This window comes from Streptomyces sp. NPDC006551 (assembly GCF_040611675.1).
Classification (GTDB): domain Bacteria; phylum Actinomycetota; class Actinomycetes; order Streptomycetales; family Streptomycetaceae; genus Streptomyces.
Window position 1 is genome coordinate 54,800 of the sequence record NZ_JBEXOT010000011.1, and the last position, 56,486, is coordinate 111,285.

Annotated in this window: 53 protein-coding genes and 1 tRNA gene (2 of these 54 running past the window's edge); 17 read left to right on the plus strand and 37 right to left on the minus strand. The window is 70.4% G+C overall.

The window, feature by feature from the left end; genetic code table 11:
* Positions 1 to 800 carry the 3' portion of a GlxA family transcriptional regulator gene (locus ABZY12_RS13910; RefSeq protein ID WP_356889741.1) on the plus strand. Its footprint begins 187 nt before the window's first position, so the window shows 800 of its 987 coding nt (coding positions 188-987); its start codon lies off the left edge, out of view; it ends in the stop codon at positions 798 to 800.
* Here the strand turns inward: ABZY12_RS13910 and ABZY12_RS13915 are convergent.
* The 4 genes from ABZY12_RS13915 to clpS all read right to left on the minus strand — a co-directional run bounded on the left by ABZY12_RS13915 (position 785) and on the right by clpS (position 3,923).
* Positions 785 to 1,216: a M67 family metallopeptidase gene (locus ABZY12_RS13915; RefSeq protein WP_356889743.1), complete on the minus strand. Its 432-nt coding sequence runs from the start codon at positions 1,214 to 1,216 to the stop codon at positions 785 to 787. The genes ABZY12_RS13910 and ABZY12_RS13915 overlap by 16 nt on opposite strands.
* A gap of 77 nt (positions 1,217 to 1,293) precedes the next feature.
* Positions 1,294 to 2,721 carry an amino acid permease gene (locus ABZY12_RS13920; RefSeq protein WP_356889745.1) on the minus strand — a complete coding sequence of 476 codons (1,428 nt, stop codon included), beginning with the start codon at positions 2,719 to 2,721 and terminating at the stop codon, positions 1,294 to 1,296.
* Between the two features lie 318 nt (positions 2,722 to 3,039).
* Positions 3,040 to 3,618 (minus strand): DUF2017 domain-containing protein, encoded by a 579-nt coding sequence (locus ABZY12_RS13925; RefSeq protein WP_356889747.1) that lies wholly within the window; start codon positions 3,616 to 3,618, stop codon positions 3,040 to 3,042.
* A complete protein-coding gene (gene clpS, locus ABZY12_RS13930) occupies positions 3,618 to 3,923 on the minus strand; it encodes an ATP-dependent Clp protease adapter ClpS (RefSeq protein WP_356889749.1) in 306 nt (101 codons plus the stop codon). Before clpS ends, ABZY12_RS13925 begins: the two co-directional genes overlap by 1 nt.
* 103 nt (positions 3,924 to 4,026) lie before the next feature.
* Between clpS and ABZY12_RS13935 the strand changes: the two genes are divergently transcribed.
* Entirely contained in the window at positions 4,027 to 5,355 is a 1,329-nt protein-coding gene (locus ABZY12_RS13935; protein WP_356889751.1) for a nicotinate phosphoribosyltransferase, read from the plus strand.
* Positions 5,356 to 5,469: 114 nt separating this feature from the next.
* A complete protein-coding gene (locus tag ABZY12_RS13940) occupies positions 5,470 to 6,066 on the plus strand; it encodes an isochorismatase family protein (protein ID WP_356889753.1) in 597 nt (198 codons plus the stop codon).
* 102 nt (positions 6,067 to 6,168) lie between these two features.
* On the opposite strand, the gene ABZY12_RS13945 is transcribed toward ABZY12_RS13940, so the two are convergent.
* Complete coding sequence (locus ABZY12_RS13945; protein ID WP_356889755.1) at positions 6,169 to 6,471, minus strand: hypothetical protein; 303 nt, start codon at positions 6,469 to 6,471, stop codon at positions 6,169 to 6,171.
* A 123-nt stretch (positions 6,472 to 6,594) separates the two neighbouring features.
* A complete protein-coding gene (locus tag ABZY12_RS13950; protein WP_356889757.1) occupies positions 6,595 to 9,036 on the minus strand; it encodes an immune inhibitor A domain-containing protein in 2,442 nt (813 codons plus the stop codon).
* A gap of 345 nt (positions 9,037 to 9,381) precedes the next feature.
* On the opposite strand from ABZY12_RS13950, the gene ABZY12_RS13955 reads away from it, so the two are divergent.
* Positions 9,382 to 9,654 carry a hypothetical protein gene (locus ABZY12_RS13955; RefSeq protein WP_356889759.1) on the plus strand — a complete coding sequence of 91 codons (273 nt, stop codon included), beginning with the start codon at positions 9,382 to 9,384 and terminating at the stop codon, positions 9,652 to 9,654.
* Between the two features lie 103 nt (positions 9,655 to 9,757).
* Here the strand turns inward: ABZY12_RS13955 and ABZY12_RS13960 are convergent, their stop codons facing one another.
* The 4 genes from ABZY12_RS13960 to ABZY12_RS13975 form a co-directional block, all read right to left on the minus strand.
* Positions 9,758 to 10,477 (minus strand): RDD family protein, encoded by a 720-nt coding sequence (locus ABZY12_RS13960; protein ID WP_356889761.1) that lies wholly within the window; start codon positions 10,475 to 10,477, stop codon positions 9,758 to 9,760.
* Between the two features lie 188 nt (positions 10,478 to 10,665).
* Entirely contained in the window at positions 10,666 to 12,381 is a 1,716-nt protein-coding gene (locus ABZY12_RS13965) for an RDD family protein (protein WP_356889763.1), read from the minus strand.
* 246 nt (positions 12,382 to 12,627) lie between these two features.
* On the minus strand, positions 12,628 to 14,124 hold the full coding sequence (locus ABZY12_RS13970; RefSeq protein WP_356889765.1) for a UDP-N-acetylmuramoyl-L-alanyl-D-glutamate--2,6-diaminopimelate ligase: 1,497 nt from the start codon (positions 14,122 to 14,124) through the stop codon (positions 12,628 to 12,630).
* Positions 14,125 to 14,345: 221 nt separating this feature from the next.
* Positions 14,346 to 14,501 carry a hypothetical protein gene (locus ABZY12_RS13975; RefSeq protein WP_356889767.1) on the minus strand — a complete coding sequence of 52 codons (156 nt, stop codon included), beginning with the start codon at positions 14,499 to 14,501 and terminating at the stop codon, positions 14,346 to 14,348.
* A 249-nt stretch (positions 14,502 to 14,750) separates the two neighbouring features.
* Between ABZY12_RS13975 and ABZY12_RS13980 the strand changes: the two genes are divergently transcribed.
* Positions 14,751 to 15,242 carry an SsgA family sporulation/cell division regulator gene (locus ABZY12_RS13980; protein WP_356889769.1) on the plus strand — a complete coding sequence of 164 codons (492 nt, stop codon included), beginning with the start codon at positions 14,751 to 14,753 and terminating at the stop codon, positions 15,240 to 15,242.
* 17 nt (positions 15,243 to 15,259) lie between these two features.
* Here the strand turns inward: ABZY12_RS13980 and ABZY12_RS13985 are convergent, their stop codons facing one another.
* Positions 15,260 to 16,639 (minus strand): FAD-linked oxidase C-terminal domain-containing protein, encoded by a 1,380-nt coding sequence (locus ABZY12_RS13985; protein WP_356889771.1) that lies wholly within the window; start codon positions 16,637 to 16,639, stop codon positions 15,260 to 15,262.
* Positions 16,640 to 16,727: 88 nt separating this feature from the next.
* On the opposite strand from ABZY12_RS13985, the gene ABZY12_RS13990 reads away from it, so the two are divergent.
* The gene (locus tag ABZY12_RS13990; RefSeq protein ID WP_356889773.1) at positions 16,728 to 18,188 is read left to right on the plus strand and encodes a tetratricopeptide repeat protein; all 1,461 of its coding nucleotides are present in this window, start codon (positions 16,728 to 16,730) and stop codon (positions 18,186 to 18,188) included.
* Positions 18,189 to 18,266: 78 nt separating this feature from the next.
* Here the strand turns inward: ABZY12_RS13990 and hppD are convergent, their stop codons facing one another.
* Positions 18,267 to 19,412: a 4-hydroxyphenylpyruvate dioxygenase gene (hppD, locus tag ABZY12_RS13995; protein WP_356889775.1), complete on the minus strand. Its 1,146-nt coding sequence runs from the start codon at positions 19,410 to 19,412 to the stop codon at positions 18,267 to 18,269.
* Positions 19,413 to 19,533: 121 nt separating this feature from the next.
* On the opposite strand from hppD, the gene ABZY12_RS14000 reads away from it, so the two are divergent.
* The 7 genes from ABZY12_RS14000 (at position 19,534) to ABZY12_RS14030 (ending at position 24,653) form a co-directional block, all read left to right on the plus strand.
* Positions 19,534 to 20,010 (plus strand): Lrp/AsnC family transcriptional regulator, encoded by a 477-nt coding sequence (locus ABZY12_RS14000; protein ID WP_356889777.1) that lies wholly within the window; start codon positions 19,534 to 19,536, stop codon positions 20,008 to 20,010.
* A 61-nt stretch (positions 20,011 to 20,071) separates the two neighbouring features.
* Complete coding sequence (locus tag ABZY12_RS14005) at positions 20,072 to 20,719, plus strand: ABC transporter permease (RefSeq protein ID WP_356889779.1); 648 nt, start codon at positions 20,072 to 20,074, stop codon at positions 20,717 to 20,719.
* A 16-nt stretch (positions 20,720 to 20,735) separates the two neighbouring features.
* The gene (locus ABZY12_RS14010) at positions 20,736 to 21,971 is read left to right on the plus strand and encodes a betaine/proline/choline family ABC transporter ATP-binding protein (protein WP_356889923.1); all 1,236 of its coding nucleotides are present in this window, start codon (positions 20,736 to 20,738) and stop codon (positions 21,969 to 21,971) included.
* Entirely contained in the window at positions 21,968 to 22,819 is an 852-nt protein-coding gene (locus ABZY12_RS14015; protein WP_356889781.1) for an ABC transporter permease, read from the plus strand. Before ABZY12_RS14010 ends, ABZY12_RS14015 begins: the two co-directional genes overlap by 4 nt.
* A 20-nt stretch (positions 22,820 to 22,839) precedes the next feature.
* Positions 22,840 to 23,802 (plus strand): glycine betaine ABC transporter substrate-binding protein, encoded by a 963-nt coding sequence (locus ABZY12_RS14020; protein ID WP_356889925.1) that lies wholly within the window; start codon positions 22,840 to 22,842, stop codon positions 23,800 to 23,802.
* A 78-nt stretch (positions 23,803 to 23,880) separates the two neighbouring features.
* Positions 23,881 to 24,462 carry a winged helix-turn-helix domain-containing protein gene (locus ABZY12_RS14025; RefSeq protein ID WP_356889783.1) on the plus strand — a complete coding sequence of 194 codons (582 nt, stop codon included), beginning with the start codon at positions 23,881 to 23,883 and terminating at the stop codon, positions 24,460 to 24,462.
* A 14-nt stretch (positions 24,463 to 24,476) separates the two neighbouring features.
* On the plus strand, positions 24,477 to 24,653 hold the full coding sequence (locus ABZY12_RS14030) for a hypothetical protein (RefSeq protein WP_356889785.1): 177 nt from the start codon (positions 24,477 to 24,479) through the stop codon (positions 24,651 to 24,653).
* A 22-nt stretch (positions 24,654 to 24,675) separates the two neighbouring features.
* Here the strand turns inward: ABZY12_RS14030 and ABZY12_RS14035 are convergent, their stop codons facing one another.
* Complete coding sequence (locus ABZY12_RS14035; RefSeq protein WP_356889787.1) at positions 24,676 to 25,470, minus strand: S16 family serine protease; 795 nt, start codon at positions 25,468 to 25,470, stop codon at positions 24,676 to 24,678.
* 173 nt (positions 25,471 to 25,643) lie between these two features.
* Between ABZY12_RS14035 and ABZY12_RS14040 the strand changes: the two genes are divergently transcribed.
* Positions 25,644 to 26,738, plus strand: a complete 1,095-nt coding sequence (locus tag ABZY12_RS14040; protein WP_356889789.1) for a winged helix-turn-helix domain-containing protein — start codon at positions 25,644 to 25,646, stop codon at positions 26,736 to 26,738.
* On the opposite strand, the gene ABZY12_RS14045 is transcribed toward ABZY12_RS14040, so the two are convergent.
* The 5 genes from ABZY12_RS14045 to ABZY12_RS14065 form a co-directional block, all read right to left on the minus strand.
* Positions 26,735 to 27,376 carry a helix-turn-helix domain-containing protein gene (locus tag ABZY12_RS14045; RefSeq protein ID WP_189975433.1) on the minus strand — a complete coding sequence of 214 codons (642 nt, stop codon included), beginning with the start codon at positions 27,374 to 27,376 and terminating at the stop codon, positions 26,735 to 26,737. The genes ABZY12_RS14040 and ABZY12_RS14045 overlap by 4 nt on opposite strands.
* A gap of 395 nt (positions 27,377 to 27,771) precedes the next feature.
* Positions 27,772 to 29,562 (minus strand): DEAD/DEAH box helicase, encoded by a 1,791-nt coding sequence (locus ABZY12_RS14050; protein ID WP_356889791.1) that lies wholly within the window; start codon positions 29,560 to 29,562, stop codon positions 27,772 to 27,774.
* 121 nt (positions 29,563 to 29,683) lie between these two features.
* Positions 29,684 to 30,055 carry a Fic family protein gene (locus ABZY12_RS14055; RefSeq protein WP_356889793.1) on the minus strand — a complete coding sequence of 124 codons (372 nt, stop codon included), beginning with the start codon at positions 30,053 to 30,055 and terminating at the stop codon, positions 29,684 to 29,686.
* Positions 30,052 to 30,249 (minus strand): Arc family DNA-binding protein, encoded by a 198-nt coding sequence (locus ABZY12_RS14060; RefSeq protein WP_356889927.1) that lies wholly within the window; start codon positions 30,247 to 30,249, stop codon positions 30,052 to 30,054. The genes ABZY12_RS14055 and ABZY12_RS14060 overlap by 4 nt, the downstream gene beginning before the upstream one ends.
* Before the next feature lie 29 nt (positions 30,250 to 30,278).
* Complete coding sequence (locus tag ABZY12_RS14065) at positions 30,279 to 31,775, minus strand: MFS transporter (protein ID WP_356889795.1); 1,497 nt, start codon at positions 31,773 to 31,775, stop codon at positions 30,279 to 30,281.
* Between the two features lie 169 nt (positions 31,776 to 31,944).
* Here ABZY12_RS14065 and ABZY12_RS14070 point away from each other — a divergent pair.
* Positions 31,945 to 32,016, plus strand: a tRNA-Cys gene (locus ABZY12_RS14070).
* A 106-nt stretch (positions 32,017 to 32,122) separates the two neighbouring features.
* Positions 32,123 to 32,353 (plus strand): hypothetical protein, encoded by a 231-nt coding sequence (locus tag ABZY12_RS14075; RefSeq protein WP_356889797.1) that lies wholly within the window; start codon positions 32,123 to 32,125, stop codon positions 32,351 to 32,353.
* A gap of 139 nt (positions 32,354 to 32,492) precedes the next feature.
* Here the strand turns inward: ABZY12_RS14075 and ABZY12_RS14080 are convergent, their stop codons facing one another.
* The 16 genes from ABZY12_RS14080 to ABZY12_RS14155 all read right to left on the minus strand — a co-directional run bounded on the left by ABZY12_RS14080 (position 32,493) and on the right by ABZY12_RS14155 (position 51,256).
* Positions 32,493 to 33,041, minus strand: coding sequence for a hypothetical protein (locus tag ABZY12_RS14080; RefSeq protein ID WP_356889799.1), 549 nt, complete (start codon positions 33,039 to 33,041; stop codon positions 32,493 to 32,495).
* A gap of 122 nt (positions 33,042 to 33,163) precedes the next feature.
* Positions 33,164 to 35,482, minus strand: coding sequence for a DUF6571 family protein (locus ABZY12_RS14085; protein ID WP_356889801.1), 2,319 nt, complete (start codon positions 35,480 to 35,482; stop codon positions 33,164 to 33,166).
* Positions 35,483 to 35,496: 14 nt separating this feature from the next.
* Positions 35,497 to 35,922, minus strand: coding sequence for a hypothetical protein (locus ABZY12_RS14090; RefSeq protein WP_356889803.1), 426 nt, complete (start codon positions 35,920 to 35,922; stop codon positions 35,497 to 35,499).
* Positions 35,923 to 36,374: 452 nt separating this feature from the next.
* A complete protein-coding gene (locus ABZY12_RS14095; protein WP_356889805.1) occupies positions 36,375 to 36,995 on the minus strand; it encodes a hypothetical protein in 621 nt (206 codons plus the stop codon).
* Between the two features lie 95 nt (positions 36,996 to 37,090).
* Positions 37,091 to 38,317: a type VII secretion-associated serine protease mycosin gene (mycP, locus tag ABZY12_RS14100; RefSeq protein WP_356889807.1), complete on the minus strand. Its 1,227-nt coding sequence runs from the start codon at positions 38,315 to 38,317 to the stop codon at positions 37,091 to 37,093.
* A 17-nt stretch (positions 38,318 to 38,334) separates the two neighbouring features.
* Positions 38,335 to 39,831, minus strand: coding sequence for a hypothetical protein (locus ABZY12_RS14105; RefSeq protein WP_356889809.1), 1,497 nt, complete (start codon positions 39,829 to 39,831; stop codon positions 38,335 to 38,337).
* A gap of 87 nt (positions 39,832 to 39,918) precedes the next feature.
* Positions 39,919 to 40,377, minus strand: coding sequence for a hypothetical protein (locus ABZY12_RS14110; RefSeq protein ID WP_356889811.1), 459 nt, complete (start codon positions 40,375 to 40,377; stop codon positions 39,919 to 39,921).
* Between the two features lie 129 nt (positions 40,378 to 40,506).
* The gene (locus ABZY12_RS14115) at positions 40,507 to 42,837 is read right to left on the minus strand and encodes a molybdopterin cofactor-binding domain-containing protein (RefSeq protein ID WP_356889813.1); all 2,331 of its coding nucleotides are present in this window, start codon (positions 42,835 to 42,837) and stop codon (positions 40,507 to 40,509) included.
* Positions 42,834 to 44,165, minus strand: coding sequence for a 2Fe-2S iron-sulfur cluster-binding protein (locus ABZY12_RS14120; RefSeq protein WP_356889815.1), 1,332 nt, complete (start codon positions 44,163 to 44,165; stop codon positions 42,834 to 42,836). Before ABZY12_RS14120 ends, ABZY12_RS14115 begins: the two co-directional genes overlap by 4 nt.
* Positions 44,162 to 45,037, minus strand: a complete 876-nt coding sequence (locus ABZY12_RS14125; RefSeq protein WP_356889817.1) for an FAD binding domain-containing protein — start codon at positions 45,035 to 45,037, stop codon at positions 44,162 to 44,164. The genes ABZY12_RS14120 and ABZY12_RS14125 overlap by 4 nt, the downstream gene beginning before the upstream one ends.
* A gap of 225 nt (positions 45,038 to 45,262) precedes the next feature.
* Positions 45,263 to 46,915, minus strand: a complete 1,653-nt coding sequence (locus ABZY12_RS14130; protein WP_356889819.1) for a beta-N-acetylhexosaminidase — start codon at positions 46,913 to 46,915, stop codon at positions 45,263 to 45,265.
* 4 nt (positions 46,916 to 46,919) lie between these two features.
* Positions 46,920 to 47,759, minus strand: coding sequence for a carbohydrate ABC transporter permease (locus ABZY12_RS14135; RefSeq protein ID WP_356889821.1), 840 nt, complete (start codon positions 47,757 to 47,759; stop codon positions 46,920 to 46,922).
* Entirely contained in the window at positions 47,756 to 48,847 is a 1,092-nt protein-coding gene (locus ABZY12_RS14140; protein WP_356889823.1) for a sugar ABC transporter permease, read from the minus strand. The genes ABZY12_RS14135 and ABZY12_RS14140 overlap by 4 nt, the downstream gene beginning before the upstream one ends.
* Entirely contained in the window at positions 48,844 to 50,151 is a 1,308-nt protein-coding gene (locus tag ABZY12_RS14145; protein ID WP_356889825.1) for an extracellular solute-binding protein, read from the minus strand. The genes ABZY12_RS14140 and ABZY12_RS14145 overlap by 4 nt, the downstream gene beginning before the upstream one ends.
* Positions 50,152 to 50,378: 227 nt before the next feature.
* Entirely contained in the window at positions 50,379 to 50,666 is a 288-nt protein-coding gene (locus ABZY12_RS14150) for a DUF3039 domain-containing protein (RefSeq protein WP_356889827.1), read from the minus strand.
* Between the two features lie 29 nt (positions 50,667 to 50,695).
* Positions 50,696 to 51,256, minus strand: coding sequence for a YqgE/AlgH family protein (locus tag ABZY12_RS14155; protein ID WP_356889829.1), 561 nt, complete (start codon positions 51,254 to 51,256; stop codon positions 50,696 to 50,698).
* Between the two features lie 252 nt (positions 51,257 to 51,508).
* Between ABZY12_RS14155 and murA the strand changes: the two genes are divergently transcribed.
* Complete coding sequence (gene murA, locus ABZY12_RS14160) at positions 51,509 to 52,849, plus strand: UDP-N-acetylglucosamine 1-carboxyvinyltransferase (protein WP_356889831.1); 1,341 nt, start codon at positions 51,509 to 51,511, stop codon at positions 52,847 to 52,849.
* A 90-nt stretch (positions 52,850 to 52,939) separates the two neighbouring features.
* Here murA and ABZY12_RS14165 read toward each other — a convergent pair whose 3' ends face one another.
* The 3 genes from ABZY12_RS14165 to ABZY12_RS14175 all read right to left on the minus strand — a co-directional run.
* Positions 52,940 to 53,221: an HU family DNA-binding protein gene (locus tag ABZY12_RS14165; RefSeq protein ID WP_017237029.1), complete on the minus strand. Its 282-nt coding sequence runs from the start codon at positions 53,219 to 53,221 to the stop codon at positions 52,940 to 52,942.
* 459 nt (positions 53,222 to 53,680) lie between these two features.
* Positions 53,681 to 55,108 carry an NAD-dependent malic enzyme gene (locus ABZY12_RS14170; protein ID WP_356889833.1) on the minus strand — a complete coding sequence of 476 codons (1,428 nt, stop codon included), beginning with the start codon at positions 55,106 to 55,108 and terminating at the stop codon, positions 53,681 to 53,683.
* Between the two features lie 388 nt (positions 55,109 to 55,496).
* Positions 55,497 to 56,486 carry the 3' end of a UvrD-helicase domain-containing protein gene (locus ABZY12_RS14175; protein WP_356889835.1) on the minus strand. It continues 1,377 nt past the right edge of the window, so only the last 990 of its 2,367 coding nucleotides appear in the window; its start codon lies beyond the right edge, outside the window — the gene reads right to left on this strand; the stop codon is at positions 55,497 to 55,499.

A 56,486-nucleotide genomic window follows, 5' to 3' on the forward strand; every position in this document is an offset into this window, starting at 1 on the left:
GCGCCGACACCCTCGTGGTCCCGGGCGCCGTGGACGTGGACCGGTGTGTCACCGCCCCCGAGGTCGTGGAGCAGGTCGCGGCGCTCGCCCGCCGCTCGCGGCGGGTCGCGGCCGTGTGCACGGGGGCCTTCGCGGTGGCCGCCGCCGGACTGCTGGACGGCAGGCGGGCGACGACCCACTGGGAGCACGCGGCCGCGCTGGCCCGCCGCCATCCCGGGGTGGAGGTGACACCGGACGCGATCTTCGTCGAGGACGGGCCGGTGTTCACCTCGGCGGGGGTGAGCGCCGGTATCGACCTCTGCCTCGCCCTGGTCGAGCGGGACCGCGGCCCGGCCGTCGCCCGTGCGGTGGCGCGCGATCTGGTGGTGTTCCTGCAGCGGCCCGGCGGTCAGTCGCAGTTCTCGGCCGCCTCGCGCACTCCCCCGACGGGCCATCCCCTGGTGCGGCCGCTGCTCGACGCGGTCGCCGCCGATCCGGGCGCCGACCACAGCGCGACGGCGCTCGCCCGGCGGGCGGGTGTCAGCGCACGGCATCTGACCCGGCTGTTCCGGGAGCAGATCGGCGCCACTCCGGCCGGCTATGTGGAGCGGGTACGGGTGGAGGCGGCCCGGCTCCTCCTGGAGGGCGGGGCGAGCGTCACGGGCGCGGCGGCGCGCAGCGGGCTCGGCAGTGACGAGAGCCTGCGCAGGGCGTTCGCCCGGCACTTCGGGGTGACGCCCTCCGCGTACCTCGCCCGCTTCCGCACGACGGGGACGGGGGCCGGGGCCCAGGTCTCCGGGGCTTCTCAGGCCTCCACGTAGGCCTCGACGACCTGGACCTCTTCCTCGGTCACGACGCCCTCGACGATGCTGAAGGAGCGGAACTGGAAGGGGCCGGCGCCGTCGGTGTCGGCCGTGGAGACCAGGACGTAGTGGGCGGCGGGCTCGTTCGCGTACGAGATGTCCGTACGGGACGGGTAGGCCTCGGTCGCCGTGTGCGAGTGGTAGATGATCAAGGGCTCCTCGTCCCGGTCGTCCATCTCGCGGTACAGCTTCAGCAGGTCGGCCGAGTCGAACTCGTAGAACGTGGGCGAGCGGGCGGCGTTCAGCATCGGGATGAACCGCTCGGGGCGGCCGGTGCCGACCGGACCCGCGACCACGCCGCAGGCCTCGTCGGGGTGGTCCGCGCGGGAGTGCTCCACGATCTGGTCGTACAGGGCCCGGGTGATGGTCAGCATGTCCGACAGGATAAGCATGCGGGCCGCCCTGTACCGAGGAGTGGTACGGGACGGCCCGAATGCTGGACAGAAGCCTGTTACGAGCGCTTGGTGAAGGCCGCGCCCTCGGGGTTGCGGGACTTCAGGACCAGGTAGGAGACGCCCAGGATCAGACCCCAGACCGGCGCGCAGTACAGCGAGACGCGGGCGCCCTCGTCGATGCCCATCATCACGATGACCATGCCGATGAACAGCAGCGCGAACCAGCTGGTGTACGGGGCGCCCGGGGCCTTGAAGGTGGACTCGGGCAGCTCGCCGCGGTTCGCCTTGGCGCGGTAGCGGATCTGGCAGACCAGGATCATGATCCAGGCCCACATGCCGGAGATGGTGGCGAAGGAGACGACGTACTCGAAGGCCTTGCCCGGGGCGACGTAGTTGATCCAGACGCCGACCAGCATCAGCGCGGCCGAGAAGGTCAGGCCGAGCAGCGGGGTGCCGTTCTTGGTGAGCCGCGTGAAGACCTTCGGGCCCTGGCCGTTGAGCGCGAGGTCGCGCAGCATGCGGCCGGTGGAGTACATGCCCGAGTTGCAGGAGGAGAGGGCCGCGGTCAGCACCACGAAGTTGACGATGGCGGCGCCGACGCCGAGGCCCATCTGCTCGAAGGCGGCGACGAACGGCGAGACACCCGGCTTGAAGTGCGTCCAGGGGACCACCGAGAGGATCATGATCAGCGCGCCGACGTAGAAGACGGCGATACGCCACGGCACGGTGTTGATCGCCTTGGGCAGGACGGTCTTCGGGTCCTTGGACTCGCCGGCGGTGACGCCGACCAGCTCGACCGCGAGGAAGGCGAACATGACGATCTGCAGCGTCATCAGCGTGCTGCCGATGCCGGTGGGGAAGAAGCCGCCCTGGTCCCACAGGTGGGTCACGGAGGCGGTGTCGCCGGCGTCGGAGAAGCCGATGGTGAGGATGCCGGCGCAGATCAGGATCATGCCGATGATCGCGGTCACCTTGACCATGGAGAACCAGAACTCCAGCTCACCGAAGAGCTTCACGGAGATCAGGTTGGCGCCGTAGAGGATCACGGTGAAGACGAGCGCCGAGATCCACTGGGGGATGTCCCACCAGTACGTCATATAGGTGGCGGCCGCGGTGACCTCGGTGATGCCGGTGACGACCCAGAAGAGCCAGTACGTCCAGCCGGTCACGAAGCCCCAGAAGGGACCGATGAACTCACGGGCGTACTCCGCGAAGGAGCCCGACACCGGGCGGTACATGAGCAGCTCGCCCAGGGCCCGCATGATGAAGAAGATGACCAGGCCCGCGATGGCGTAGGCGAGGATCAGGCTGGGGCCGGCCTTGGCGATGGCCTTGCCCGCGCCGAGGAAGAGGCCGGTGCCGATGGCTCCGCCGATCGCGATCATCTGGATCTGCCGGGCGCCGAGGCCACGCTGGTAGCCCTCGCCGCCGCCCACGGCCCCGTCGGTGCCGTCGTGCTGCTTGTCGACCTGCACTGAGGTCATGGTGGTGCGCCTTTCTCCATGCTGATCCGCGCCGACTGCGTCTGGCTGCGGATCAGGTCCTGATCCCCCCGGATGTGGATGGAGTGCTACCGGCGATCAGCCGGCCAAAGCGCCCCCGGGCACAGGGGTGGCGTCCCCGGGCGGTCGTGAAGATTTATCACGGGATCCACAGTGATCGGTGGGACCGACTGTGGCGCACACCACAGGAAGAAGCGGACACAAAGGACTCAACACGGCAAGCTAGAACACTTTGGTGACGTATTCGTTATGCGGATTTGAGTGTCCGTTGAGCGAACACCGCGGAACCACCGGATACGACTACGGCATCAGCGTCTCGACGAGCGACTCCTGGAGCGCGCCGAGCCAGAGGTACGCCATCACCATCGGCTTGCGCGGATCGGAATCCGGCAGCCGGTACAGCTCGCCGCCCTCGTCCTCGTCGGTGACCTCCAGCCGGGTCCCGATCGTCAGCCGCAGATCGTTGAGCGCGCCGAGCCACGCCCGGGACTCGTCCGCGGTGAGCTTGAGAACGGTCCCGCCCTCGCCGGACGAGGAGAGCGCGTCGAGACTGCGGACGACCGCGAGGGCGTCCTCGCGCTTACGGGCCCGCAGGTCGTTCTCGGTGTACCGCCGAAAGTCGGCCGCCGCGGCGCGCAGTTCCTCGTCCTCATCGCCGTACGCGTCCGGGAAGAGCCGCTTCAGCGCGGGATCGGTCGGGGCCTCGCTCGGCCCTTCGGCGAAGAGCGCGGCCAGCGGGTCCTCGCCCTCGACGGGCTCGTCGCCCGGCCCGATCAGCTCCATGAGCTGCACGGCCAGGGAGCGGAGGATGGAGACCTCGACCTCGTCGAGCGCCACGGCCGCGCCGCCGCCGGGCAGCGCCTCGAAATGGCCGGCCATCAGCCGCGGTCCTGCGACAGCGTCGCCCACAGCCCGTAACCGTGCATCGCCTGCACGTCCCGCTCCATCTCCTCGCGGGTGCCGCTGGAGACCACCGCGCGGCCCTTGTGGTGCACGTCGAGCATCAGCTTGTGCGCCTTGTCCTTGGAGTAACCGAAGTACGCCTGGAAGACGTAGGTCACATAGCTCATCAGATTGACCGGGTCGTTGTGCACGAGGGTCACCCACGGCACGTCCGGTTCGACGACCGCGAAGGTCTCTTCGGACGATTCCGTACGTTCGATCTCGATAGGCGCGACGCTCACTTACCCCATGCTGCCACTCGAAGTGGCCCGTCGCACAAACGGGTCACACGGCCGGCCCTAGAAATCGTCACTCTGACGAGTATTCGGGGGTAGCATCGCTGACATGAACGCTGCGGACCTTGGGCTCCCGGTGGACGTGCCGTCGACCGCGCTCTTCACCGACCAGTACGAGCTGACCATGCTCCAGGCGGCCCTCAGGGCCGGCACCGCCGACCGGCGCTCCGTCTTCGAGGTCTTCACCCGCCGGCTGCCCGAGGGGCGGCGCTACGGCGTGGTGGCCGGCATCGGACGGGTCCTGGACGCGGTCGAGAACTTCCGCTTCGACCCGGGCGTGCTCGGCTTCCTGCGCGAACAGGGCATCGTCGACGAGCCGACCCTCCAGTGGCTGGCGGCCTACCGCTTCTCCGGCGACATCTGGGGCTACCCCGAGGGCGAGGTGTACTTCCCCGGCTCCCCGATCCTGCGGGTCGAGGGCTCCTTCGCCGAGTGCGTGCTCCTGGAGACCGTGATCCTCTCGATCCTCAACCACGACTCCGCCATCGCGGCGGCCGCCTCCCGGATGTCGGCCGCGGCCGGCGGCCGGCGGCTCATCGAGATGGGCGCCCGGCGCACCCACGAGCTGGCCGCCGTCGCCTCCGCGCGGGCCGCGTACGTCGGCGGCTTCGACTCCACCTCGGACCTCGCCGCCGGCTTCCGCTACGGCATCCCGACCGTCGGCACCTCCGCCCACGCCTTCACCCTGCTCCACGACACCGAGCGGGACGCGTTCCAGGCACAGGTGAAGACCCTGGGCAGCGGTACGACCCTGCTCGTCGACACCTACGACGTGACCGAGGCCGTCCGTACCGCCGTGGAGGTGGCCGGGAAGGACCTCGGAGCCGTACGGATCGACTCCGGGGACCTGCTGCTCGTGGCCCACCGGGTGCGGCAGCAGCTCGACGAGCTGGGGGCGAAGGACACCAAGATCGTGGTCACCTCGGACCTGGACGAGTACGCCATCGCCTCCCTGGCGGCGGCTCCGGTCGACGCGTACGGGGTGGGGACCCAGCTGGTGACCGGCAGCGGGCACCCGACCTGTTCCATGGTCTACAAGCTGGTCGCCCGCGCCCAGTCGGCCGACCCCAAGGCGCCGCTGACGCCGGTCGCGAAGAAGTCGCTGGGCGGGAAGGCGTCGGTCGGCGGCCGCAAGTGGGCGGCGCGGAGGGCGGACGCGGAGGGCGTGGCCGAGGCGGAGGTCGTCGGCACCGGCCCGGTCCCGCCGGAGCTGGCCGACCGCCAACTGCTCGTCGAGCTGGTCAAGGGCGGCGACGTGGTGGCCCGCGAGCCCCTGGAGGCGGCCAGGGCGCGGCACATGGCGGCGCGGGCCGGACTGCCGATGTCGGCCATCCAGCTCTCGCGGGGTGAGCCGGTACTGCCGACGGAGTACGTGTAGAACGCAGCCGTAACGCCCTGAAATGCCCCCTCCCGAAGGGAGGGGGAAGTCTCTAGGCTCGAAGTCATTCCCCTTCCGGCCCGCTCCCCTTCCGACCCGCTAAGGACACTCGCCATGCACCGCGCATTGATCGTCGTGGACGTTCAGAACGACTTCTGCGAGGGCGGCAGCCTCGCGGTGGCGGGAGGGGCGGACGTCGCCGCCGCCATCACCGACCTGGTCGGCGAGGCGGCGGGCGCCGCGTACCAGCACGTGGTGGCGACCCGTGACCACCACGTCGACCCGGGGGACCACTTCGCGGCGGAGGGCCAGCAGCCCGACTACGTCACCTCCTGGCCGGTGCACTGCGTCGCCGGCACGGAGGGCGTCGGCTTCCACCCCAACTTCGCGCCCGCCGTCGCCAGCGGGGCGATCGAGGCCGTGTTCGACAAGGGCGCGTACGAGGCGGCGTACAGCGGCTTCGAGGGGCGGGACGAGAACGGCGGGACGCTCGCGGAGTGGCTGCGGGAGCGGGAGGTCGCGGAGGTCGACGTGGTCGGGATCGCGACGGACCACTGCGTGCGGGCCACGGCGCTGGACGCGGCGCGGGAGGGGTTCAGGGTCCACGTCCTGCTGGACCTCACCGCGGGCGTGTCGAAGGAGACGACGGACAAGGCCCTGGAGGAGCTGCGGGCGGCCGGGGTCCGGCTGACCGGGAAGCCCGTGGTCTGAGCCGGTTCAGGCGGTGGTCTGCGGCCTGAGGCGGCTCAGCCGGCGGTCCGGAGGCGGGCCAGATGGTGGTGCGAGGCGGCCCAGTCGGCTGCCCGGGGCGGGTCAGCCGGTCGGCAGGGAGCGTATCGGGTGCCAGAGCTCCTGGGCCGCGCCCGGGTTGGATCTCCACAGCAGGCCGTCCGGGTGGTGGAGGACCGCGGTGACCTCGTCCGGGGTCGGCGGCTCCGCGTTGCCGCGGAGGTAGACGGCGCGCAGGCCCAGGTTCCGCAGCCGGGTCAGGGCGCGGGCCCGGTTCGGGGCGTGGACCAGGAAGCGGACCGTGGCGCCGTCGCCCGCCGGGCTCGGCAGCCCTATGGCGACGACCACGCTGCCACCTGGCAACTTGCAAAAACCTCCACCGGGCATGCCGGAACCACTCCCCCGTGAGCTCGCTGTCAATAAGGACTCGGTCAGCTGCACCTAAACACGATCGGCCGCCGCCCGCTAGGGGGCGACGGCCGATCATGCTTTGACCTGCGACGATGTGGATTACTTCGTCGAGGGACCCACCTGGACGGTGATCGTCTGGCCGTTCTTCGGCTCCTTGACGACCGCGATCTTGGTGTTGGTGTCAGTTACCTTGACACCGGCCCGCTCGGTCTCCTTGAACCAGTACGTGCCCTTGCGGTCGTCGAAGACCGGGTTGCCGGCCTGCGGCTTGATCCAGACCGGGACGTCCGCCTTGTGGAGCTGGAAGGCGTCGGTGCGGTATGTGCCGAAGGGCGCGTCGTGGGACTGGATGCGGTTGCGCATCAGCGTACCGTCGGTCCACTTCAGCGGCGTCGGGTGCGCGTCGACCGGAAGGACGAGGCCCTGGCCCGGGTGGACGGCCGTGTTGTTGTCCTTCTGCGAGGTGTCCCACAGCCAGATCAGCAGACCGTTCTGGTACGGGTAGTGCTCGACCCAGCTGGCCTTGTCGCCCGCGAAGCCGAAGTTGTACGGGCCGACCTTGAGGGTGGCGTCGTACGAGACGTACTGACGGTTCTCCGCGAGGTAGTACTGCTCGTACTCCTTCGTGAAGCCCTTGCCGATGCGCGAGAAGCCCTTGGCCGTCCAGCCGTTGTCACCGTTCTCGGCGTTGTCCGAGAAGACGGTGGCACCGTCGGCGGTCAGCGTGATGGCGTCGGCCGCGAAGCCCTTGCCGCCCGCGCCGCCGTCCGTCTGGTAGCGGAAGCGGAGGTCGAACTTCTTGCCGGCGTAGGCGTCCAGGCCGTACACGAGGTTCTTGTACGCGCCGGAGACGTCGGTCAGCGCCGGGGCGCCGCTCGCGTCGCGCGGCAGGGGCTTGCCGTCGGCGGTGCCGTCCAGGGCCGTCCAGTTGGCGCCGCCGTCCGTCGACACCTCGGTGTAGAGGTAGTCGTAGTCCAGCTCGATGTCGTACCAGCCCTTGAGCTCCAGGGTGGCCTTCGACTTGCCGGTCAGGTCGACGGAGCGGGTCAGGGTGTTCTTGAGGTCGTCACCCATGTCGCTCCACCACTGCGTGGCACCCTCGGCGGGCGCGACGACATCGGTGGTGACCTTCTTCTTCGGCAGCTCGACGACGAGCGCCTGCGGGTTCTTGGTGTTGTACTCGGCCACACCCAGCTTGTGGGTGGACTTCGTGGCGCGCTGCTCGTCGCTCACCTTGGTGTAGTTGAGCCAGCCGAGCTGCAGCTTGTCCCACGCGGTCATGTCGCCGGGCAGGTCGCCGATCGACTCCTTGCCCTGGCCGAGCCACGAGCCGGAGGACATCAGCGACCAGAAACCGGTCGAGTTCTCGGCGCCGGGCTTGCCGGAGGTGTCGTACAGGTCGGGCAGACCCAGGTCGTGACCGTACTCGTGGGCGAAGACGCCGAGGCCGCCGTTCTCGGGCTGCATCGTGTAGTCGCCGACCCAGATGCCGGTGTCGCCGATCTGCGTACCGCCGGCCTTGTTGTTCGCCGGGCCGGTCTTGCCCGCGTTGGTGCCGTACGCGTACCAGCGGTGGGCCCACAGGGCGTCGCCGCCCTGGGCACCGCCGCCCGCCGACTCGTCCTCGCCCGCGTGGACGATCTGGAAGTGGTCGATGTAGCCGTCGGCCTCGTTGAAGTTGCCGTCGGCGTCGAAGTCGTAGCGGTCCCACTGGTCGTACTGCGCCAGGTCGGCCTTGATCTGGGCGTCGGTGCGCCCCTTGGCCTTCTGGTCGGCGGTCCACGCGGTGACACCGTCACGGACGGCGTCCCACACGTTGGCACAGTTGCTGTTGCCGCAGTAGTTCGAGCCGTAGCGGGCCTCGTTGTACTCGACCTTGACCCAGTCGGAGACGCCGCCCTCGACCGAGTAACGGCCGGAGGAGGTCTTCTCCATGTAGGTCTTCAGCGACTGCTTGGGCTGTCCCTTGGCGTCCTTGCCGGTGCCGAAGTACAGGTCCTGGAAGTGCTGCTGGTCGTAGTCCGCCTGCCAGGCCGTCGAGTTGTCCTTCGTACGGTCCGGCTCGGCTATCTGGTTGTGCAGCGGGCCGGGCGTGCCGCCGAACTTCGGCTTCAGCTCGTCCGTGTCGTCGTCGGCGCGGTCCACCAGGGTCGTGTCGTCGACCTTGTCGCCGAACTCGACGAGGATCGTGAAGATCTTGTCGGTCTTCTCGCGGCCCAGCTCGACGTACTTCTTGCTGTCGAGCTTGACGACCTGGGAGCCGCCGCGGCGCTCGACCTCGGCGTCGCCGCTCAGCACCTGCTCGAGCGCGGCCTCGCGCTGCTGCGCCTGCTGCTTGCTGAACGGGCCCTCGAGGTCGTGGTCGACCGCGGTCTTGTCCACGTGAGCACCCGGAGCCGGGTCCTGGCGCTCGATGCCGGCCGGCGCGGCCGGACCGTGCTCGTGGGCCCAGGCGGTGGTGAGGGTCGAGGCGGTGGCGGCCGTGGCCGCGAGCGCCACGACGACTGCGGACGCTCTGATCGCCCGTCGTCTGTTGGTCACTTGAAGTTGTCCTCCCCGGCGCCCGCGACCGCGGACCGGAGGTGGGGTTGATGTCCGCAGGCGGGGTCGCGCGTCACAAGTGACGACATTCGACCGGAGTTACGAGCGAAAAGACAGACCTTGACTTGAACAGACCAACTGCACTATGCAGGAGCGGCTTTCCGGAATACGGACGCCCATCGGGCGCACCGCGAGCGACGGTTGGCGGATCGATGACTCCATGCGCCCCCCGTGCACCCGTACCGTGGGTTAGGTCACGCTTACCACCGGTTCCGCTCGGGCATGCACCGACGTAGAGTCGCTTGGGAGTGCGACCCGCCGATGCTTCGAGGGACGGTAACCGTCATGTCGCGTCCGAACGCCGCACAGCTCGCCTACGGTTCGGCCACCGTGGTCTTCTCCACCCTCGCCCTGCTGCTGCTGTCCCGTACGACGAACACGCTGGGAATCGTCGTGATCAGCGCTGCCGGGCTCCTCCTCGGACTGCTCGTCACGGTGACGATGCCGGCGCCGCGGCGCAAGCCCCGCCCGACGGCGGCGCCACTCCCCCGGAACGAAGAGATCCGGGTGCCGGCCGTCCACGCGGGGGCGGGGGCCGACACCAGGATCCGTTCGTGACCGGATAGTTCTCGTCCGCCGGGACCGCTCGGTCGGGCAGGACCACCGGGGCTACTGGACCACCGGGACTACTGGGACCACCGGGGCTACTGGTCCACCAGGACTACTGCGGGACGGAGACCACCACCGTCTTGGCCGCCTTGTCGTGGAGGCCCTGTTTGTAGGGCTTGTCCACCAGGATCAGGATCAGCAGGAGCAACGGCCACAGGCAGGCGCAGCAGATCAGCGCGGGCAGCCAGAGCACGACGGCACGGATCAGCGAGGCGTTCATCGGCGGCGTGGAACCGTCGTTGAGCATCGCGACGCGCAGCTTCATCCACTTCTTGCCCAGGGTCTGGCCGTTCTTGGCCGTCATCACGGTGTCGTAGGCGACGTACGCCACGATGGTGATGAGCTGGAAGATCAGCTGGCTCCCGCCGTTGAAGCTGTTGACGGTGTCACCGAAGTCGGCGTCGTTCTCGGTCGCCCGCTGGTAGACGTCGAACGGGATACCGATGATGGCGAGCGGTACGGCGATGATCAGCCAGTCGATGATCCGGGCGAGGATACGCCGGCCGGACTCGGCGAGCGGCGGCATCCCGGCGAGCGGATCGGTACCGCCGTAGCCACCCCCGTAACCGCCGTACGGAGGAGGCGGCGGCGCGCTGTCGTAGGGCGAGCCCGTCGAGCCCGGCCCGCCGGGCGGCGGGCCTTCGGGCGGTGGACCGTCCGGCGGTGGACTGCCGTACGGAGACCCCGCCGACGGCGGCGTGGGGTCCTGCGGCTTCTTGAGGAACGGATCGTCCTCGGGCGGCTGGCCGGGCGTCGGCTGGTCGTTGCTCATGGGGGCAGTGCACCGCGCATGGCGGGCCCCCGCAACGATTCGCCGCCCGTTCGGGGGACCGCTGTACGGGGTGGGCGGGGCCCGGGGCGCCGGATGGGCGGGGCCCGGGGGCGCCGGATGGGCGCGCCCCCGGGCCGCTGCTCAGCCGGTCAGCCGGTTCAGCCGGTTCAGCCGGTTCAGCCGGTCGGTCAGCCGGCGACGAAGGTGCGGGCCGCCTTGTCGTGCCAGCACTGTCGCCACGGGCGGTCGACGAGGCACCACAGCACATTGAGGACGCCGACGGCCAGCAGGCCGAGGAGGCTGTACACGAGCCAGCGGCGCACGGCCGCACCGAAGGTCGGCGGCTCGTGCGCCTCGATGTCCCGTACCTGGAGGCCACACAGCTTCTTGCCGAGCGTGCGGCCCCACTTGGCGGTGGGCAGCGCCTCGTAGAGCAGACCGAGGACGAGCAGGGCGGCCAGCGCGATCCCGAAGTAGAGGGAGGTGGTGCCGTCCAGGAGCCAGACCTGGACGGTGACTCCCGACTGCTTGGCCGCCTCGATCTTGGCGTCGATGTGGTCGAGCGCCTTGACGACGAAGGGGAAGGACACGGCGCCGCTGAGCGCGCCGAACACGACGGTGTCGATGAGCCGGGCGGCGAGACGCTTACCGAGCCCGGCGGGCCGCGCGGCGGCCTGGGCGCGGGCGGCCTGGAGGAACGGGTCTTCGACGGGTGGCTTCCAGGGCAGCACGGGCTGCTCGGACTCGGCTTGTCCGCCGGTCGGTTGGGCGAGCTGGTGCACCTGCTGCGCCCACGAGGGCGCACCACCACCGGGGCCGGTGGTGACGGGAGCGGGGGCGGGCTGGGCCTGGCCGGGGAGCGGGGCGTGGGATTCGCGTGGCGCGTGCGGAGCCTGCGGGCCATGCGGTGTCGGCGAAACCGGAGCGCCGCCCTGCGGGGCGTGAGGTGTCTGCGACGTCTGCGGGGAGTGCAGCGCCTGCGGTGTCTGCGGGCCTTGCGGAGCCTGGGCACTGTGCTGGGCCTGCGACCCGTGCTGACTCCGGCTCACCGGAGAAGCCTGGCCGCCCTGGGGAGCGGGGGAAGCCTCCGCACGCTGGGCCTGCGCTGCCTTCTGCGCCTGCGGGCTCTGTTCGGCGTGCGGGCCGTACGGCGTCCGGGGACCCGGCGCCCCCTGCGGTCCCTGTGGGCTCAGGAGACCCTGCGGGTCGTTGGGTCCCTGCGACGCCTGGGCGCCCGCCTCGGCCCGCGCGCCCTGGGGAGGCTGCCCGCCGCGTCCGGCCCTGTCCGCCTGCGGCGGCACGGCGCGGATCGTCATCGTGCCGTCGGCGGGCGGTCGCTGCCGGTCGGCCGGGGGCGTCTGCCGTACGCCGGGCAGCGCGCCGCCCGTCGGGTCGGCGGCCGTGGCCGGGGTGACGGGCATACCGCCGAGCCGGGCCGGGGACGCGGCGGCCACGCGCGGGTCCCTGCCGGCGGCCGGGGTCGAGGGCTCCGGGCCCCGGTCTGCGTCCTGACCCTGGTCGGGCGCACCCCAGGAGACCTTCTGATCGCGGTCGCCGCCGAAGCCCGTCTGCCGGGAGGCGTCCGCCTGCCAGGCGGAGGAGGGCTCGGGCTCGGGCCGGGTGTCGACCTCCGGGTCCTCGTCGAGAAAGACGGGGCCGGTCTCCTCCACGGCGGGCACCTGCTCCGGCACCGGCGCGGGCGCCGAGTTCGGAGCCGGCGACGGCCCGGCGGGCATCACCGCGACCGGCGGCGCCGGCAGGGCCTCGCCCTCCTTGGGCGCGGGACGACTCGTCCCGGGCACCCAGGCGCCCCCGTTCCAGTACCGGATGTACCCGGGAATGGACGGGTCCGGGTAATACCCGGCCTGCGGTACCTCCCCGCCGGCTCCAGGAGGAGTAGCCACTGCCCCGACTCCGTTCCGTCACAAAGCTTCGTCGACCATCGGGCGCTCGGCCCAAGGAGGACAGTAACGAAGAACGCAGCCGCGGGAAGACGGAGGCCAAGAGAAAACCCGCCTTCGAGCGACATCCCCACAATCTCGCCACTCACCGTCACGCTCAGGCCGACGGTCGTCCGTCGGGATGGGTCTTCCCGGTCTTGTCGTCACCGATCGTGACGACCGGTGTGAAGCCGGGTCGGTGTTCCGGCGTCAGGGGAGCAGGCGGGAGGCCAGGTCTCGCACGGTTGCCATGTCGCTGAAGGGCAGCAGGTCCTCGCCCACGATCTGGTGCGGTTCGCTGCCCTTTCCGGCGATCAGGACGATGTCCTCGGGATGAGCCGCGGACAGCGCGAGGGCGATGGCCCGGCGGCGGTCGGCGGAACGTTCGTACGGCGTGCCGGTGGCCTCGATGCCGGGGGCGACCTGGTCCAGGATCACCTCGGGGTTCTCGGTGCGGGGGTTGTCCGAGGTGAGGACGCACAGGTCGGAATGCGTGCCGGCGATGCGGCCCATCTCGGCGCGCTTGGTGGTGTCGCGGTCCCCGCCGCAGCCGAAGACGGTGATGACCCGGCCCCGTGCGAAGCCGCGGATGGCCGTGAGGACCTTGTCGAGGGAGTCCGGCGAGTGCGCGTAGTCCACGATCACCGACGTGCCGGCGGGGGTCACGAAGCGCTCGAACCGGCCCGGTACGGGAGGCATCTGGGCGAGCGCGGCGACCAGTCCGTCCAGGTCGTGCCCCAGGACGTGGCAGGCAGCGACGGCGGCCAGGGCGTTGGACACGGAGAAGCGGCCCGGGACCGGGATCGCGGCCGGGTACGCCCGGCCGGCGTGGTTCAGCGTGAACCGCGTGCCCGAGGCGTCCGCGATCAGGTCCGTGGCACGGAAGTCCGCCTCCTCGTCGAGGCCGTAAGTGGTCACCGCGTCCGGCATCATCGCGCGGATGCCGACTCCCACGGCGTCGTCCACATTGACCACCGCGTGCCGGCACAGCCCCTGGAACAGCCGCAGTTTGGCGTCCGTGTAGTGGGCCATCGTGCCGTGGTCGTCCAGATGGTCCTGGGTCAGGTTGGTGAAGACGCCGACATCGACGAAGGTCCTGTCCATCCGGTACGTCTGGAGGGCCATGGACGTGGCTTCCAGCACCACGCTGCCGGCGCCCTGGTCCCGCATGCGGCCCAGGAGGTACTGCAGGTCGGGCGATTCCGGTGTGGTCAGCACCGAGGGCGGCATCGGGATCATCTCGTCGCCGATCCGGCTGCCCCCCGTACCGATGACACCCACCGAGGCGCCCTCGGAGATCCTCAGCAGCGACTCGACCATGGAGGAGATGGAGGTCTTCCCGTTGGTGCCGGTGACGGCCACCAGGTCCATGTGCCGGCCCGGCTCGCCGAAGTAGCGGGAGGAGACGACCGCGGCCGCCTTGCGGGTGTCGGGCACCCGTACGACGCACACCGCGGGCAGCAACTCCCGTCCGGGATGCGCGGCGGCGACTCCGGCCGCGTCGACGATCACCGCCGCCGCCCCGCGCGCGAGCGCCGCACCGATGGAGGCGGGGCCGCCGCCGCGGTGGCCGGGTACGGCGATGAAGAGCGAGCCCGGCACCACCCGGTCGACGTCGAAGGTGGTGCCCGCGGTGATCCCCGTCGCTTCGGTGTCGCCCTGGATGACGTGGTGCTCATGGCCGGTCAACAGCCCGCTCAACTTCACGGTGGTCCCTTCGGAGGTGGCTACGGCCCGGCGTGCGGCCCTCGCCTGGCAGCAGCGCCGACGGAGCGTCGGAACTGCGGTGGTGGGGTGGGAAGGGCGATGCGTCGCCCTCGAGGCGGCGCGGGCCGGTCGGAGCGCGGTGATCAGGCCGGGCTACCGGGGCGGGCCCGTCGCGGAAGGCGCTGCGGCGGGTGGGAGTGGGCCCGGGCCCGGGGGGAGCGCTAGCCGTGGCCGTGCGGGACGCCGCGGCCGACCGTGGAGGCCTGGCCGTCAGCGGCGGTCCGGGGGCTGACGCCCGTCCGGCCCGCGGATGCCGCACACGTGACAGGAGCGGCCTGCGGCAGGCACTCTCCCGTGAAGCGTCGCGTGCGGTTCATGGGCCGAGTGTACGTGCGCTCGCGTGACCCGTGCGCCGCGTCGGCCCGTCCGCGCGACCTACCCACGCTGCCCAGGGCTGCGGGCGCCGGACGGTCCCCGCGCCAGAACGAACAAGCACCCGAAACGCGGCGCCCCACCCCCGGAAACTCCCCTAAAAAACTTCCCGAAGTCGCGTCATACCTCGCCCCCACCCCGCTCTCTCCCCCCGCGGGCCCAACCCCGGGCCCCCGCACGAGAGGGAGCAAGCCATGCAGAACACCGAGAACACCGTCGTCGAGCGCGAGCTGGAGCTGAAGCTGGTGCTCTCCCCCGAGCGCAGCGTCCCCGTGCCCGCCCGGCTCGCCTACCGGACCGATGATCCGTACGCCGTTCACATCACCTTCCACGTCGGCTCGGACCACCCGGTCGACTGGACCTTCGCCCGAGAGCTGCTCGTCGAGGGCGTCTTCCGGCCCTGCGGGCGCGGGGACGTCCGGATCTGGCCCACGAAGGTCGACGGCCGCAACGTCGTTCTGATGGCCCTCTCCTCCCCCGACGGCGACGCGCTGCTCGAAGCGCCTTCCGCGCAGGTGTCCGCCTGGCTGGAGCGGACCCTGCGCGCCGTGCCGCCGGGCACCGAGGCCGAGCAGCTGGGGATCGACGACGGGCTGGCCGAACTCCTCGCGACGACCGCCGTCTCCGACGAGCTGTGGCTGCGCGACCCGTGGCCGTCGGAAGAGTCCCAGGACGGTGACGCGTGAACCGGGACCGGAGAGCGTCAGAACAGCTTTCCGGGGTTCAGCAGGCCCAGCGGGTCGAAGGTCCGCTTGATCCCGCGCTGCAGCTCAAGCCCCACCGGGCCCAGCTCGCGGGCCAGCCACTCCTTCTTCAGTACGCCGACGCCGTGTTCGCCGGTGATCGTGCCCCCCAGTTCCAGGCCGAGCGCCATGATCTCGTCGAAGGACTCCCGCGCCCGCCGCGACTCGTCCTCGTCGGCCTGGTCGAAGCAGACGACGGGGTGGGTGTTGCCGTCGCCCGCGTGCGCGCAGACGCCGATGGTCAGGTCGTACTTCGCGGCGATGGCGGCCGTACCGTCGAGCATCGCGGCCAGCTTCGTCCTCGGTACGCACACGTCGTCGATCATCGTCGCGGACTTGATCGTCTCCAGGGCCGTGAGCGACAGCCTGCGGGCCTGGAGCAGGAGTTCGGACTCGGCGGCGTCCTCGGCGGGTACGACCGCCGTGGCCCCGGCCGCGGTGCACAGCTCCCCCACCGCGGCGAGGTCGGCGGCCGGGTCCGGGGTGTCGAAGGCACACAGGAGCAGCGCCTCGGTCGTGTCGGGAAGCCCCATCTGGGCCAGTTGGTTGACCGCGTGGACGGTGGTGCGGTCCATGAGCTCCAGCAGCGACGGGGTGTGGCCGCGCTCCATGATCGCGCAGACGGCCTCGCAGGCGGCGGCCGCGGAGGGGAACTCCGCGGCGAGGACAAGCTGCCGCGGGGGTTGCGGCCGCAGCGAGAGCACCGCTTTGACAACGATGCCGAGGCTGCCTTCCGAGCCGACGAAGAGCCTGGTCAGGTCATATCCGGCGACGCCCTTGGCGGTACGGCGGCCGGTGGTGAGCAGCCGTCCGTCGGCGAGGACGACGTCGAGGCCGAGGACGTACTCCGCCGTCACCCCGTACTTCACACAGCACAGTCCGCCGGACGCGGTGCCGATGTTCCCGCCGATGGTGCACATCTCCCAGCTCGACGGGTCCGGCGGGTAGTACAGGCCGTGCTCGTTCACCGCCCGGGACAGCACGGCGTTGATCACGCCCGGTTCGACCACGGCGATCCGGTCGACCGGGTTGATCTCCAGGATGCGGTCCATCTTCACCAGGGACAGCACGATGCAGCCCTCCGAGGCGTTGGCGGCGCCGGACAGGCCGCTGCGCGCGCCCTGCGGGACGACCGGGACGCGGAGCGCGGTCGCCGTCCGCATGACGTGCTGGACCTGTTCGACGGTGCGCGGAAGTACGACGACCGCGGGAGCGCCGGCCGCGCAGAAGCTCGCCATGTCGCGGGCGTAGGCGTCCATCACGTCCGGGTCGGTGATCAGGGCCTCGTCCGGGAGCCCGGCCCGCAGGTCGTCGTGGAGCCGCGTCAGAAGATCGTCCATGCGTCCAGCCTGGCAGCCGGGGCCATCGGTGTGAACCCGCCGGAGTGGGCGCTTCGTGTGCTCTTCGTACAGGCGCACAGTAAGCGCCATGAAGACGGAGAACGTGTCGAGGACGGTCCTCGCGGCCGGGGTGTGCGCGGTGTTCGCCGCGACGGCGCTGCTGTACGCCCCTGATTTCGCACCCGGCCTGTTCGACGACGGTCCCCCGCCGGCTCCGGGTCCGGCCGCGCGGGCGATGATCGCGGCGAACGCGGGTGCCGAGGCGTCGCTGCCGGATATCGCCGCGCTGATCGGTGACCGGGAGAAGTGGCTGAAGGCGCACCCGGACGACGAGGCGTCATGGGCCGTGCTGGGCGCGGCCTATACGGAGCGGGGCGGGCGGCTCGGTGACGCCGCGTTCTACCCGCGGGCCGAGCAGGCTCTGCGGCGCTCGCTCGCGGTGGTGCCGGCCGAGCGCGGGAACCTCGACGCGCAGCTGGGTCTCGGCGCCCTGGCCAACGCCCAGGGCGACTGGAAGTCGGCGAAGACGTGGGGCGAGCGGGTCCGTAAGGCGAACCCGAAGCGCTGGTCGGCGTACCCGCTGCTGATCGACGCGTACAACGGTCTCGGAGACTACAAGTCGGCCCAGCAGGCGATGGCCAGGCTGGCGGAGCTGCACTCGGGCGCGCAGGTCAGCACCCGGGCGGCGCAGACGTACCGCAACCGCGGCTGGCGCGAGGACGCGTCTGCGGCGGCGCTGGACGCGGTGGGGCAGGCGGAGACGGGTACGGAGAAGGCGGCGGCCCTCACGCGCCTCGGTGACCTGGCGTGGGAGCGGGGCGAGCCGGAGGAGGCGGTGGCGCAGTACGGGACGGCGCTGGGTCTCGTACCGGATCACGGTCCCGCGCTCGCCGGGCGGGCGCGGGCGCTGGCGGCGCTCGGCCGCACGGACGAGGCGTTCCGCGACTACCGGGCGGCGCTGGACCGGCAGCCGCTGCCGGAGTACGTCCTGGAGGCGGGCGAGCTGTACGAGTCGCTGGGCCTGGACGCGGATGCGCGCGCGCAGTACGACCGGCTGACGAGCGGGGTGTGGGCGAACCGGTCGAACGCGGAGGTGGTCCTGGGCCTGTTCGAGGCGGACCACGGGGAAGCGGACGCGGCGGTGCGGCGGCTGGAGGCGGAGTGGGCGCGCGGGCACCGGTCGGTGCACGTGGCGGACGCGCTGGGGTGGGCGCTGTTCCGGGCCGGGGAACCGAAGGATGCGCTGGAGTACGCCAAGCGGGCGACGGACGAGGGGCTGCGGAGCGCGCTGTTCTCGTACCACCGGGGTGAGATCGAGCGGGCTTTGGAGGAGTACGGTCCGGCCCGTCGCCACCTGGCGGAGGCGCTGCGGATCAATCCGTGGTTCTCGCCGCTGCTCGCTCCGAAGGCCGAGGAGGCCGTGAAGGCGCTGGGTGAGCCACCGGACGAGCTGCCGAGCGAGCTGCGTTCGGAGCCCTCTGGTACGGAGAACGCGGCGAAGCCAGAGAAGAACGAGAAGGCCGAACAGGCGCGGGAACCGAAGCCCTGACAGGGTGTGGCCCCACGGGTCGGTCTCCGTGGGGCCACACGTACGCGACGCTCTCGCCGTCTGCGAACCGGCAAATTCCTACAGGTTGCCGCGCTTCGCCTGCTCGCGCTCGATCGCCTCGAACAGGGCCTTGAAGTTGCCCTTGCCGAAGCCCATGGAGCCGTGGCGCTCGATCATCTCGAAGAAGACGGTCGGGCGGTCCTGGACCGGCTTGGTGAAGATCTGCAGCAGATAGCCGTCCTCGTCGCGGTCGACGAGGATCTTCAGCTCGCGCAGGGTCTCGACGGGCACCCGGGTCTCGCCCGCCCACTCGCCGAGGGTGTCGTAGTACGAGTCCGGGGTGTCCAGGAACTGCACGCCGGCGGCCCGCATGGAGCGGACGGTGGCGACGATGTCGTTGGTGGCGAGGGCGATGTGCTGGACGCCGGCGCCGCCGTAGAACTCCAGGTACTCGTCGATCTGCGACTTCTTCTTCGCGATCGCCGGCTCGTTGATCGGGAACTTCACCTTCAGGGTGCCGTCCGCGACGACCTTCGACATCAGCGCCGAGTACTCGGTCGCGATGTCGTCGCCCACGAACTCCTTCATGTTCGTGAAGCCCATGACCTTGTTGTAGAAGCCGACCCAGTCGTTCATCTTGCCGAGCTCGACGTTGCCGACGCAGTGGTCGATGGCCTGGAAGGTGCGCTTGGCCGGCGGCTCGACGATCGGGTCCGCGGAGACGAAACCCGGCAGGTAGGGGCCGTCGTAGCCGGAGCGCTCGACGAGGGTGTGGCGGGTCTTGCCGTAGGTGGCGATGGCGGCGAGGACGACGGTGCCGTGCTCGTCCTTCATCTCGTACGGCTCGGTGATGCCCGTGGCGCCGTGCTCGACGGCGTAGGCGTACGCGGCGCGCGCGTCGGGCACCTCGATCGCCAGGTCGACGACGCCGTCGCCGTGTGCGGCGACGTGGTCGGCGAGGAAGCGGCCCCAGTCGGTGGAGGCCTTGATGACGGAGGTGAACACGAAGCGGGCGGCGCCGTTCGTCAGGACGTAACTGGCGGTCTCGCGGCTGCCGTTCTCCGGTCCGGAGTAGGCGACCAGCTTCATGCCGAAGGCCGTGGAGTAGTAGTGCGCGGCCTGCTTGGCGTTGCCGACGGCGAAGACGACCGCGTCCATTCCCTTCACGGGGAAGGGGTCGGCCTGCCGCGCCGTGGAGGGGGTGTGCTGGATGGTCTCAGTCATGGGGGCAGAGTCCCGCCGAACTGCAAGCTGCGCAATAGTTCGCCCTGGGGGTGGGCAATCTGCACAGCCGGCGTCCAGTATGGGCGGGCGACTTGTACATGATGACCACTGGGAGGACGCTGTGGCGATCGATCATCTGGACGGGCGTCTGATCGTGCTGCTGGCGCGGGAGCCGCGCATCGGGGTTCTGGAGGCGTCGCGGCGCCTCGGCGTCGCCCGCGGCACGGTCCAGGCCCGGCTCGACCGTCTTCAGTCGAATGGAGTCATCCGCGGTTTCGGCCCGCAGGTCGACCCTGCGGCCCTCGGCTACCCCGTGACGGCGTTCGCGACCCTGGAGATCAAGCAGGGGCAAGGCCCGGACGTACGGGGGCACTTGGCAACCGTCCCCGAGGTGCTGGAACTGCACACCACCACCGGTCACGGCGACATGCTCTGCCGGCTGGTCGCCCGCTCCAACGCCGATCTCCAGCGGGTGATCGACCGGGTTGTCGGTTTTGATGGCATCGTCCGGGCCTCCACGGCGATCGTCATGGAGAACCCCGTACCGCTGCGGATCATCCCGCTGGTGGAGCAGGCCGCGAAGGACGAGCCCTTGTAGGAGAGGGACGGCCGGGAGAGGGACGGCCGCAGAGGGACGAGCCCTGTGAAGGGGGAAGCGTGTGAGCTTCTGGGACTATCTCGCCAACCGGCATCAGCAGCTGCTCACGGACGCGTTCCAGCACGTCAGCGCGGTCTTCCAGTGCATGGTGATCGCCACCCTGATCGGGCTCCTCATCGGTCTGCTGACCTACCGCAGTCCGTGGGCGGGCAATCTGGCCATCCTGTCCACCGCCTCGCTGCTCACCATTCCCTCCCTCGCCGCGATCGGTCTGCTCATCCCGCTCGTCGGCCTCGGCGTCCCGCCGACCGTGATCACCCTGACTCTGTACGGGCTGCTGCCGATCGTCCGCAACGCGGTCGTCGGCCTGCGCGGCGTCGACCCGAACCTGGTGGACGCGGCCAAGGGCATCGGCATGTCCCGGACGGCCCGGCTGCTCCGGGTCGAGCTGCCGCTGGCCTGGCCGCCGATCCTGACCGGCATCCGGGTGTCGACCCAGATGCTGATGGGCATCGCCGCCATCGCCGCGTACGCCTCCGGCCCGGGCCTGGGCAACGAGATCTTCCGCGGGATCGCCTCGCTGGGCAGCGCCAACGCGATCAACCAGGTGCTGGCGGGGACGCTCGGCATCGTCGTCCTCGCCCTGCTCTTCGACGCCGCGTACGTACTGATCGGCCGGCTGACCATTCCGAGGGGGATCCGTGTCTGAGCCCGCGCCCGAAACGATGCCGGGTGACGCCCCCGCCGTCGCGGCCTCCGGGGCCTCCATCGAGCTGGAGAACCTCACCAAGCGCTATCCCGGCAGCCCCCAGCCCGCCGTGGACAGCGTGAACATGGAGATCAAGGCCGGCGAGACGGTGGTCTTCGTCGGCCCGTCCGGGTGCGGGAAGTCGACCACGCTCAAGATGATCAATCGCCTGATCGAGCCGTCGGGCGGCCGGATCCGGATCAACGACGAGGACGTCACCGACATCGACCCGGTGAAGCTGCGCCGCAAGGTCGGATACGCGATCCAGTCCTCCGGGCTGTTCCCGCACATGACGGTGGCCGAGAACATCGCTCTCGTACCGAGGATGGTCGGCTGGTCGAAGGCGAGGGTGAAGGACCGGGTCGAGGAGATGCTCGACCTCGTCGGTCTGGACCCGCGCGAGTTCCACGGCCGCTATCCGCGCCAGCTCTCCGGCGGACAGCAGCAGCGCGTCGGCGTGGCGCGGGCGCTGGCCGCCGACCCGCCCGTACTGCTGATGGACGAGCCGTTCGGCGCGGTCGACCCCATCACCCGCGACCACCTCCAGGACGAACTGATCCGGCTCCAGCACGAGCTGCACAAGACGATCGTCTTCGTCACCCACGACTTCGACGAGGCGATCAAGCTGGGCGACCGGATCGCCGTCCTGCGCGAGCGCTCGCACATCGCCCAGTTCGACACCCCCGAGGCGATCCTCACCAACCCCACCGACGACTTCGTCTCCGGTTTCGTCGGGGCGGGGGCGGCCCTCAAGAGGCTGAACCTGACCCGCGTACGGGAGGTGGAGATCGCCGAGTTCCCGACGGTGACGGTGGACGACCCGCTCCAGTCGATCTTCAACATGCTGCGCCGGAGCACGCACAGCGAGCTGCTGATGCTGGACCGGCGCGGGCGTCCGTACAAGTGGCTGCGGCGCGGCGACCTGATGCGGGCCAAGGGTTCGCTGGCCCGGGCGGGCCAGCTGGTGCACGACACGGTGACGCGGGACGCGACCCTGCACGACGCCCTGGAGGCGGTGCTGATCGATTCCGGCGGGCGGGTCGCGGTGACCGGGCGGCGCGGGGAGTTCATCGGGGTCGTCGACATGCAGACGCTGATGAACTCGGTGCAGGAGCTCCTGGAGGCCGACCGGCTGGCGGCGATCGAGCACCAGCACGATCTGGAGGAGCTGCGGCACAGCCAGACCGAGCAGGAGCTGGAGGGCGGCAAGTGATTCCGGCCGAGCGGCGCCCGCCGGGCGAGCACGACGTGGGGGGCCACGCCTTCCGCGACGAGGGTCACGCGGTCGAGGAGGAGGAACCCCCTCCGCCGCCCCCGCCACCCCGCCGGATCACCTGGAAGAAGCTGGTGTTCCTGCCCGTCTTCCTGGCCCTGGTCCTGCTCGCCACCTTCCTGTGGATCGCCAACGCCGATCTCGACTCGATCGCCCGCAACTCCCTGGACGACGGCAACGTGCGGCTGCGGCTGTGGCAGCACGTGAAGCTGACGGCGATCTCCACCTTCTGGGTGCTGATCATCGCGATCCCGCTGGGCATCGCGCTGACCCGCCGGAGGCTGACCCGGGCCGCGCCCGTCTTCACCGCGCTCGCCAACATCGGCCAGGCGACCCCGGCCATCGGCCTGCTCGCCCTGCTGGTCATCTGGCTCGGCATCGGCCCGTCGACCGCGATCATCGGCATGGTGATCTACGCGGTGCTGCCGGTGCTGTCCAACACGGTGGCCGGTCTGCGGGCGATCGATCCCCAACTGGTGGAGGCCTCGCGGGGCATCGGCATGTCGGCGCTCGGCACGCTGGGGAAGGTCGAGCTGCCGCTGGCCGTACCGCTGATCCTCGCCGGCGTGCGCACGGCGCTGGTGCTCAATGTGGGCACGGCGACGCTCGCCACCTTCGGCGGGGGCGGCGGGCTCGGAGATCTGATCACCTCGGGTATCCAGACGCAGCGGATGGCGGTCCTCGTCCTCGGCTCGGTCCTGACGGTGGCGCTCGCGCTGCTGGTCGACTGGCTGGCCTCGCTGGCGGAGGTGGCGCTGACACCGCACGGGCTGGAGGCGGGAAAGTGACGCGTTCGGTTCGTACCGCCATGGCGGGGCTGCTGGTCCTGGGTGCGGCCCTGACCGGGCTGTCAGGCTGTGGTCTGAAGAGCGGTTCGCCGATGGTGGACGACGTGCAGCCGGGCTCGGTGGGCCAGGGCCGGCCGCTCCAGGGCGCCTCGCTCACCATCACGTCGAAGAACTTCAGCGAGAACATCATCCTCGGCCACATGATCGGCCTGATCTTCAAGGCGGCGGGCGCGGAGGTACTCGACCGGACGAACCTGCCCGGCTCGATCAGCGGCCGCGAGGCGATCGTGCAGGGCGACGCCGACGCGATCTACGAGTACACGGGTACGGCGTGGATCACGTACCTCGGCAACGCCGAGCCGATCACCGACCCGCAGGCGCAGTGGCGGGCGGTGCGCGAGGCGGACGTGAAGCACGGGGTGACCTGGCTGCCGCAGTCGACGCTCAACAACACCTACGCGCTGGCGATCTCCAAGAAGAACAACGCGAAGTACGGACTGAAGACGCTGTCGGACGTGGCCGCGCTGGCGCGGAGGGACCCTTCGGCGGTGACGGTGTGCGTGGAGAACGAGTTCGCCTCGCGTGACGACGGCCTGCCGGGGATGGAGAAGGAGTACGGGATGAAGCTGCCGGCGGCCAACATCAGGAAGATGGACGCCGGGATCATCTACACCCAGGTCTCGCAGTCCGACTCCTGCCTGCTGGGCGAGGTGTTCACGACGGACGGCCGGATCAAGGCGATGGACCTGACGGTCCTGGCGGACGACAGGCGCTTCTTCCCCAACTACAACGCGGCGCCTGCCTTGCACGCCGGGACGTACGAGAGGTACCCGGCGATCGCGGGGCTGCTGAACCCGCTGAGCGCGAGGCTGACGACGGCGGTGGCGCAGGACCTGAACGCCAAGGTCGACGTGGAGGGGCAGGACCCGCACGAGGTGGCCAAGGAGTGGCTGATCGAGCAGGGCTTCATCAAGGAGGGCTGAGCCACACGCGGTTGGGTTGCAAAGAACTGGTTGCAAAAAGAGCTTGCAACGAGTCCTTTGCAACTCTAGTCTTGAGTCATGTCCGAGCCCACCGAGCCCGAGAAGCACCTGACCCGCATGCTCGACCCGCGCTCCCTGCGCGGGCTCGCCCACCCGCTCCGCATACAGCTGCTGCGCGCCCTGCGCCACCGCGGCCCGGCGACCGCCTCCCAACTGGCCGAGCTGCTGGGCGAGTCGAGCGGCGCCACCAGCTACCACCTGCGCCAGCTCGCCGCCCACGGCTTCGTCGAGGACGACCCCGAGCGGGGCAAGGGCAGGGAGCGGTGGTGGAAGGCGGCCCAGCAGGGCCATGTGTTCGACGAGTCGCTGTACAAGAACCCGGACCCCGAGGTGCGGGGGGCGGTCGAGCTCTACCTGCACGAGATCGCGACCATCCACACGCAGGAGCTCTCGACCTGGATCGGCACCCGGGACGAATGGGAGGAGGAGTGGACCGTCGCCTCCGACATAAGCGACTTCACCCTCCACATCACACCCGCGCAGCTACGCGAACTCGACCAGAAGATCCACGACTTGATCGCCGGCTACGCGAAGGCGACACCGTCCGACGCCGAGCGCGTACGCGTCCATCTGCACGCCTTCCCCCAGAAGAACGCCTGAAGGGACCCGCCGCCATGCATGCCGACATCCACCTGGAACTCCACCGCCTGCGCGCCGCCGACCTCGAACACCGGGTCGCGTGCACCCCGCCCCACACCCCTCTCCGCACCCGACTGGGCTGGACGATGGTCGAGGTGGGCCTGAAGCTCGCCATACCGAGCACGGCCCGGCCGACCGCCCTCGCCGCATGACCGCGCCCGCCGGAGGGTCGGGTCAGCAGCTCGGAACCTTCGATTCCTGACCTTGCCCCAGGGCTCGGAGGGACGACACGGCGTCGCTGAGGGTGGAGACCGGGATCAGGCGCATCCCCTTCGGCAGCTCCGACTGCGCCTGGGAGCACTCGTCCTTCGGTACGAGGAAGACGCTCGCCCCGTCCCGCCCGGCCGCCTGCGTCTTCAGCGCGACTCCGCCGACCGCTCCCACCGTGCCGTCCGAGCTGATCGTTCCCGTACCGGCGATGGTCCGGCCGCCGGTGAGGTCTCCGCCGGAGCCGTCGCCGTCGAGCTTGTCGACGATCCCGAGGGAGAAGAGGAATCCCGCGCTGGGCCCGCCGATGTCGGCGAGGTGGAGGGTGACCTTGATGTCCTTGGGGTCGAGCTCCAGGTGGTTGAGGGCGGCGACGACGGCCGCGTCCTGGGACTGCTTCATCTGACCGAGGTTGTGCTTCTCGATCTCGGCGTCGGACTTGCCCGGCGGGTAGACCGAGTCACGCGGCAGTACGGCCCGGTCTCCGCGGAACCAGGCGTCGGCGACGGTCGCGATGTCGTTGTCGACGCTCGGGCCGGTGGCGACGATGGTCGTCATCAGCAGCTTCCCCTCGGTCTCGCGGACGGGAGCGCCGGAGATCGTGATGACCTCGCGTCCCTTGTTCCTGCCGAGTACGTCGGCGGTCGAGCCGGGCTGCGCGATGGCGTACGGCAGCGGCGCGAGCCCGACGACGGCGAGGAGCGCGGCGACGGGGAGGGCGCTGAACGTGAGGGCACGGTTGCGGGTGAGACTGGAGAGCACGGCCCCAATCTACTGGGCGGCCCGGCGAGCGGCCCCGCCGCCGGGCGAGCCTGCGGCGCGCGAGGAGCAGGGCCGCGGCGAACGGGGGCCGCGACAAACGGGGGCCGCGACAAGTAGGGGTCGCAACGAGCAGAGGCCGCAACGAGCAGAGGCCGCGGTGAACAAGGAGTGCGGTGCTACGGATCCATTTCACGGCCGCGGACTTCACCGAGGTCCGGTTCGCGCCCCGGCCGGCCCCGCTGCCGGCGCTGAACGCGGCGCTCATGATGATGACCGGCCGCGCCGACGAGCTGCTCTTCGGGCGCTGGCGCCGCCGGCTGCTGCGCTCCCTGCCGGCCGCGGCGGAGCCGCTCGCCGACCTGGTGCCCATGGGCCGGGCGCCCCTCTTCCTCGATGTCGTCGGCGAGACGCTGGAGGAGGGCCTCGACCTGGTGGCGGCGGCCCCGCCGGAGCTGGTGCGCGCGGAGCTGGAACGGGTGTACGCGGGCCGCCGGGCCCCGTCCCCGCCGTGGATCCGCGACCTTCATCGCGGGGACGCCGACGCCTGGCGGATCCTGCGCGGGGCCCAGCGCGCGGCGTTCGAGACGGCCCTCGCCCCGGTGTGGCCGCTGGTTCGGGACCTGCACCGGGCGGAGTTCACCCGGCACGCCCTGACCGTCGCCGAACACGGTGTCGGCGCGGCCCTGTCCGCCCTGGTCCCCGGCTCCCGGCTGCGCGGCGGCGTCTGGGAGTGGGCGGCGCCCGAGGAGCGGGAGATCCGGCTGGACGGCCGGGGTGTCGTGCTCCTGCCGACCTTCCACTGGACCGGTCACCCGCTGCTCCAGGACCTGCCCGGCCGACCGGTCGTGGTGACGTACGCGGCGGGCCCCGGCCTCCCCCTCACCCCGGACGGGGTGCCCGGCGAAAGGGACGAGGCCCTGGCGAGCGTCATGGGCCGCACCCGCGTCGCACTCCTGCTCGCCCTGTCGGAGCCCCGCACGACGACGGACCTGGCCCGCCGCCTGTCCGTCGGCAACGCGACCGCCTCGGCCCATGCGTCGGCCCTGCGCGCGGCGGGCCTGATCACGACGACCCGCGCGGGCAAGTCGGTCCTGCACGCCAGAACGCCCCTCGGCACACTCCTGGTTGTGGGCGATCGTTCCGCAGGGCGGGACGGGTGGGCACGATCCCACAGGGCCGGCGCGCTCACAGGTCCGCCCGGCCCCGGGACCGGACACCTGGGCCAAGGGCCCGGCGCCCTTGAACCCGGGACCCGCCGCGCGCCCTAGCGCAACGCGTCGGCGACCTCACGCGCCGCGTCCACCACCCGTGGCCCCACCCGCTCCGGCACCGCGTCCGCGAGCATCACGACGCCCACGCTGCCCTCGATCCCGGTGATTCCGACCAGCGGAGCCGCCGCGCCGCTCGCGCCCGCCTCCAGCTCACCGTGCGTCAGCGTGAACCCGGGCTCGATCAGGCTGCCCTGCCGGGCCGCCAGGATGGCGCGGCCGGCCGCGCCACGGTCCAGCGGGTGGCGGAAGCCGGCCCGGTAGGCCACGTGGTAGTCGGTCCAGGTCGGTTCGACGACCGCGACGGCCAGCGCCTCCGCCCCGTCGACCAGGGTGAGGTGCGCCGTCGCGCCTATGTCCTCGGCGAGCGAGCGCAGCGCGGGCAGCGCGGCCTCGCGCACCAGCGGATGGACCTGGCGGCCCAGCCGGAGCACGCCGAGGCCGACCCGGGCGCGGCCACCCAGGTCCCGTCGTACGAGCGCGTGCTGTTCGAGTGTGGCGAGCAGACGGTAGACGACGGTCCTGTTCACACCGAGTTTGTTGGACAACTCGGTGACGGTCAGGCCGTGGTCGGTGTCGGCGAGCAGTTTGAGGACTCGAAGTCCCCGGTCGAGCGTCTGGGAGGTCTCCGCGGTCACGACGCCCTCTCCTTCGGAGTGATCGGAGTGAGTGACGGCGGTCCTCACGAGAGCTGCGACACCGGTCCCGTCGGCGACGCACGTCAGAGGCCGCCGGCAGGCAATGCGCACCGGCTGCGCTCCGCGGCGGCGCTGCCACGGGGCGTTTGCATTGCGGGGACAGTAGCGAGCCACTCCGCTCAGCGGAAGACCTCGTCCAGAATCCGGGCGCGTGCGACCCGATACACCCGGTTCGGGGTGCAAGTCGGCCGGTCAGAGGGGTTTGACCGACAAGATCGACTATGTCGGCCGGGTACGAGCGGGGCCCGTACGCGGCTGCGCGTACGGGCCCTCGGCTGTGTCTTCCGACAGGTCTGCGTGGTGGGTCACACGGTGGGTCACCTCAGGCGGGTGGGTCACCTCATGCGGGTGGCCCACTCCTGCACCTTCTTGATCCGCTCGCGGATCTGCCCGGCGGTCGCCTCGGCGCTCGGCGGCCCGCCGCACACCCGTCGCAGCTCGGTGTGGATGACCCCGTGGGGTTTGCCGCTCTGGTGGACGTACGCGCCGACCATCGTGTTGAGCTGCTTGCGCAGTTCGAGGAGTTCCTTGTGCGAGACGACGGGGCGCCGCTCCGCCGGGAGTTCCAGCAGGTCGGCCTCGGTGTCGGGCTTCTTGCGGCTGTGGGCGATCTGCCGGGCCTGCCGCTTCTGGAGGAGGAGCTGCACCTGGTCGGGTTCGAGGAGGCCGGGGATGCCGAGGTAGTCCTGCTCCTCCTCGCTGCCGGGGTGCGCCTGCATGCCGAACTCGGCGCCGTCGTAGAGCACGCGGTCGAAGACGGCGTCGGACTCCAGCGCCTCGAAGGGCAGCATGTCCTGTTCGCCGGTGTCCTCGTCCTGCTGCTTCTCGGCCTCCGCCATCTCCTTCTCGGACTCGGCGTACGGGTCCTCCTCGCCGTCCTTCTTCGGCCTGTCGAGGACGTGGTCGCGCTCGACCTCCATCTCGTTGGCGAAGCCGAGGAGGTTGGGGATCGTGGGAAGGAACACGGACGCGGTCTCGCCGCGCCTGCGCGAACGTACGAAACGTCCGACGGCCTGCGCGAAGAAGAGCGGGGTCGAGATCGTCGTCGCGTACACGCCGACGGCGAGGCGGGGCACGTCGACACCCTCGGACACCATGCGGACGGCGACCATCCAGCGGTCGTCGTTCTCGCTGAACTCGTCGATCCGCTTCGAGGCACCGGCATCGTCGGAGAGGACGACCGTGGCCTTGGTGCCGGTGATCTCGCGGATCAGCTTGGCGTAGGCGCGGGCGGAGTCCTGGTCGCTCGCGATGACCAGACCGCCCGCGTCGGGGATGCCCTTCCTGACTTCGGTCAGCCGCCGGTCGGCGGCGCGCAGCACGTTCGGCATCCAGTCGCCGCGGGGGTCGAGGGCGGTGCGCCAGGCCTGGGAGATGGCGTCCTTGGTCATGGGTTCGCCGAGGCGAGCGGCGATCTCGTCGCCGGCCTTGGTGCGCCAGCGCATGTTGCCGCTGTAGCTGAGGAAGATGACGGGCCGGACGACACCGTCGCCCAGGGCGTTGCCGTACCCGTACGTATAGTCCGCGGACGACCGCCGGATGCCGTCGTTCCCCTCCTCGTACGTGACGAAGGGAATGGGGTTGGTGTCGGAGCGGAAGGGCGTACCGGTCAGCGCGAGCCGCCTCGTCGCCGGATCGAACGCCTCCAGGCAGGCCTCGCCCCAGGACTTCGAGTCACCGGCGTGGTGGATCTCGTCGAGGATGACGAGGGTCTTGCGCTGCTCACAGCGGTTGCGGTGGAGCATGGGGCGCACGCCGACACCGGCGTACGTGATGGCGACGCCGTGGTACTCCTTGCTGAGCGGCCCGGCGCTGTAGTCCGGGTCGAGCTTGATCCCTATCCGCGCGGCGGCGGCCGCCCACTGCTTCTTCAGGTGCTCGGTGGGGGCGACGACCGTCACCTGCTGGACGACATGGTGATGCAGCAGCCAGGACGCGAGGGTCAGCGCGAAGGTGGTCTTGCCGGCGCCGGGCGTCGCGACCGCGAGGAAGTCGCGGGGCTGTTCCTGGATGTACTTCTCCATGGCGCCCTGCTGCCAGGCACGCAGCTTGTTGGCGGTGCCCCAGGGGGCGCGGCCGGGGAAGGCGGGAGAGAGGTGATGGGAGGAGGTGGCGGTGGTAGTCACGGTCTCCGGTTCGACGCTCGTCCAGATATGACAACCGGGCCACCTTACCGGTGCGGTCGTCCGGCCACGGGACGGACGACGCCGTGACCTCGCGCGGTGCGGCGAGTGTCACAGCCTCGGGTCACCGCGCGAACCTGGGCAGCTGGGCGGCGATCTTGGGCACGTCGAGAGCCCCCTGGCACACGTCCAGCACGAAGATCTCGGCTTCGTCGACATCGAAGCCGGAGTCCAACCGGTGCCCGTTCAGGTGCAGGAAGACCCAGGTCGCGTACCAGGCGATGCGCTCGTTCCCGTCCACGAGGCCATAATTTCGGGCCAGCGATTCCATGAGCGCCCCCGCCTTCTGCCAGACGTCGGGGTACGCGTCCTGACCGAACACACTCGACTGGGGGCGCGCCAAGGCGGAGTCGAGGAGACCGTAGTCACGCACCTCGTTCGCCCCGAGCCGCTCCGCGAGGTTCAGGAGCTCGGGAAGCGTGAGGTAATACGTCACGAAAGCCTCCGGTTCAGCTCCTCGCTGACCTCCAGCACATGCTCGGCCGCCTCGTTGAAGAGCCGGGAGTGCTCGTTGACGGCCCGGACCACGGCGTCGTGAGCAAAGGACTGCATGCTGCGGCCCTCCGCCTCGGCACGCTCACGCAGCGCGTCCAGCTCTTCCGCGGTGAACCTGACATTGAGGCCGGCCATGCACCACGGCACCGCGTGGTACCACGGCGTCATCGGCTCTTCGACGCCTTTGCCCGCTCCGGCCCTCCGAGCCGCGTCGCCACCCACGCCCCCACCGCCGCCACCCCCGCCATCGGCAGGAACACCGCCGCGAAGGCCGCCGGGTGCGAGCCCGTGGCCGTGGCGGTGGTCGCCGCGTGGCCCACCGCGCCGCCGCCCAGCGCGGCGAAGGCCGCGCCGCCCGCCGCGAGGAGCAGGACGTTCGACAGGCCGTCCGAGATCTGCAGCGCCGCCGAGTTCGCGCCCGCCTCCTCCGGCGCCGACAGCTTCAGGAGCAGCACGCTCGTCGAGGCGATGACCATGCCCATGCCCAGGCACCCGAACCCCCACGCCACCGCGACCACCCACACCGGCACCGAGGCGATCAGTACGCTCGGCGCGGTCGCGATCGCCGCCGCGACGAGCAGCATGCCGACGACCACCAGCCGCTCCCGGTACGGCTCCGTCCACGGCCGCGACTGGAGGTAGGAGCCGAGCGCCCAGGTCGCGCCGCCGACCGCGAGCGAGAGGCCCGCGAGCGTCGGGCTGAGGCCCCGCTGGGTGACCAGCATCAGCGGGACGAAGGATTCGGCCGCGATGAAGGACCCGGCCGCGATCCCGCGCAGCAGGACCACCGACGGCAGCCCCCGCGCCGCCCGGTACGTACCGCGCGGCAGCAGACCGTCCTTCCGCACCGCCGCCGGCACCAGCAGCGCCGCACCGGCCACCGCCGGCAGCAGGGAGAGCCAGCGCAGCTCCTGACCGGCGTACTGCAGCAGCCCCGCGCCGACCGAGATGCCCAGCGCGAGCCGGATCCGCCGCCGGTCGTACGGCGGGAGCGGCGCGGCCGGGTCGGCGGGCCCCGAGGCGGTGCGGCGGATCGCGGGCAGGGCCAGGGCGAGCGGCAGGACGACGAGGACGGGAATCCCGACGAAGACCCAGCGCCACCCGAGGTGCTCGGTGATGGTTCCGGAGGCCAGGGGGCCGACGACCGAGGGGATGACCCAGCTCGCCGCGAACGCGGCCATGATCGCGGGCCGCAGCTGCTCGGAGTAGGCCCGGCTGACGACGACGTACAGCGCGACGATGACAAGGCCGCCGCCGAGTCCCTGGACGGCCCGGCCGAGGATGAACAGCCACATCGTGCCCGCGGTGCCGGAGAGCAGCAGCCCGGCGGCGAAGGCGGAGATGCCGGCGGTGAGCGGGGCGAGTGGCCCGGCTCGGTCGGACCACTGCCCGGACAGGACCATGGCGAAGAGGCTGGTGGTGAAGTAGGCGGAGAAGGCGAAGGCGTAGAGGGGAATGCCGTTCAGCTCGCGCGCGGCGACGGGCATGGCGGTGCCGACCGCGGTCGCCTCGAAGGCGATGAGCAGGACGACGGAGACGACGCCGATACTGAGCGCCCGGTGGGCCCGGTCGAGCACGGATCCTCCGGCGGGCTCCTGGGCCGCGGCTTCGGCGGCTTCGGCGACTTCGGCGTCGGCGTCACGGGGTTCCAAGGCACTCATGCCCTTCAGAGTAAGGGGCATAGGGCCGGATGGACCCTGTCGCAGGGCGGAGAGGACTCCTCTCTTGGTCGTAGGACCATGAAGGGCGTATGGCAGTCGTGTTGCGGCCCGCCCGGAACCCTTGAGTCCCTTCCCGCGGCCTCCGTACGGTCGTACCCGTGCTCGACACGACCGTGTACCCGAGCGGTTCAGGGGCTCGACTGCAACTCGAGTGACGTCGGTTCGAATCCGACCACGGTCTCCCGCCGGCGGCGCCGGTGCCGCCCCCCTCGCACACGGGGGCGGCTCCGCCGTCCGCCCTTGAGTAGGCTCCTCCTGCCACAGTGATCGACAGGGGGGATTCGCACGTGGAACGGCCGCGCCCGAACGAGGAGTCCGCGCGGCGGATCGGCCCGTACCGGCTGATCACCCGTCTCGACCCACCGACCCCGCCTCCGGGCCGCATCCCCTGCCGCCGATTCGTCGCCCGCAGCGCAGACGGCGACCGTACGGTCCTGCTCAGCACACCCCTGCCCGGCGCGAACCCGGCGCGGTTCCTGACGGAGGCCCAGGCGGGGATGCCGGTGTTCGGCTCCTGAACGGACCTCGGCTCGCGGCGGAGCAGAAGCCGGACGTCACGCGCGGCGCAGGGCCGGTGGCGTCGTGCCGTTCTCACCTGTGCGGATCGCCGCGATGCCGTTCACGGCGACGACCGCTTCTGTGCCTGCGCCGGGCACGTCAGGGGCGGAGGTCCGCGGGCACGGACACCGGCTGAACGCATCCGAGCCGCTTCTGGGTGTCCTGCACCAGGGAGCCCAGCAGCTTGCCGAGCAACGCTTCCCTGTCCCCGCCCAGCCCTTGGTCCAGCACGGAGATCTCCAGCGGCAACCCGCTGCGCTGTGCCGGGTCGGCTCCCTCGATCCGGCACGGAAGTACGGCGGCGACTCCGCTCGCACGCTTCAGCGACTGCACGTAGACGTCGTCCGACGCCTTTCGCCACTCCTGTGCCGAGTCTTTCGCGGCCACGGAGTCCATCGCCAGAACGGACCACTTGACCTGGCCGGTCACCCACGACTGCCCGTTATTGTCGGCTGCCTCCAGCCGACACATGTCGTACCAGGCGCGCGTCAGGTCGTCGCCCTCCGCCTTCCAGCCGCGCGCCTTCTCGACCATCAGGTCCTTCATCCGGTCCAGCGGCTTGCTCTCCGCCTCGATCTCACCGCCGCCCAGCCCCTTCTGGACCGCGTCGATGTTCTCCTTGCCGAACAGCTCCTGACACGTCTTCATCGCGGCGGACGTCTCCGCCGCGGCCTCTCCGCCGGATCCACCGTCGGAACAGGCCGAGACCGACAGCCCGATCGCGGCGGCGGCAGCAATCCTCCCGGCACACCGGGCAAAGAACGCGTTGCTCACTTGACCTTCATCCCTCCGCCGGCCGCAACCATGCCGTTACGGTACGAGGTCTCGGCCTCCCGGATCAGCTCGCGCTTCTCGTCGAGGGACATGCCCACGGATTCCGCGTAGTTGAGCAGGGGGGTCATCGCACTGTTCTGTCCGGACATCTGGGTCTGGAGGATGGCATCCATGGCCTGGTCGTCGTTGTTGTACTCGTTGTCCTTGAGATACTGCAGGGTGTCGGTGGCGTAGCTGGTACTGACCGCCGCGCCCGCACTCTCCATCACAAGCGGCACGACCGTGACGGCGACGAGCCCCGCGGCCGGGCCGAGGACAACGGCGGACCCGACGCCCACGACTGCGGCGACACCGGAGCTGACACCCGTCTTACGCCACTCGGCCTGCTTCTCCAGCTCCAGGTTGCGCTTGTCCTCGTCGTCCTTGAAGTCCTGGGCGATCTGAATGGTGCGCGACTCGTCGAGGATGCCGTGGACCTTGCTCGCGTTGTGGCCGAACTCGATGGCGGCGTCCTTGTCGCCGCCCAGAGCCTTGAGACCGCTCGCCTCGAACACCTGCTGGGCGGCCGACATGGTCCGGTAGGCGTCCTCGTCCGCCGCCACCGCCGACATGAACTTGAGGCTCGCGGCTTGGCCGAAGTCCGTACGGGAGCTGCCGTCGCTGCTGCCGGGGAAGAGTTTGTCCCGGCCCAACTCGTCTCCGGTGCCCCCGAAGTTGTAGGTCGAGTAGTTCAGGTCGTCGATATAGGCCGCGCCCATGTTGCCCAGACTGTCCATCATCGCCTCGTGCCGCTTCCGCAGCTCGGAGTCGGAGCCGTAGTCGTTGATCACTTCCTTCATGATCGCGACCGAGTCGGCATCCCGCTTCAGGACCGGGCTGGGGTCGTCCCAGGCGTGCCCGGTCGTCGCCGCCTCCAGGGCGTGGCCCAAGGCGTCCGGCATGTAGTCCTTCGTCTTCACCGCGTCGTCAGGGTTGTGCCCGTCCATATCGGGGAAGAACGTGTAGTCCTTGCTCTGGAAGAAGTCCAGATAGCTGGTCTGGTTGCCGTCCTTCTCCGGGTCCAGGTCGACCGTCCCGCCGACGGTCCCGTCCTTGTTGTACGCCGTCGGCTCACCGGAGAAGAACTGCTTTGCGGCCTCCGGGCTGTGCCCGAGCGCCTCCAGCATCGGCACCATGGGGTCGTAACCCGCTCCGTTGACCCCGGACGGGTTGAACGGGTTCTTCTGCCAGCCGCCGATCGCCTTGTTGTCGGCGAACATGTACGGGTCCTTGGCGTGCAGCTGGGACACGTGCTCGGCGATGGGGACCAGGAACTTCGGGTCGTAGTTGCCGTGACGCATGATGCCGCCGAGCAACTGATAGCCGAACGGGCCGTTGTAGTCGTTCTTGGCGAGCGGGATGCGCTCGGTGCCGAGCTTGCGCATCTCGGTGGACCAGTTCTCGGTCCACTTGTCGCCGCCCTGGGTGGCCGTGGCGAGGTTGAGGCCAAGATTCTTCTGGAGCGCCTGAACATCCTTGAGGCGCTGCTCGTCAAGCTCGGCATATTCGTACGTATCCGTCGACAGCTGTCCGAAGAACTCCAGCGCCCCCTTGGGGCCGAGCCCGTTGTAGAAGGTGCGGGAGAAGTCTTTGGACGAGCTGTTGTCCTTGAGTAGCTCGTTGAGGCGCTCGAGCTCCTCGTGGGTGATGTCCCGGCCCTTCTTGGCCAAGTCGATGGCGCGCTGCGCCTCCTCGGCGTCCAGGCTGCCGTACTTGGGCGCGCTGAAGTTGTGCTTGTCGCCGGTGATGTTGGCCTTCAGGGCGTTGGAGCAGGCCACGTCGGCGTCGTCGCAGGTCTCGAGGATCGCGTCGATCCGCCGCTGCATCGCATCGATCGCGGCACGCTCCTTGCGTACCAGCTCGGGGTAGTCCGGGTCGTGCCGCGCAGCCGGATCCTTGATCGACGCCAGGGGGTTCCGCGCCTCGACCTTGCCGTCCGACGTCACGATCAGGTGCTGCGCGGGAGCATCGGTGTCGGCGATCTTCTTGAGGTCGTCCTTCGCCTTCTTGAAGGCGTTGTAGCCGTCTTCGAGAATCTTGTGGATGCCGTCGGCGGCCTTCGCCGCATCGCCGAACTCCTTCGCCGTCTTGTCCACGAACGGCTTGGTGACCTCGGCGTTCACGCCCCGCCAGTAGTCGTCCTTGGCCTTGGCGGCCATGGTCGTACGGGCATCCTCGGCGAGCTTGTCCAGCTTGCCCTTCATCTCCGACCAGTCGTCGGCCGCGGCCTTCATCTTGTCGAGAGGCGCCCGATAGACGTTGTCATAGGTCAGCACGGCTGCTCCCGCCCCTACTTCAGATAATCGTTGATCTTGGATGCGGCGAGGGCCGCCTTGATGTCGGCCTCTTCCTTGGCGTGCGAGGCGGCGCTGTAGTCGAGGTGATTGGAGATGTTGGCGCACGCGTCCAGCAGGGTGCTCAACTGCGACCTCCACGTCTCCTCCAGGGTCGCCATTGCGGACCCGGTGCGGAAGCCGTTCGTGGACAACCCTGTCGCCGCCTCCGAGGTGCTCGTACGGGCGTGATTCCCGTCCTTCAGGAGCCGGCCGTGCAGCGCGTAGGCGGCGCTACCGATGGCACCGAGTTTGTCCTGGTTGACGCCGAGATCGGCGCTGCCGCTGCCGCCTCCCGGATCGGACGGCACCTGGTTGAGCCGCATGCTCACATCGGCATGGGCGTGGGTGCGGGCGGACGCCCACTCCGCGTCGAACGACATGATCCCCCCGTGGCGGTGGTCTTCTCCGCTTCACCTCAGCAACTCGTGTCACGCGCGGAGACGGGACGAGCGTAGTGGTGTCGCGGCGGATCCGCCTCTCCCGTCACTCAAAACATCGAGTCCGCAGCACGCGACTTCACCGGGCCCCCACACCGGCTTCACTCCGATGCATATGCCAACCCGGGGAATCGTGATCGGCCCGTTCATGACGATCCCTGCAAAGGCCGGTCAGAAACGGGGGATTCCACCCTCGTCGGGGCAGGCCACCGAGAGGGCCAGCCTCCCGGACAGGTCCTGGAGGGCCCGGAGGTTCGCTTCCTGGGGTCTTCTTGCGCGGCCGGTCCTTGATTTCCGAGATCTGCTCCAGGCCCTGCGCGGCCCTGGGCAAGAGACCGCGTCCCCTGCCTGTGCCGTGTTCGTTCCCGATCAGGTACTCGGCGCCGTCTCCGCTCTCATGTCACCGCCGGCACGCCGGTCGCCAACCGGACGTCCTGGCAGCCCAAGTCGGTGGCGGCATGGCGAGCGGCAGCGTTGGCGAGAGTGATCAGTTGCACCCGGACGTCCTTCTGGGGCTTCTGACTGCCTTCCGGGCCTTGGAGCTTCGTTGCGATGACGATCTCGTGAGCGGGGGCCTTCATTCGGCACGGAAAAAATACCGATGCGAGACTGTCGGATGCATAGGCCCTTGCCCCGGAGGAGAAGTAGGTGACGGAGTCCCCGAACCGGGCATCCCTCTCGGGCACTGCCAACTCCTCTCGGAACGTGACACGGAGGGCCGTCTTCCCGTCCTCAGCCGAAAGTAGCCAGCAGTAAGGGAGGTCCTGCATCCGAGGCTTGCCACCCTTTCCGCTCTGGTCCACGAGGGCGGCCTCACGCAGGGCTTCGAGAGCCTTCTTCGGTTCCGATAGTTCGCTGGTGAAGCGGTCGGTCCCCGCGACGGCCTCGAGGGCGGCCTCGGAAGTGGCGCCCTTCGCGAATCCGCCGCAGACCTCCGACGCGTTCGTCCCCTTGTCCTCGTCAACATTTGCCGAACAAGCCGTCACCGACACGAGAACAAGCAACAGCGCGGGCACCCTGCGCCTTCTCGAAGCCGCTCTCATGTCACCTTCCCGCCCTTCTTGTCGTCGTACGGCTCGGGAAGGGAGTCGACCCTGACGTGACCCCGAGCTCAGCTCCGTCGGGACCGGACGACCGGGACGGCCACTGCGGCGCCGATAAGGACGGCCGCGCCGATGCCGAGGCCGATCCAGAGGCCGGTGTTGCCCTCCTCCTCCTGTGCCACCGGAGCCGGCGCCGGGGCGGGGGCGGCAGGCTGTTCGGAGGTCTTGGACGGGGCGGCGGAGGCCGACGCACTCGCGACGGGGGCGAGGTCCGGGATGGGGCGGACGTCGGCGGGGCCGGGGTCGCCGGGGGTCTTCAGGGCGCGGAGGGGGCGGATGGCGCCGTAGCCGAGGTGATCGTTGCGCTTCTCGTCGGCAGACGGGACCGCGATGGTGTTGAGCATGACTCTGAGGACCTGGTTGTTGGTCCAGTCGGGGTGCTTGGACCAGATGAGGGCTGCGGCGGCCGAAGCAATGGCGGTGGCCGCGCTCGTGCCGTGCGACTTACAGAGGCCCGTGTCGTTGCCACAGGCATGGACCATCTGGTCGCCGGGCGCCACGATGTCCACCTGCGGACCGTACTGAGACTCCTCGGTACGCGTGAGCTTTTTGTCGATGGCGCCGACACCTACAACACCGGGCGTTGCCCCCGGATACTCAGCCTCGTTCCCTTTGTCAGCACTGTTGCCCACCGCCGCGAACACCAATGCACCCTTGTCCAGGGCGTGCTTCACGGCGTCAGTGAGCTCCGGCGAACCAGAGTTAAAGCCCATCGAGATGTTGATGACCTTGGCACCCGAGTCAGCCGCATACCTGATCGCACCAGGCGCGATCTTGTTGAACTCGCGATCTGCGTCTGCCTGGCTTCCGGCTCCCTTTTCCCCGTCCGGTACCCGAACGGGAAGGATCTTTACCCCTGGGGCGAGGCCGAACGCACCGTCCCCGCCGCCGCTCTGGCCCGTGCCGGCGATGAGACCAGCCATGCCAGTCCCATGGCCTTGGTAATCCGTGTGCTCGTCGCCGCTCTCTGCGGGAGCGAGATCCTTCCCCTCGAGGACGCGCCCCTGGAGATCCGGATTCGACTTGTCAACACCGCTGTCGATGACCGCGACGGTGACGCCCTTGCCTGTGCTGATCTTCCAGATCTTTTCAGCACCAAGGATGTCCAGGTGCCATTGCTGGGAGCGGATCGACTCCGCATGCGCGGGAACGGATGCGATGCCCACCAGCAGCATCCCCAGAGCGGCCGAAGCGACTGCCCGACCGCGGCCCGAACGAATACTGCTGGTACGCATCTACTTCCTCTGGCTAATCAGTCGATGACAGGCGGTGCGACTCGACGACCGCCCTGCTGCCAGGTCTCCTCGTCCTCGACGAGGTAGTCCGGCCGCTCTCCATTGCTGTCCTCGCGCCGGGAACCCGCACCATGGGCGCCCGAAGCCATTCCCGCGCCACGTCCGACCGGACCCGTCCCGGCGCCCGCACCGGCGGGCGTTCCGCCCCGCACAAGCCCCGATCCTCCCGGCGTGAACGGACGGGCACTCGCCGCACCAGGCTGCTGCGGACGACCTCCGACGACGCCACCGGTCTCGACGGCGAGACGGCGACCGCCGCTGATGCCGTTCTGCCCGCCGCCCGGGCCCATCTGGCCACCGCCCATTCCGGGGCCCATGGGCGCGCGGCCCGTGCCCGTGCCGTGCTCGTTCCCGATCACAGGGCTGCGCGGGATGCCCGTTGCCGCCCGTCCCGCGTTCGGTGGCACCGGTCGGCCGCCGGAAATGCCGTCGCGGGGCATGGTGCCACCACCCAAGGGGTTGGGAGACGCAAGACCAGTCCGGCCGAGCGGGCCCAGCGGAGCACGCGAACCGGTCGGAGGCGTAACGCCACGGCCACCACTCACCGGAGGCGTGCCCACCGTGGGAGGAACCACCAACGGAGGTGTCAACCCCGTCTCAGGCCTACCAAGAGCAGGCGGCGTACTCGGAGGCGTCGTGGTCGTCGGCGGGGGCAGAGTGCCGACGTTGTCGATGCCCAGGTCTACGGGGACTTCGGGACGCACCACGAGCGTCGGCCCGGTCTTGTCATCCGACGGAGGAACGACTCCAACCTCTGTCGTTGACCGAGGGTCCTGAGAACGCGTCGTCGTGGTCCGAGAATCGGCAACCGTGTTGCTGTCATCCCCGCTTGAGCGCGTCATCCCATCCGAACCGGCACGAAGACCTGAGTCTTTCGGCACGAAGTCGCCTGGCGGCGGCGGGAACGTAGGAGCGGGGAACCGCTCCATCAGCTGGCCCGACTCCTTGTACGACGAGGAGAGGCGCTCCATCTCGCGGGCGGCGGCCTGGCGGTTGGCCTCCTCCTTCGCCGCGATGGCCTTCGCGTCCGCGCCGTCCTCCGCCATCGAGGAGCGGGCGTTCCTCGCCACCGTGGCCGAGTCCGGGTCGTTGCGGTACTTCTGTGCCGCTGCCAGGTTCTCCTTGGCGTCCGCGTGCGAGGTGTAGCGCGGGATGGCGCTCTGTGCCGCGGCGATCGCCACAGCCACGTCACGCATACGCGCCGCCGCGTTCTCGCTGTAGTCGGACAGGCTGCGCGTGCTGCTCGCCAGGCCCGCCGTCCACTCCATGAAGGCCTTCTCGGCTTCGCCCTGCCAGTTCACCCGGCCAGGGCGAACCTTCACCTGCTCGGCGATCTCGTCCATCTTCACGGCGGCGGCAGCCAGCCTGTCCGCCGCTTCCCTGACGTAGAAGCTGCTGGCCTCGTCCAGCCACTCCAGCATCTTCTGGTGCGACATGCTCTGGAAGTCGGTCATGCCGCCACACCTCCGCAGATGTCGATCTCCATCATCGTCTCTTCCCCGTGTTTCCCGCGTCCGTTACTCGGTCCGGCCGGGCGATCATCAATCGAGTGTCGTCTGGTTGCTGATCGTGGCACGCGGCTGCGGCGAGTTCTTCGCGGTCTCCGCCTCGACCTGCTTCTTCACGTCCGCAGCCCGCTGACTGATCTCGAGCATCCGGTACTTGATGTCGTCGTCCGTCTTCTCCATGCCGTTCTTCGACATGACGACCGCGATCCCCATGCCCTCCAGGCAGTCGCCCAGCACACTGGAGAGCGTCGTCAGCTGCTTGAGCACGGTGTTGTACGAATCGAAGATGCCGGACGCCTCGATCCAGGACGGCCCACCGCCGCCGAACTGGTTGCGAGTGACGGGCTCCGCGGCCAACTTCTCGGAGCTCGCGGGAGATTCGGTGAGCATGACGATCAGCTCGTCGATGCCCTTCTTGAACTCCAGCATGGACTCGGAGTCGTACGCGACGCTCCGCGCCCCCGACGCGCCGCCATCCATAGGTGCCAGCATGTGTGTCCCTCCCCCGTGAACCAAAACAGACCAAGACAAGAAAAGCCGAGCCAAGTCTAGAAGTTCACTGTACCGAGGAGGACTGACACAGCGCACCTCCCGGTTGCAAGAGCAACGCGAATCACATGGTTACGAATTGGGCACGGCCACCGCCGCCTGTGGTCTGATCGGGAGGCGGTTGACGGGGCGTCCGGTTGCCGCGCGGACCGCTGAGGCCACCGCCGCCGGGGAGGTGACCACCGGGACCGCGCTCGCCGCCTTCGCGCCGAAGGGGGCCACGACGTCGCGTTCCTCGACCAGTTTCACGATGCGAATGTCCGGGGCGTCCAGTGATGTCGGGAGTGCGTAGCCCGTCAGGTCCGGGTGGCGGACCAGGCCGCGGGCCGTGCGGAGGTTCTCCGTCAGGGCCGCGCCGACGCCCTGGGTGATGCCCGCTTCGATGCGGGTGGCCAGTTGGGCGGGGTTGAGGACGCGGCCGACGTCCTGGGCCACGGCCATCTCCACCACGCGGACCGAGCCGAGTTCGATGTCGACGTCCACCACCGCGCGGATCGCGCAGAAGGCGAGGCCGACGAAGGCGTCGCCCTGGCCCGAGTCGTCCAAGGGCTCGGTCGGGTGGGGGCGGCACTGTGCGGTCGCCCAGAGTTCCTTGCCGTCCATCGCCTCCGTGACCGTGGTCGACAGGACACCGTCGTACGAGGTGATCTTGCCGTCCGTGATCTGGAGCAGCTCGGTGGACATGCCGAACTTGTGGGCCAGGGGCTGGAGCAGCTGGGTGCGGACCATCTTGGCGGCGCGTTCGACCGCACCGCCCGACACCCACGTGTGGCGGCCGTGCGTGGCCGGCCCCGCCGGGGGCTGGTCCGTGTCGACGCCGGCGACGTGGACCTCGTCGATGCCAAGCGTCTCCTGGACGATCTGGCGGGCGAGGGTGGTGAAGCCGGAACCGGTGTCCACGGCCGAGCAGATCACGGTCGCGACCCCGTCCTGGACCTTCACCGTCGCCGTCGACACCTCGTCCGCGCCCTCGGCGCCGAGCATGTGGACCATGCCCAGGGCGTATCCGACGCCCCGCCGCACCGCACCCGGTTCGCCCGCGCCCTCCGGGCCGCCCGGCAGCAGCCAGTCGTCCTCCGGGGTGTCCAGGGGCAGGGCGGGCAGCGGGAAGTCGCGTACGGCGGAGAGGAGTTCGGCGACCGGCGCCGGGCAGGTCACCGTCTGACCGGTGGGGAGGATGTCGCCGGTGGCGAGGACGTTGCGCAGACGCAGGTCGGCCGGGTCCAGGCCCAGCTTGGCGGCCAGCTTGTCCATCTGCGCCTCGTACGCCGCGCACACCTGCATCGCGCCCTCGCCCCGCACATGGCCGGACGGAGGGTTGTTCGTACGGACCGCCCAGCCCTCGATGAAGGCGTGCGGCACGACGTACGGGCCGCAGGCGAAGGAGACCGCGGCGGCCAGCGACTCGGAGGAGGCGTCGGCGTACGCGCCCGCGTCGAGCAGGATCTGCGCCTCCACCTTCACGAGCCTGCCCTCCGCGTCCGCGTGGTGGCGGTAGCGCAGCAGGGTCGGATGGCGGTGGGCGTGCCCGAGGAAGGACTCCTCGCGGGTGGCGGTCAGTTTGACCGGGCAGCCGGTACGCAGGGCCAGCAGACCCAGCGGGATCTGGAAACCGGGGTCCTCACGGTCGCCGGTCGCGCCGGGCACGCCCGTGACGACGACCTTCACCTGGTCGGGCGCCAGGCCGAAGCAGGCCGCGGCGAGGTCCCGGTCGGTGTGCGGGTCGGTGGACGCGGTGTAGATCTCGACACCGCCGTCGGGGCGCGGTACGGCGAGTCCCGCCTCGGCGCCGATCGGCGCCGGGTCCTGGCGCCCGATGCGGTAGAGCCCCTCGACCACGACCTCTCCGGCCGCCTCGGCGTCGCCGAAGCGCAGCGGGATGTGCCGGATCAGGTTCCCGTCGGGGTGCAGGGCGGGCGCGGCGAAGGCCTTCTCCGGGTCGGTGACCGGTTCGAGGATCTCGTACTCGACGGCGATGGCGGCCGCCGCGAGCCGGGCCGTGTCCGGGTGGTCGGCGGCCACGGCCGCGATCGCCTCGCCGTGGTGGCGGACCAGCTCGGAGGCGAAGACCGGGCGGTCCGCGACGGTACGGCCGTACGTCGCCTCCCCCGGCACGTCGGCGTGCGTCACCACGGCCCGTACGCCGGGCATCTCGGCCGCCGCCGTCGTGTCGATCGAGACGATCCGGGCATGCGGGTGCGGCGAGCGCAGCAGCGCGGCCCACAGCAGACCCTCGGCCCAGAGGTCGGAGGCGTACGGGAACGTGCCCTCGGTCTTGGCCCGCGCGTCGGCCGGCGGGAGCGAAACGCCCAGGCCGTGGGGCGGCAGCTCCTGCTGGTCGCCGTCGAGCGCGGTGGCGCCCGTGGCGCCGGTGGTGGTGGCGGTGGTCGCGTCGCTGCTCACGCCATGCCTCCGTCGTGCGGGTGGGGGATCTGGTGCGGGATACGCGTTTCGCCGGCGTGCTCCGCCGCCGCGCTCGCCTCGCGCTCGGCGACGACCTCCCGTACGGCGTCGAGGACGCCCCGGTAGCCGGAGCAGCGGCAGAGGTTGCCGCAGAGCGCCTGGCGGGTCTCCAGCTCCGTGGGGGCGTGGTTGCCCTCCAGGAGGTCGTGGACGGTCATCGCCATGCCCGGGACGCAGAAGCCGCACTGGACGGCCCCGCACTTCGCCAGCGCGCGCTGCACGTCGGACGGTTCGCCGTCGGACGCGAGGCCCTCGACCGTACGTACCTCGCTGCCGGCGGCCGTCGCCGCGGGCACCAGGCAGGATGCGACGAGCCGGCCGTCGACCTGGACGTTGCACGCACCGCACTCGCCCTGCGAGCAGCCGTCCTTGGCGCCCGCCAGGCCGAGCCGCTCGCGCAGCACGTAGAGCAGGGACTCGCCGATCCAGGAGTCGGTGACGGGGCGGTCGGCGCCGTTCACCCGCAGGACGTACGAGGTGTGCGGGTGCTCGTCGCTGTCCGCGCTGCTGCCCGTGGAGACGGCGGGGGTCTGTGCCTCCTCCGCCGCCCCCTCCGGTGCGGACTCCGCCTGAAACGCCGGTTCCGGTACGGGCTCCGCCTGAAACGCCGGTTCCGGTGCGGACTCCGCCTGGAACTCCGGCTCCGGTACGGGCTCCGGCCCAAGCTCCGGCTCCGGCTCCGGTGCGGGCTCCGCCTCGAACTCCGGCTCCCGTGCCTCCTCGGGCGGCTCCGGCACGGAAACGGCCTCCGCCCATGGCGCCGGCGCGCCGCCGGGCAGGGTCGCCGGAGCGCTGTTCGCGTACTGCGTCAGCATCGAGGCCGTGTACTCGCCCGAGTCGTCCGAACTGTCCGGTGCGACCGGGATCCTCCACTGACCCGTCAGCCCCGCGTCCACCCCGGGAACCTCGTGCGTCCCCGGAACCTCGTGCGCCCCAAGCCCCTCGTGCGCCCCAGGCCCCTCGTGACCCTCGTGCGCCTCCGTGAAGCTCCACTGCCCCGTCGCGTGCGGGTCCGGCTCCGCCGCGTCCGCGTGCTGCGGCACCACCCACTGGTCCGTCGCCGCCGGGTCGGTCGCCGCCGACGGCGTCAGGGGCGTCAGGGGCGTGATCATCGGCGGTACGTAACCGTGTCCCGGCGCCTCCAGCGGGACGCCGTCGAGCATGAACTCGGGCGGCAGCTGGACGAAGGCGGTGGCATCGCCGTCGTACCCCTCGCTCTGCGGGATCGGCTCCCAGCCACCTGTCAGGTCATCGTGCTCGTTGCTCACGACAGCGCCCTCCCCAGTGCTCGTCGGGCCAGCGCGGCGACGGTGCGCCGCAGGTGCAGTACGGCCGGCGGCAGCTGCTCGTCACCCTGCGGGTCAGGGATGCAGGCGGCGGCCACGTACTCGCCGAACGCCGTCAACGCCTCCGGCGCGAGACCCCGCTCGCCGTCCCAGTCCACCAGCGAGGCGATCCAGTGCTCCGCCTCCAGCGGCCGCAGTGGCATCGGCGCGATGGCGCCCACCGCGCAGCGCACGCCGCGCCTGGCCGGGTCCAGGACGACGGCGACGGACGCGGTGGCGCGGGCCGGGCCGGTACGGCCGGTGGCCTTGAGGAAGACCTGGGGGGCGTGCAGCAGGGGCACGCGGACGAAGGCGACCAGCTCGCCCGGGGCCAGCAGGTCGCGGCCCGCCAGCAGATGGGAGACGGGGATCTCGCGCGTGCCGAGCGGCCCCATGACGACGAGGTCGGCCTCGAGGGCCGCCAGGACGGGCAGCGAGTCGCCCGTGGGCGCGGCGGTGACGACGTTGCCGCCCAGGGTGCCGGCGTTGCGGATCTGGGGCGGCCCCGCGGCCCGCGCGGCCGCGGCGAGGGCGGGGATGAGGGCGGCGAAGTCGGGGCGGCCCATGCGGGAGTGGGTGAGACCGGCGCCGAGCAGCGCGTGACCGTCCTGGTACTGCCAGCCGCGGATCTCGTTGATCCGGCCGAGACCGACGAGCCCGGCCGGCCGGAGCTGGCCCTTGTTGACGGCGGCCATCAGGTCGGTGCCGCCCGCGACGGGCACGGCGGCCGGCATGGCGGTGAGCGCCGCCACGGCCTCGTCGAGCGAGGCGGGCAGCGTCACGGACTGCGCCGTCTGTGGTGCGTGCGTGGTCAACCCGCTGCCCCTTCCCGGTGTCCCCGGCGGTCCCCGACTCGTCCGCGGCTGTGACGCCTGTGTGGCCGTACCGTACGTGCTCACAGCCTGGACGTGGCAACTCTGGCACATCTTCGGGGCCGTCCGGCGCGAGGGTCCACGAAGGAAGCTTCCGTCCAGGACGTCCCACGAGAGACGGTAACTTCCCATTTGCCGCACTTGGGTGACGTCGGGGAGCGAGGTGGCTCACACGTTCGGGGGCGCTCCCTCGAGGGGTCGGCCGAGCACTCCGGGACGGCGCTGCCAGGGCGCCGGGCCGGCCGGCGGGCGGTAGGCGACGCCGAGGGCGTCGAGGCGCCGGTAGTGGGAGGTCATCCGCCGCTCGAAATCCGCGAAGTCCCGTTCGAGGGGTACGGGGAGGGCCGACCAGACGACCTCGGCGAAGGCGGCGAGGCGGGGGAAGACCTGGTAGTCGACGCGGTCCCGGTTCTCCATCACCTCGGTCCAGACGTTGGCCTGGGCGCCGATGACACGGGCGGCCGCGTCGGGCGACAGGGACGGCGGTACGGGCTCGAAGCGGTAGACGTCCTCCAGGGTCCGTACGAATCCGATGGGCATCGGCTCGTCCTCGCCCGGCGCCTGACGGTGGTCCAGATACACGTGCTGCTCGGGACACATGACGACGTCGTGGCCGGCCTCGGCGGCCGTGATCCCGCCCGCGTAGCCGCGCCAGGAGGAGACGGTCGCGCCCGGCGCCAGACCGCCCTCCAGGATCTCGTCCCAGCCGATCAGGCGCCGGCCCCGGTCGGCGAGCCAGCCGTCGAAGTGGCGGACGAACCAGGCCTGCAGGGCGTCCTCGTCGGCGAGCCCGAGCTCCTCGATGCGGGTCTGGGCGGTGGCCGACCGCTTCCACTGGTCCTTGGGGCACTCGTCGCCGCCCACATGGATGAACGTCGAAGGGAAGAGGTCGAGGACCTCCTCGAAGACGCCCTCGTAGAACCGCAGGACGTCGTCGGTGGGAGCGAGTACGTTCGGGTTGACGCCCCAGGTGTCCCAGACGGTGAGCGCGGCCGTGTCGACGACGTCGCTGTTGCCCAGTTCGGGGTAGGCGGCGATGGCGGCCTGCGAGTGGCCGGGGATGTCGATCTCGGGGACGACGGTGATGTGCCGTTCGGAGGCGTGGGCGACGATCTCGCGGATGTCGTCCTGGGTGTAGAACCCGCCGTGCGGTGTCTCGTTCCACAGCGGCGACGCCCGGTGCCCCCACTTGGTCCGCGCCCGCCAGGCGCCGACCTCGGTGAGCTTGGGGTGACGCTTGATCTCGATGCGCCAGCCCTGGTCGTCGGTGAGGTGGAGGTGGAGGACGTTGAGCTTGTGGGCGGCGAGCAGGTCGACGTAGCGCAGGACGTCGTCCTTGGGCAGGAAGTGCCGCGCGACGTCGAGCATGAGCCCGCGCCAGCGGAAGCGGGGCGCGTCCTCGACGGCGATCGGGGGAAGGTCACGGGCGCCGCGCCGGACGGGCGCCTTCCGGTACGCGTCGGGCCCCAGCAGCTGTCGGAGCGTCTGGGCGCCCCAGAAGACCCCGGCGGGGCCGCCGCCCTCGATGAGGACGGCGGCGTCCGCGACGGTGCCGTCGGTGGACAGCCGGTAGCCCTCCGGGCCGTGCTCGCGCTCCACGTCGGCACTGATCCGCAGCGTGATCCCGTACGGATCGGGGCCCCGGCCGTCCGGGAACGGCAGGCCGGTCGCGGCACCGAGCGCCGTCCGCAACCAGCGCGCGGTGCCCTCCGTGCCGGGCCCGGCGTCGAGTGTGGTCCGCTCGTCGAGCGAGCGGACGCCGGGAGCGCCGCCCCGGCGCTCCGTCACCAGCGGCGCGGGAATCAGGTGGCTCTCGGGCATCGCGTCAGTCCTTCACCGCTCCGCCGAGTCCGGAGACCAGACGGCGCTGTACGAGTACGAAGAAGACGAGCACCGGGACCGTCATGACGGTCGACCCCGCCATGATCCCTCCCCAGTCGTTCTCGTCCGGCTTGAAGAAGACCAGTAGCGCCATCGGGAGGGTCGACTGCGAGGTGTCGCTGATGAGGAAGGACTTCGCGAAGAGGAAGTCGTTCCAGGTCGAGATGAACGAGAAGACGCTCGTCGCCACGAGTCCGGGGAAGACCAGCGGGAAGAGGATCTGCCACAGGAACCGGGTCCGGCTCGCGCCGTCGATCTGCGCCTGTTCCTCCAGCGCCTCGGGTACCGCCTTGACGAACCCGCGCAGCATCCAGATCGCGAACGGCAGCGAGAAGGCGATGTGCGGCAGGATCAGCGAGCCCAGCGTGTTGAGCTGGCCGAAGTCCCGCATCAGGAAGAAGAGCGGAATGGTCAGCGCCTCGATCGGCACCATCTGGGCGACCAGGAACATGATCAGCAGGGTCGTCCGGAACCGGAAGCGGAACCGGGTGACGGCCGTCGCCGCCAGGAAGGCGATGAGGACGGAGGCGAGGACCACCGTCCCCGCCACGGTCAGTGAGTTGAGGAAGTAGCGGCCGAACTCCTGCTGCTCGAAGACGCGCCGGAAGGAGTCGAGGGACGGGGACAGCGTCCACGGCCGGGGCTCGGTCGACTGGATCTCACCGGCCGGCTTGAAGGCGGAGAGGACCATCCAGTACAGCGGGAAGGCGACGAGGGCCGCGACGAGGAGGGCGGCCGCCTCCGCCGCGAGGCGGCCGGGGCGGCGGACACGGAACGCGCTCACAGTTCTTCTCCCTGGCGGCGCAGCAGACGGAGGTACACCAGGGTGACCGCCAGCAGGATCAGCAGCATGACGACGCCGATCGCCGAACCCAGGCTGTACTGGGACGAGGCGAACGCCTTCTGGTAGGCGTACACGTTGAGGACGAGGTTCTGGCCGGCGATGCCGCCGCCGCCCGTCATGACGTAGATCTGGGTGAAGACCTTGAAGTCCCAGATGATCGACTGGATCGTGACGACGACCAGGATGGGCCGGAGCATCGGCGCCGTGACCGAGCGCCAGATCCGCCACTGGGAGGCGCCGTCGAGGGCGGCGGCCTCCAGGACCTCGCCGGGGATGGCCTTGATGCCCGCGTAGACGGTGACCATCACGAACGGGAACGAGCACCAGACGACCTCGAAGAGGACCAGGGCGAAGGCGCTGTAGCGCCCGTACGTCCAGGAGAAGTCGCCGAGGCCGAGGACCCGGTTGACGGGCCCGAAGTCGGGGTCGAAGAGGAAGACCCAGACGGTGGAGCCGGTGACGGCGGGGGTGGCCCAGGCGCCGAGGGCGGCCAGCATCAGGGCGAGCCGGGGGACGGCCCGTACGCGGGTGAGGAGGACCGCGAGCGCGCAGCCCGCGGCGAGCGTGGTGACGACGCAGGCCGCGGCGAACAGGACGGTGGCGAGGAGGACCTGCCAGAACTGGGGGTCGGAGAAGAGGGCGGTGTAGTTGCCGAAGCCCTGGAAGGAGGTCGGCTCGCCGCCGCTGACCTGGGCCTGGGTGTACTCCAGGAAGGAGATGAGCCCGAGCTGGTAGATGGGGTAGATCAGGAGCCCGCCGAGGACGACGAGCGCGGGCAGGAGGTAGAGCCAGGGTGTCCAGCCGGAGCGGTTCCGGGACCCGGCCCCGGAACCGCTCCGGCTGGACCCGGTCCCGGGCCCGGTCTTCAGCCCGGTCCCGGACGTGAACCGCTGCGGATCCGTGCTCCGACGGGGCCCGGGAGCCCGGGGCGCGGAGGCGCCGGCCTCGGCCCCGGTCCCGGCCGCCGTGCCTGCCTTCGTACCGTTCGGCTTCGTACCATCGGGCTTCGTACCGTTCGGCATGGTCATCGGCCCGCGGTCGCGAAGGCCTCGTCCATCTTCTTCGCGGCGTCGTCCGAGGCGGTCCTGACGTCCTTGCGGCCGCTCACGACCTCCTGGAACATCGTCGGAAGCACCAGCGAGGCATCGATCTGGCCCCAGCCCGGCGACGCGGGGACGAACTTGGCGCCGGCGGCGAGGGAGTCGATGAAGGGCTTCACGAACGGCTCCTTCCGCGCCGCCCGCGCCCGGACGTCGGTGTAGGTGGGCAGAAAGCCCATCGCATCGAAGAGCTTGCCCTGGGTCTCCTTGCCGGCGAGGGACTTCATCAGGTCGACGGCGAGCGTGCGGTGCGAACTGCTCTTCAGCACCCCGAGGTTGTTGCCGCCCGCGAAGGCGGGGGCGATGGAGCCCGCCGTGACACCCGGCAGCGGTACGACCGCGTACTTGCCCTTCACCGTGCCCGCTTCGACGGCCGCGTGGCTGAAGTCGCCGCCGATCGCCATCGCGGCCTTGCCGGAGGCGAAGGCGGTGACGGTCGCGTTGCCGCCCATCTGGGCGCACTTGGCGGCCGGGCAGTTGTCGTCGCCGAAGAGCGAGGTGTAGGAGGAGATGCCCTTGCGTGCGGCCTCGCTGTTGACGGCCGACTTGTACGACGAGCCGTTCACGGTGGCGAGTTCGCCTCCGTTGGCCCAGATGAAGGGCATCGCGCCGTAGGTGTACGCGCCGCCGACGGCGATTCCGTACAGCTCGGGCCTGGCCTTGCGGATCTTCTTCGCGGTGGAGATCAGTTCCGCCTGGGACTTGGGGGCGGTGAGGCCGAGCTCCTTGAAGACATCGGTGCGGTAGTACAGCGCGCGGACGCCGACGAAGAGCGGCGCGCCGTAGACCCTGCCGTCCACCGTGACGGAGGACTTGGCGGTGGGGTCGGTGTCCTTGGCGTCGGCCCAGGCTCCGAACTCGGCGCTGATGTCGGCGAGTCCGCCGTCCTTCACATAGCCGGCGGTGTCGGTGTTGCCGTACTCGATGAGGTCCGGGGCGGACTCCGGGTCGTTGAAGGCGGCCTTGATGCGCTGGGCACGGGTGTCGACGGGGATGTACTCGACCTCCACCTTCGCGCCTTCGTGCCGCTGCTCGAAGGCCGCGACGGCCGCGTCGACGACCCGCTCCTTGGGCTTGTTGTTGACCTCCTGGAAGAGCCAGACGCGCAGGGTGCCGGTCTTCTCGTCGGTGGCGGCCTTGCCGTCGGAGGTCTGCGGGGCGCAGGCGGTGGCGGTGAGGCCCGCCAGCACGAGGGCGGCGACCGGGGCGGCGATGCGGGCAGAAAGCTTCATTCGGGGGCTCCCACCAATCAACGTTGCAGCATACGCAACGGGCGTTTCGTGCTGCACAACACGCGAGAGGTTAGGGCCGGACCAACGCCCGGACAAGTGGTCTCAACCACTCTGTGACCGGCGGAAGCACTCCGTGCAACGCCGCGACGGGGCCGCCACGCGGGACGGCCCCCGGCATGCGTACCGAAGTACGCACACCGGGGGCCGTCCCCGACGTGAGAGCCTTGTTACTTGTCGCCCTTGCCGCCCTTGTCCTTGTCCCCGCCGGGGCCCATGGACTCGTAGATCTCCTTGCACATCGGACAGACGGGGTACTTCTTGGGGTCGCGCCCCGGTACCCAGACCTTGCCGCACAGTGCCACCACGGGAGTGCCGTCGAGGGCGCTCGCCATGATCTTGTCCTTCTGGACATAGTGGGCGTAGCGCTCGTGGTCGCCGTCACCGTGGGACACCTGCGGCGTCGGCTCGACGAGGGTTCCCGTACCTGCCCCGCGCTCGGGCTCGAGAGTGCTCATGGGGCCAAGAGTACTGAAAACCGGACGGCTCAGTTGAGGGAGGGATCGTCCGGGTACGTCGCCACCATCGCCAGGTCGCCCCGCTGGCGCCGCAGGACCTCTCGCCAGAGGCTCTCGGGGCGCGGGGAGGAGACGTCACCCGGTTCGGACTCGACGACGTACCACGCGCCCTCGCCGAGCTCCACCTCCAGCTGGCCCGGTCCCCAGCCGGCGTACCCGGCGAAGATCCGCAGGGAGCCCAGCGCGGGGCCGAGCAGCTCGGGCGGGGTCTCCAGGTCGACCAGACCGATCGCACCGTGCACCCGGCGCCAGCCGAGCGGGCCCTCGTCGCCCGGGATCACCGCCAGGCCGAGCGCCGCGTCGAGCGAGACGGGGCCGCCCTGGAACACGACGCCCGGTTCCCCGGCCAGATCGGCCCAGGCTTCGAGGATGTCACCGACCGTCACGGGGGTCGGCCGGTTCAGGACCACGCCGAGGGAGCCCTCGTCGTCGTGGTCGAGGAGGAGCACCACCGCGCGGTCGAAGTTCGGGTCCGCCAGGGCGGGGGTGGCGACGAGCAGCCGTCCTGTGAGCGAGGACACCTCGGTCATGCGACACATGATCCCGCATCTTCGGCGTTCGCGGGGGCACAAGGGACCGATGGACGCCGACGCAGTTCAGGACGGACGTCCCCGACACTCGCGCACACAAACGGACGGTGACGCTCCGCAAGATCAGGTGAACAGAGGGTGTTGTGCCGAATTCATTACATCTGCCGGGGGCCCTCGGACTGCGGTCAAGGGCGCTCTCCCCCCTTACCCTTTTCCCTGGCCCCCTGCCCGACGACTCGGAACGCGAGATTCATGACCGGCACAGACGATGTACTGCTTGTCCACGGCGGAACCCCGCTGGAGGGCGAGATCCGCGTCCGCGGCGCGAAGAACCTCGTGCCCAAGGCGATGGTCGCCGCCCTTCTCGGCAGCGGGCCGAGCCGGCTGCGCAACGTGCCCGACATCCGTGACGTGCGGGTGGTCCGCGGGCTGCTCCAGTTGCACGGTGTGACGGTCCGCCCCGGCGACGAGCCGGGCGAGCTGGTCCTCGACCCGACGCACGTCGAATCCGCCAATGTGGCCGACATCGACGCCCACGCCGGTTCGTCGCGCATCCCGATCCTGTTCTGCGGTCCGCTGCTGCACCGCCTCGGCCACGCCTTCATCCCGGGCCTGGGCGGCTGCGACATCGGCGGCCGGCCGATCGACTTCCACTTCGACGTGCTGCGCCAGTTCGGCGCGACCATCGAGAAGCGGGCGGACGGCCAGTACCTGGAGGCCCCGCAGCGGCTGCGCGGCACCAAGATCCGGCTCCCGTACCCCTCGGTCGGCTCGACCGAGCAGGTTCTGCTCACGGCCGTGCTCGCGGAGGGTGTCACCGAGCTCTCCAACGCCGCCGTGGAGCCGGAGATCGAGGACCTGATCTGCGTCCTGCAGAAAATGGGCGCGATCATCTCCATGGACACCGACCGGACCATCCGGATCACCGGTGTCGACAAGCTCGACGGCTACACCCACCGGGCGCTCCCGGACCGCCTGGAGGCGGCCTCCTGGGCGTCGGCGGCGCTGGCGACCGAGGGCAACATCTACGTCCGCGGCGCCCAGCAGCGCTCGATGATGACGTTCCTGAACACCTACCGGAAGGTGGGTGGTGCCTTCGAGATCGACGACGAGGGCATCCGCTTCTGGCACCCGGGCGGCTCGCTCAACGCGATCGCCCTGGAGACGGACGTGCACCCCGGATTCCAGACCGACTGGCAGCAGCCGCTGGTGGTGGCCCTGACGCAGGCCGCGGGTCTCTCCATCGTCCACGAGACGGTGTACGAGTCCCGGCTCGGTTTCACCTCGGCGCTGAACCAGATGGGTGCTCACATCCAGCTGTACCGCGAGTGCCTGGGCGGTTCGGACTGCCGCTTCGGGCAGCGCAACTTCCTCCACTCGGCGGTCGTGTCGGGCCCGACGAAGCTCCAGGGCGCCGATCTGGTCATCCCCGACCTGCGCGGCGGCTTCTCGTACCTCATCGCGGCTCTCGCGGCGCAGGGGACCTCCCGGGTCCACGGCATCGACCTGATCAACCGCGGCTACGAGAACTTCATGGAGAAGCTCGTGGAGCTCGGCGCCAAGGTCGAGCTGCCGGGCAGCGCGCTGGTGTAGCGCCCGCACACGGACGAACGGAAGGGCGGCCACCCCCTGACAGGGTGACCGCCCTTTCTGCCGCCCTGAGGCGGCTTACAAGCCCTTGGCTTACTTGCCCTTGGCGGCTTCCTTGAGCTTCGAGCCCGCGGAGACCTTCACGCTGTAGCCGGCCGGGATGTTGATCGGGTCGCCGGTCTGCGGGTTGCGCGCGGTGCGAGCGGCACGGTGGGTGCGCTCGAAGGTCAGGAAGCCGGGGATGGTGACCTTCTCGTCGCCCTTGGCGACGACCTCGCCGACGGTCTCGGCGAGCGCGGCCAGCACGGCGTCGGCGTCCTTGCGGGTCACCTCGGCGCGGTCGGCCAGGGCGGCCACCAGCTCACTGCGGTTCATGTTGTTACTCCCGTGTTCTTCTTGCTGTTGAGGCGTGCCACGCGGCGAGGCCGCACATTGGGCACAGCGAAGCCGATGCTGCCAGGGCCCTCGGACAGTCCCCGGACCCGGGTCTGCTGACAGACCCTCGCGCCCGAATAGGCATCCTGCCCCCACCAGCGGCGGGAACGCCAATCCGGCACCCCCTGGGGTCACACGAAAAGCGCCACGGCCACTGGCGTGGTGACGTTCCGTCGACTCCGCCGAAACTCTTTGGAGCCGAACCGCCACCCTAAAGGCGGGTTTACGGCGCCGCGACTCGCGACGCGCCGTTCCTGAGGCGGAGGTGGGGACCGCCACATCACGAGGGCTGGCGGGAATCCGGGCGCGAGACCGCCCCGAGGCGGCCCGCAGAGCCCTCCGGGGCGCCTGTCACGGCCCCCGAGGCCTCCCGGGAAGCGGCCCCGCTCCAAGCCGGTCTCAGGCGCCGCTGTCGGCGCCCGCGCCGGCCGCCTTGGCGGCGTTGCGGACGGCGCCCGCGACGGCGCCCGCGACCTTGTCGTTGAACACCGACGGGATGATGTAGTTGGCGTTCAGCTCGTCTTCGGTGACCACATCGGCGAGGGCCGAGGCGGCCGCCAGCATCATCTCCGTGTTGACGGTGCGGGACTGCGCGTCCAGCAGACCGCGGAAGACGCCGGGGAAGACCAGCACGTTGTTGATCTGGTTGGGGAAGTCCGAGCGGCCGGTGGCCACGACCGCCGCCGTCTGACGGGCGATCGCGGGGTCGACCTCGGGGTCCGGGTTCGCGAGCGCGAACACGATGGAGTCCTTGGCCATGGCGGCCACGTCCTCCGCGCCGAGCAGGTTCGGGGCCGAGACGCCGATGAACACGTCGGCGCCGACGACGGCCTGCTTGAGGGTGCCGGTGACGCCCTCGGGGTTGGTGTTGTCGGCGATCCAGCGCAGCGGCGTGCCGGGGGCCGCGTCGACGAGATCGGGACGGCCGGCGTGCACGACACCGTGGATGTCGGCGACGACGGCGTGCTTGACGCCCGCCGCGATGAGCAGCTTCAGGATGGCCGTACCGGCCGCGCCCGCGCCGGACATGACGACCCGTACGTCCCCGATCCCCTTGCCCACCACGCGCAGCGCGTTGGTGAGGGCGGCCAGGACGACGATCGCGGTGCCGTGCTGGTCGTCGTGGAAGACGGGGATGTCGAGGGCCTCGCGCAGCCGGGCCTCGATCTCGAAGCAGCGGGGTGCGGAGATGTCCTCGAGGTTGATGCCGGCGAAGCCGGGGGCGATCGCCTTGACGATCTCGACGATGGCGTCGGAGTCCTGGGTGTCCAGGCAGATCGGCCAGGCGTCGATGCCCGCGAAGCGCTTGAAGAGGGCCGCCTTGCCCTCCATGACGGGCAGGGCGGCCATGGGGCCGATGTTGCCGAGGCCGAGGACGGCGGAGCCGTCCGTCACGACTGCGACGGAGTTGCGCTTGATGGTGAGGCGGCGGGCGTCCTCGGGGTTCTCGGCGATCGCCATGCACACCCGGGCCACACCGGGGGTGTAGATCATGGAGAGGTCGTCACGGTTGCGGATGGGGTGCTTGGACGCCATCTCGATCTTGCCGCCGAGGTGCATCAGGAACGTACGGTCGGAGACCTTGCCCAGCGTGACGCCCTCGATGCCGCGCAGCTGCTCGACGATCTCGTCGGCGTGCGCGGTGGAGGTGGCGGCGATGGTGACGTCGATCCGGAGCTTCTCGTGGCCGGAGGCGGTCACATCGAGGCCGGTGACCGAGCCGCCGTGGGACTCCACGGCCGTGGTGAGCTGGGAGACCGCGGTCCCGCTCGCGGGAACCTCCAGCCGGACCGTCATCGAGTACGAGACGCTGGGCGCCGTTGCCATGGCCGAGTTCCTCTGCTTTCCCTGAGCTTCGTTGCTACGCCGCCCCGGCTGGTTGCCCGGCGGCGCCCTCCGATGGTCGCACCTACCTGCCGGTAGCAGGTAATGCGGTCATTTTGTTTTCGGAAAGTAGTTTCCACCATACGAGAGACCGCGGAGAAACAGAAGAGGTCCGTGATCACCCGGGGGTGATCACGGACCTCTTCTGTATGTACGTACAAGTGGCACCGACCCGCCATGCTCGCCTCGCGGCAAGTGGTCCCTCTGAGGGACGAAGGTTGGGCCCGGGGGCTTGGATCGAGCCGGTGCCACGACAAGGCTAACAAACCACCCTGGTAAGTGATTCCTCTCGCGCGGGTTGACCTGAAATCGGCTGCGGTCCAGGCCCCGATCAGTCCCTCAGCAGATCCGGCACGCCCTGCGCGTCGGGCACGTCACGGGCGCCCGAGACCACCGTCAGCTGCTGGGTGGCCCGGGTCAGCGCCACGTAGAGGACGCGCAGCCCGGCCGGGGACTCGTCGGCGATCTCCGCCGGCGAGACGACCACCGTGGCGTCGTACTCCAGCCCCTTGGCCTCCAGGGAGCCCAGCGCCACCACCCGGTCGCCGAGGCCGGAGAGCCAGCGGGCGGCCTGCTCCCGCCGGTTCATGGCGACCACGACACCGACCGTGCCGTCCACCTGGTCGAGAAGACGGCTCGCCTCCGACCGCACGATTCCGGCCAGATCGTGCGACCCCGCCGTGGGCTCCCCCACGGCCACGAAGCGCGGCTCCACACCCGTGGAGCGGACCGCGCGCGGCGACTCCTTGCCCGGCATGGCGAGCGCGAGGACCTTGGCGGCCAGCTCGGCGATCTCGGCCGGGTTGCGGTAGTTCACGGTCAGCTCGAAGCGGCGGCGCGGCCTGCTGCCGAGCGCCTCGTCCCGGGCCTCGGCGGCCTCGTCCGGCGTCGACCAGGAGGACTGCGCCGGGTCGCCGACGACCGTCCAGGTGGCGTGCCGTCCGCGCCTGCCGACCATCCGCCACTGCATGGGGGTGAGGTCCTGGGCCTCGTCGACGATGACGTGCGCGTACTCGGTGCGCTCGGCCGCGAGCCGCTCGGCCCGCTCGCGCTGCGTCTCCTCCCGTACGGGCATCAGCTCCTCCAGCCCCGTCAGCTGGTCCAGCGGGTCGTACTCCCGCTTCTTGCGGGGCCGGGCCGGGGCTCCGAGGAGGGTGTGCAGCTCGTCCAGGAGCGCCACGTCGTGCACGGAGAGCGCGTCGCGGCGCAGCGAACGGGCCACGCGCCGGATCTCGCCCGGGTTGAGCACGCGCCGGGCCCAGCGTCCGAGGCGCTTCTCGTCGGCCATCGCGCCGAGGACCTGGCGGGGGGTGAGCTCGGG

Excerpts from the sequence above, each read along its gene's own strand:
- ABZY12_RS13915 (WP_356889743.1), bottom strand. The coding sequence starts at position 1,216 with ATGCTGACCATCACCCGGGCCCTGTACGACCAGATCGTGGAGCACTCC.
- ABZY12_RS13920 (WP_356889745.1), bottom strand. The coding sequence starts at position 2,721 with ATGACCTCAGTGCAGGTCGACAAGCAGCACGACGGCACCGACGGGGCC.
- ABZY12_RS13925 (WP_356889747.1), bottom strand. The coding sequence starts at position 3,618 with ATGGCCGGCCATTTCGAGGCGCTGCCCGGCGGCGGCGCGGCCGTGGCG.
- ABZY12_RS13935 (WP_356889751.1), top strand. The coding sequence starts at position 4,027 with ATGAACGCTGCGGACCTTGGGCTCCCGGTGGACGTGCCGTCGACCGCG.
- ABZY12_RS13940 (WP_356889753.1), top strand. The coding sequence starts at position 5,470 with ATGCACCGCGCATTGATCGTCGTGGACGTTCAGAACGACTTCTGCGAG.
- ABZY12_RS13945 (WP_356889755.1), bottom strand. The coding sequence starts at position 6,471 with ATGCCCGGTGGAGGTTTTTGCAAGTTGCCAGGTGGCAGCGTGGTCGTC.
- ABZY12_RS13955 (WP_356889759.1), top strand. The coding sequence starts at position 9,382 with ATGTCGCGTCCGAACGCCGCACAGCTCGCCTACGGTTCGGCCACCGTG.
- ABZY12_RS13960 (WP_356889761.1), bottom strand. The coding sequence starts at position 10,477 with ATGAGCAACGACCAGCCGACGCCCGGCCAGCCGCCCGAGGACGATCCG.
- ABZY12_RS13975 (WP_356889767.1), bottom strand. The coding sequence starts at position 14,501 with ATGAACCGCACGCGACGCTTCACGGGAGAGTGCCTGCCGCAGGCCGCT.
- ABZY12_RS13980 (WP_356889769.1), top strand. The coding sequence starts at position 14,751 with ATGCAGAACACCGAGAACACCGTCGTCGAGCGCGAGCTGGAGCTGAAG.
- ABZY12_RS13985 (WP_356889771.1), bottom strand. The coding sequence starts at position 16,639 with ATGGACGATCTTCTGACGCGGCTCCACGACGACCTGCGGGCCGGGCTC.
- ABZY12_RS13990 (WP_356889773.1), top strand. The coding sequence starts at position 16,728 with ATGAAGACGGAGAACGTGTCGAGGACGGTCCTCGCGGCCGGGGTGTGC.
- hppD (WP_356889775.1), bottom strand. The coding sequence starts at position 19,412 with ATGACTGAGACCATCCAGCACACCCCCTCCACGGCGCGGCAGGCCGAC.
- ABZY12_RS14010 (WP_356889923.1), top strand. The coding sequence starts at position 20,736 with ATGCCGGGTGACGCCCCCGCCGTCGCGGCCTCCGGGGCCTCCATCGAG.
- ABZY12_RS14020 (WP_356889925.1), top strand. The coding sequence starts at position 22,840 with ATGGCGGGGCTGCTGGTCCTGGGTGCGGCCCTGACCGGGCTGTCAGGC.
- ABZY12_RS14025 (WP_356889783.1), top strand. The coding sequence starts at position 23,881 with ATGTCCGAGCCCACCGAGCCCGAGAAGCACCTGACCCGCATGCTCGAC.
- ABZY12_RS14030 (WP_356889785.1), top strand. The coding sequence starts at position 24,477 with ATGCATGCCGACATCCACCTGGAACTCCACCGCCTGCGCGCCGCCGAC.
- ABZY12_RS14060 (WP_356889927.1), bottom strand. The coding sequence starts at position 30,249 with ATGGCCGGCCTCAATGTCAGGTTCACCGCGGAAGAGCTGGACGCGCTG.
- ABZY12_RS14065 (WP_356889795.1), bottom strand. The coding sequence starts at position 31,775 with ATGAGTGCCTTGGAACCCCGTGACGCCGACGCCGAAGTCGCCGAAGCC.
- ABZY12_RS14080 (WP_356889799.1), bottom strand. The coding sequence starts at position 33,041 with ATGAAGACGTGTCAGGAGCTGTTCGGCAAGGAGAACATCGACGCGGTC.
- ABZY12_RS14090 (WP_356889803.1), bottom strand. The coding sequence starts at position 35,922 with ATGTCGTTCGACGCGGAGTGGGCGTCCGCCCGCACCCACGCCCATGCC.
- mycP (WP_356889807.1), bottom strand. The coding sequence starts at position 38,317 with ATGCGTACCAGCAGTATTCGTTCGGGCCGCGGTCGGGCAGTCGCTTCG.
- ABZY12_RS14105 (WP_356889809.1), bottom strand. The coding sequence starts at position 39,831 with ATGACCGACTTCCAGAGCATGTCGCACCAGAAGATGCTGGAGTGGCTG.
- ABZY12_RS14110 (WP_356889811.1), bottom strand. The coding sequence starts at position 40,377 with ATGCTGGCACCTATGGATGGCGGCGCGTCGGGGGCGCGGAGCGTCGCG.
- ABZY12_RS14130 (WP_356889819.1), bottom strand. The coding sequence starts at position 46,915 with ATGCCCGAGAGCCACCTGATTCCCGCGCCGCTGGTGACGGAGCGCCGG.
- ABZY12_RS14140 (WP_356889823.1), bottom strand. The coding sequence starts at position 48,847 with ATGACCATGCCGAACGGTACGAAGCCCGATGGTACGAAGCCGAACGGT.
- ABZY12_RS14145 (WP_356889825.1), bottom strand. The coding sequence starts at position 50,151 with ATGAAGCTTTCTGCCCGCATCGCCGCCCCGGTCGCCGCCCTCGTGCTG.
- ABZY12_RS14150 (WP_356889827.1), bottom strand. The coding sequence starts at position 50,666 with ATGAGCACTCTCGAGCCCGAGCGCGGGGCAGGTACGGGAACCCTCGTC.
- ABZY12_RS14155 (WP_356889829.1), bottom strand. The coding sequence starts at position 51,256 with ATGACCGAGGTGTCCTCGCTCACAGGACGGCTGCTCGTCGCCACCCCC.
- murA (WP_356889831.1), top strand. The coding sequence starts at position 51,509 with ATGACCGGCACAGACGATGTACTGCTTGTCCACGGCGGAACCCCGCTG.
- ABZY12_RS14165 (WP_017237029.1), bottom strand. The coding sequence starts at position 53,221 with ATGAACCGCAGTGAGCTGGTGGCCGCCCTGGCCGACCGCGCCGAGGTG.
- ABZY12_RS14170 (WP_356889833.1), bottom strand. The coding sequence starts at position 55,108 with ATGGCAACGGCGCCCAGCGTCTCGTACTCGATGACGGTCCGGCTGGAG.